We start from the raw sequence: 56975 nt of genomic DNA, 5'->3' as shown, positions 1-56975 counted from the left end.
CCAGGCGCCGAACACATGGAGCACCGGTGCCACGCCGCCCGCGCCGGCGATGCCGATCGCGACGGCGGCCAGCGTGCTGAGCACCCCGTTGAACGCGGTGACCCGGCGCTCGGAACCGTCGGGGGTGGCGCGGTAGTCGATCAGCGAGGACACCGCGTCGATCAGCGGGTAGACGACCAGCAGCGTGACCGCCACGGCGTCGACGTGCTCATGGGCTGCGGCGAACGCCAGGGCCCACACCACGGCCAGGACACCGCGGCCCAGGTACAGCCTCAGCAGGGAGGAGCGTTCTCCCGCCGCGTTCGCCGGCGTGGCTGTCTGCGTGCTCATGTTGGTTCGGCCTTTCTCAGGTCAGAGGTTCGTCGCCGGCCCGGTCAGTGCCGGGACGGGGAGACGCAGCGGAAGCTGGAGGCGAGGGCCGGGTCACCGTGGCCCGTGTAGCGGGACACCGCGGGGTAGCTGCACAGGTCACGGCTGACCTGCTTGCCATTGGCGTTGATCAGGGTGGCGGGCAGGGTCTTGGGCGCCTTGCCGTGCTCGACCCACGTGGTCAGGGCGGCGAGGCCGTCGGCCGAGCCGTCGAAACCGTTGAGACCGCAGTGGCTGGTGCCCGGAGCGAGGAAGAGACGGTAGAAGTCGTCGACCCGCTTGGAGCTGCCCATCTCCCGCTCGACCTGCTTGCGGTACTGCACGGTGCCCTGGGTGGGGATGAACTGGTCGGCGTCGCCGTGCCAGGTGATCAGCTTGCCGCCGGACTTGCGGAAGGCGGACAGGTCGGGGTTGTCGGTGCCGATGACCTTGTTGTACTCGGCCTGGGACTGCTTGAACAGCTGCGTGAACTGGCTGTAGGTGATCTTCGAGACGTCGAAGGCCGGGTCCTTCTTCAGCCAGAGCTGGACCCACAGGGCGGGAACCGGGAAGGGCTTGCCCTGGACGGTGCCGTCGGTGCCGGGGTCGGTGGTGTCCGCCAGGCCACCCAGGTCGGCTCCGACCGGGACGCCGGGCCACAGCTTCTTGCCCGAGGTCGTGCGCGGGCCGTCCCAGATCTTGCGCACCACGGCCGCGTCGGCCGCCGTGATGGTCAGCTCCTTGCCGTCGCACACGACCTTGGTGCCGATGAGCCGGCGCGGGTCGTAGTTGCAGCGGGACGGGTCGCTGACCAGACCGTCCTTGACACCGTCGAGCTTGTCACAGGCCTTGACGGCGGCGTCGGTGAAGGCCTTGAACTCACACTTCGAGGGGTAGGTCTTCTCGTTGTTCATGACCACCTGCGGCCACAGGGTGGCGACCTCGTACCTGTCCCAGTTGATGGCGGGCGCGTCGGCGAGGATGCCGTCGTAGTCGTTCGGATAACGCTGGGCCTCCATGTAGCCCTGGCGTCCGCCGGTGGAGCAGCCGGTGAAGTAGGAGTAGGCGGCACGCTTGCCGTAGACCCCGTCGACGACCTCCTTGCCGACGACCGCCGCCTCGTGCTGGGAGCGGGAGGCGAAGTTCTTCAGCAGGACGGTGTTGACCTGGCCCTTGCCCTTCAGCGCCCAGCTGGTGTCGAGGACGTCACCGACACCGGCGTCCGTGGTGGTGGTCGCGTAACCGTTCTTGACCCCGGTGCCCAGGGCAACACCGTTGTCACCAGCGCTGTAGGCGCTGCCGCCGGTGGCCTGGAAACGGCCGTTCCAGTTGGTCAGGGGCAGCCAGGTCTGCACCTTGGCATGATCGTTGCCACCCGGGTGGGTGAGGGTGACCGTCACCTGGCAGAAGGCCGGGACGTTGAAGACGTCCCCGCCGAGAATGCCGGTGCCGTGGATGGTGCCGCCCGCCTGGCGGACCGCCGTCACCGACTCCACCTTGGTACCGGCAGGCGCGTTCACCGAAGGCGCCGAGCAGTTGGCGGGCGCGGCGGCCGAGCCGTACTGGGGTTCCGCCGACGCCGTCGGCAGGTACACCGCCGCAGCCAGCGGCACGCCGGCCGCGAGGACAGTCAGGAGTCGTCTCATTGCTTTCCCATCCAAGAAGTAGGTGTGCGCCTGGCTGCGACGACACATGTGCACGGCACATGAGCAGGAGAGTGGCTCGGCCGACGGGCCACGGCGGACGGCGTCCGCACGTGTGGCCCCACGACCTGGGTGTACGACCCGAGGCAGACTCGGGGCGTGAAGACTGAGCCAGACTCTATCACCACTTAAAACGGTGACGAAAGAGGGTTGTCGCATTCATGTTCTCGAGTGGGCCGGGTGTCCTCGGCCCGGTCCCCACTCTGGCCGCCTGCCGCCTGCCGGGACATCAGTCAGGTGACGGTCCCCGCCCGCGGGCCCCGACCGGTCCCGGCGAAGCATGTGTTAGGTCATTCGTCGGTCGGCCGTCCCCAGCACCCCGGGCGGCCCCGGGGACGGCCAGCTCCAGCCAGACGCTCTTGCCGCGGCCACTCGCAGCGGTGTTCCACGTCTGCGCCAGCGCGTCGACCAGGAACAGGCCGCGGCCGTGTTCCGCGGTCGCGCTTCCCTCGTCGGTGAGCGAGTAGGCGGTGGGCACGGGCGGGGCGCTGTCCGAGTCGCGCACCTCCAGCCGGACGCGGTCGCCGAACGCCCGCAGCCGCAGGTCCACGTCGCTGCCGGCGTGGACGAGCGCGTTGGTCACCAGTTCCGAGGTGATGAGCACGAGGTCGTCCGACAGGTCCGCCAGGCCCCAGTCGCACAGGCGCTCGTGCACGAAGCGGCGGGCCTGTCCGACCGCCCGCAGGTCGCGCCGCTCGACGTGGAAACGCGCGGTACGGGGTGCCGTACCGTCATCGGCTCCTTCGTAGCGGGCCAGCAGCAGCGCGGCGTCGTCGCGGCGGCCGGGTGTGTCCTGGAGCAAGCGGTCCGCCAGGTGTTCCAGGTCGGTGTCCGCCCGCCGACCGCCGGTGGCCAGGCGGGCGCGGACGTCGTCGTGGTCCGTCCCGTGCGGTCCGGCCGAGCAGAGCGCGAGCACGCTCCCGGGTGTCAGGGTGTGCTCCTGGGAGCGGTAGGGAGTGCGCACGTGCAGCCCGAGAGGCACGTTGGCCGGTGCCCGCAGCGGGCGGACGGTGCCGTCGGGCAGCCGGGCGAGCGGCGCCGGGTGCCCGGCCAGCGCCACCTCGGCCAGCCCTGTCTCCGTGTCCACGGCCATCACGCAGCAGGTGGCGAGGAGCCCGGTGCCGAGCCGGGCGAGCAGCCGGTCGGTGCGTTCCAGCACCGCGGCCGGAGCGTGGCCCTCGGTGGCGTACGCGGCCACCGCCGTGCGCAACTGGCCCATGACGAGGGCGCTTTCCATCGTGTGGCCCTCGACGTCCCCGACGGCCAGCAGCACGCGGCCGTCCGGCATCGTGATCACGTCGTACCAGTCCCCGCCCGCCTCGCTGCCGGACCGGGCCGGCCGGTAGCGGGCCGTGGTGGTCAGGCGGGGCACCTCGGCGAGCGCGGCGGGCAGCAGCCGCCGCTGCATGCCCTCGGCGAGCGACCGGCGCGCGGCGCTCAGCCGGATCCGCTGGACGGCCGAGCCCAGCAGCCCGGCCATCATGGTCAGCACGGCCCGCTCCTCGGGCGGAAAGGTCCGCGGCCCGTCGAACGCCAGGGAGCAGACACCGACCACGGGGTCGGTCGCGGGGATCGGCAGGTCCACGACGTGCCGGCTGCCGACGAGCGGCAGGTGGGCGGTGGCGGACGCGCGGTCGTCGGCGATGTCGCGCGGGCCGGACGGACCGGCTGCGAACACCCCGGGGAAGAACGGCGCCCGTCCCCTCAGCGCCCGGGCCGCGGGGGTGTGCGCGGACAACGCGCTGCCGTGCAGTTCGCGCACCAGGCACGCGGAGTCGCCGCTGTGGCCCACGACCCACAACCGGCCGTCGGCAGCCGAGGCCAGCGCCAGCGCCCGGGCGCGCAACGGCGCCATGACGCAGAATTCCGCCGCCCCGGTGACGTGCTCCATGGTGGTCGCCCGGTTCAGCATGTCGGCCAGCCGTTGCAGGGCGTACAGCAGGGTGAGCCCCGTGGAGCCGGGGACTGCGGGGAGGCCCGGCAGGATCCCGTGCTCGGGTCCGGCCGGTGGCTCGGTGCCGAGGACGGGGACCAGCACGGGCAGGCTTCCGGGCGTGATGGTGGCGCCGCGGGCGAGGAGGCCGGCCAGCAGGGCGGCGAGCCGGTCGCCGATCCGGGTGAGCCGTCGGCAGTCCGCGTCGCCGTACCCGCCCCGGTCCTCGGTGCGCAGCACCGTCAGGGAGCCGAAGCGCCGCCCGGCGCTCTCCAGCGGGACCGAGGCGACGGTGTAGGGATAGGCCAGGGCACCCTGCTCCGGTTCGGCGAGCGGATCCGGTTCGGCGAGGAAGGCCACACCGCCGTCGGCCAGGGCTCGCGCGGAGGCGTAGGGGGAGTCCAGCGGCATACGGCCGGGGAGGGTGAAGACGGACGGCGGGCTGCCGCCGATCATCGCGGCGCGCAGTTCCGCGCCGTCGGCAGTCAGCAGGTACACGGCGGCCGCCGCCGCGTGGAGGTGGCGGGCGGCCTGGCCGACGGCGTGGTGCAGGACGCCCGTCAGCTCGTCGGCGAGCACTCCCGCGGGCTCGCCCCACCGACCGCCCGGCTGGGGAAACCCGGCGCCGGGGGCGCCGCGGTCGTCCATGACCCCTTCCGGCCAGGTGTGCCCCTCGTCAAGAGACACATCACACCTTCTCCGCTTGCTCGGAAACGTCACCCGCGTGTTCCTCGCGCAGCCACCGTGAGTGGTACCGCTCCGCCCAGGCCCGGCTGACGTATCCGGTGCGCATACCCAGCCGCGCCTCGGGGTCCTCGAAGGCTTTGCGCATGTGTCCGAGCAGGACGAAGGTGATCGCCCAGGCCAGCAGGTCGTGGATGAAGATGGCGCTGGTACGGGAGATGAAGGGCGCCAGCCCCATGAACCACATCAGCAGGCCGGTGAACATCATCACGAGGACGGCGCCGGCGATCCAGCCCGCGTAGATCTTCTGCCCGGCGTTGAACTTGCCCGCCGGGCGCGCCTCGGGCGACGTACGGCGCCTGCGCACGGCCCGCAGCCACTGCCGGTCGTACACCGCGAAGCGGTTCAGCCGGCGCAGGTCCGCGCGGAACTCGGCGGACAGGAGCCCCAGCAGGGAGGGCAGCGGCAGCGAGATGCCCGACCACTCGTGCACGGTGACCATCAGGTACCGCCGCCCGACGAGCAGGGCGAGCGGCCCGAAGTACAGGCAGGCGGCCGAGACCAGGCACAGCAGCATCAGCAGGCCGGTGGCTCGGTGGACCATGCGCTGGGCGGTGCCGAAGCGGCGGACGCGGCCGGAGGGGTCAGGACCCGTCGCCGTGCCGGTCGGCGCCGTCGAGCCAGCCGTCGATCGCATATCCGCGTTCCTCCCAGTAGCCGGGAACGACCTTGTCGGTGACCTCGATGCCGGACAGCCACTTGGCCGACTTGTAGAAGTACATGGGGGCCACGTAGAGGCGGACCGGTCCGCCGTGGTCGTGGGTGATGGGTTTGTCCTGCATGTTCAGCGCCACCAGGACGTCCGAGCGGCGGGCCTGTTCCAGGGAGAGGCTTTCGCTGTAGGCGCCGTCGAAGCAGGTGAAACGGACCGCCGCGCCGGGGGAGCGCACCCCGGCGGCATCGAGGATGTCCGCCAGCTTCACCCCTTCGAAGGGTGTCTTGTCCACGCCCCATCCGTCCGTGCACAGCACGTCGTGCACGACCCGGGTCTGCGGCATCGCACGCAGCGCGTCGAGCGTGTACGTCTTCGGCTTCTCCACCAGCCCGCCGACCCGCAGCGCGTAGTTCGTCTCGTCCTTGTGCGGCACCGAGCCGACGACGCTGTAGTACCGGAAGCCGCCCGGGTTGGGCAGCAGACCGGTCAGGCCCGTGGCGTCGACCTGGGAGGCGGCGCCGAGGAATCCGTCCCAGCCGCGCTGCAGGTAGGGCGCGGCGGCGAGCCCGGCGGCGCCCGCGCCGAGCATGCCCAGCATCGCCCGCCGTGCCACCGGTGCGCCCTCGGCCCTCCGCTTCGGCTTTCTTGCCATGGTCAGTTGCTCCTTCGGGGTGCGACGGTCCCGGCGCCGTGCGCCGCGCGGGGCGGCACCGGCCGGGTGAGCCCACACCTGTGAATCCGTCAAGCCACCGCGACATAAGTCACCGGTTAGACTGGTGATGATAGTGGCACGGTCCTCCCCGGCTGTCAACGACGAGGTGTACACACGTGTGACCCCGGACGACCGCCCGCCCCGCCGGCCGGGCTCGGGCTTTTTCGACCGGGCGGAACTTCGGGAGCTGCTACGCTCTCAGTGACGTGGACCGCCTACAGAGGAGTCGCAGACGTGGTGGGTGAAGACGACATCTCCGGATGAGATCCGGATCTGACGGCCGCCGGACGCGCGCAGGAGCGCCGCCGAGGTGGCCCGTTCGTCGTACCCATTTCCCCCGTCTGCCCAGGGCAGAGGTCTCTTTCTGCCCACGATCCGCTCGAGGTCGCCGCCATGTCCGACATCGCCATCGTCTGCTCGAACCTGTCCTTCACCTGGCCCGACGACACCCCGGTCTTCCACGACCTGTCCTTCGCCGTGACCGCCGGCCGTACGGGCCTGGTCGCCCCCAACGGCTCCGGCAAGAGCACCCTGCTCAAGCTGATCGCCGGTGAGCTGAAACCCGCCAGCGGCTCGGTGTCGGTCAGCGGGACGCTGGGCTACCTCCCGCAGAGCCTGCCCCTGACCGGCAACCTCACCGTCGCCCAGGTGCTCGGCATCGCCGACGTGATCCGCGCCCTGGACGCCGTCGAGTCCGGCGACGTGAGCGAGGAGCACTTCACCACCATCGGCGACGACTGGGACATCGAGGAGCGCACCCGCGCCCAGCTCGACCGCCTGGGCCTCGCCGACCTCACCCTGGACCGCAGCCTGAACACGCTCAGCGGCGGCCAGGTCGTCTCGCTGGGCCTCGCCGCGCAGCTCCTGAAGCGCCCGGACGTGCTGCTGCTCGACGAACCCACCAACAACCTCGACCTTCAGGCGCGGCACAAGCTCTACGACGTGCTCGCGGACTTCCCCGGCTGCCTGCTGCTGGTCAGCCACGACCGCGCACTGCTCGACCGCATGGAACGCATCGCCGAGCTGGGCAGCGACGAACTGCGCCTCTACGGCGGCAACTTCACCGAGTACGAGGAGGCCGTGCGCGCCGAGCAGGAGGTCGCCGAGAAGAACGTCCGCAACGCCGAGCAGGAACTGAAGCGGGAGAAGCGGGAGATGCAGCAGGCCCGCGAACGCGCCGAACGCCGGCAGAGCAACGCCGCCCGCAACCTGAAGAACGCCGGTCTGCCCCGCATCTTCGCCGGCAACATGAAACGCGGCGCGCAGGAGTCCGCCGGCCGGGCCGGGCAGATGCACGCGTCCCGGGTCAGCGAGGCCAAGGCCCGCCTCGACGAGGCGGGACGCGCGCTGCGTGACGAGCAGCGCCTCACCCTGGAGCTGCCCGACACCCAGGTGCCCGCCGGGCGCAACCTCTTCCTCGGCGAGGGGATGCAGGTCCGTCTCGGGGACAAGGACGTGTTCGCCGCAGGCGGTGTCGACCTGACCGTCCGGGGCCCCGAGCGCATCGCCCTGATCGGGCCCAACGGCGCCGGAAAGACCACCCTGATGCGTCTGATCACGGGCGACCTCGCCCCGGACGGCGGGGAGATCAAGCGCAACGACGGCCGCATCGCCTACCTCTCGCAGCGCCTGGACCTGCTGGACCTGGACCGCACCGTCGCGGAGAACTTCGCCGCGTTCGCCCCGGAGCGGCCCGAGGCGGAGCGGATGAACCTGCTCGCCCGCTTCCTCTTCCGGGGCGCGCGGGCACACCTGCCGGTCGGGGTGCTCTCCGGCGGCGAACGGCTGCGCGCCACCCTGGCCTGTGTCCTGTGCGCCGAGCCGGCCCCGCATCTGCTGCTGCTCGACGAGCCGACCAACAACCTCGACCTGGTCAGCGCGAGCCAGCTGGAGAGCGCGCTCAACTCCTACCAGGGCGCCTTCATGGTGGTCAGCCACGACGAGCGGTTCCTCGCCGAGATCGGGGTGAACCGCTGGCTGCGGCTGGCCGACGGAGCGCTCGTGGAGGCCGGAGCACCCGAGGTGTGAGCCGTCGACGTGTGAAGTGGCCCGCGTCCGAGGCCGTGTGCCCGGCGGGCCGACCACCGATCACGTGGGACGGATTCCTGTGCCTCAACCCGCTCTGCTCGCCCATGACATCGTCCGCGTCCTGGCAGGCCGGCGCGTCCTCGACGGCGTCTGTCTGACCGCCTCCCCAGGCCACCGCATCGGCCTGATCGGGGAGAACGGCGTCGGCAAGTCCACCCTGCTCCGCGTGCTGGCCGGCGTGGAGGAACCCGACGCGGGAAGCGTCACGCGCCCCGGTGACCTCGGCTTCCTGCACCAGGAGATGCCGTTCGACACCGAGTCCACCATCGCCGCGGTGCTGGACGAGGCGCTGCGCGAGGCTCGCGAGGACCTGGCGGAGCTGGACCGGCTCGCCGAGCGAGTGGCCGTCGTCCCGGAGGACGACCCCGGCCACCAGGAACTCCTCGACACCTATGGCAGGCGCCTGGAGCAGGCCCAGGACCGGGAGTCCTGGGACGCCGACCGCCGCGCCGCCCTGATGCTGGACGGCCTGGGCCTCACCGCGTTCGGGCACGACCGCACGCTCGGTTCGCTCTCCGGCGGGCAGCGCGGGCGGCTGGCGCTGGCCGCACTGCTGGTCCGGCGGCCGTCGGCGCTGCTGCTGGACGAGCCGACCAACCACCTGGACGACGGCGCCGCCGCGTTCCTGGAGGAGCAGGTCCGCGGCCTGCCCGGGACCGTGGTGATCGCCAGCCACGACCGGGCCTTCCTGGACGCCGTCTGCACCGACCTGATCGACCTCGACCCGGCGGTGGACGGCCCCGTCCGCTACGGCGGCAACTACAGCGCCTACCTCTCCGAGAAGCGCGCCGAGCGGGAGCGCTGGGAGCGGCGGTACGCCGAGGAGCAGGAGGAGTTGGAGGAACTGCGCGAGTCGGCGGGCGTGACCGCGCACCGGGTCGCGCCGGACCGGGGCCGTACCGACAACGAGAAGATGGGCTACGGCCACCGGGCGGGCCGGGTGCAGAACTCGATCTCGCGCCGGGTGCGCAACGCGACGCGGCGGCTGGAGGAGCTTGAGCGCGCCCAGGTCGCCGAGCCGCCCCGGCCGCTCAGGTTCGCGGCCGGGGAGCTGGCCGCGCGTGCCCAGGAGGCCCCGGAGCCCCTGGTGTCCCTGCGCGAGGTCCGGGTGCCGGGCCGGCTCGCGCTGGAGGGCCTGGAGGTGACGGCGACGGACCGGTTGCTGGTCACGGGCGGCAACGGGGCCGGCAAGTCGACCCTGCTCGCCGTCCTCGCCGGACGTCTCGCGGCCGAGGGCGAGGTGCGCAGACGGCGCCGGCTAACAGTGGGGCTGCTCAGCCAGGACACCGTGTTCGACCGGCCCGAGCGCACGGTCCGTGACACCTACGAGCTGTCGCTGGGAGAAGCGCGGGCCGAGAAGGTGCCGCTGACCTCGCTCGGCCTGATGCACGAGGCCGACCTGGGCAGACCGGTCGGGCAGCTGTCCGTGGGGCAGCGCCGGCGACTCGCGCTGGCCCTGCTGGTGGCCCGCCCGCCCCAGCTGCTGCTGCTCGACGAGCCCACCAACCACCTGTCCCCCACCCTGTGCGACGAGCTGGAGGAGGCGCTCGGCCCCGGACCCGGCGCGATCGTCCTCGCGAGCCACGACCGCTGGCTGCGCCGGCGGTGGCAGGGCCGCGAACTCCGGCTGGAGCCGGGGCGCACGCGGCGGGAAGCGGCGGCGGGGGCCCGTACCCGGTCCTGACCTGCGCTCACGGTGCGAAGTGCCATACGATCGCGAGCACACCACCCCCGAGGGACCAGCTGCCCAACCGGTGACGACACTTGCACCGAGCAGGAGTCACCTGTCAAGATGGTGATGTGAATCTGAATCATGTCTTCGTATGCGGGCACCCGGCCCTGGACTTCGTGGCCACCCTTCGTGCCCGGCGCTCGACCCGGTTCGAGATGTTCGTGACGCCGGAGCGGCTCAACGCCTGGTACGTGGAGTCCGGACTCGTGGACACGATCACGCCCGGCGAGGAGGACGACGTCCGGGAGGCGACCGCCATGCGTGAGGCCCTTTACCGGCTCGTCACCAACCGTCGGCTCGGTGAGGAGTTCGACCGCGAGGCACTCGCCGTGGTCAACGCCACCGCGCGCAAGACGCCCGCGACGCCGCAGCTCACCATGGCCGGGCGGCACACCGAGGCGACCCCCGACCAGGCCCTGGCGACCGTCGCCCGGAACGCCGTCGAACTACTCAGCGGCCCGGACGTCCCCCTCCTGAAGGAGTGCGGCAACCCGGAGTGCACCCGGGTCTACATCGACCGTTCGCGGGGCATGCGGCGCCAGTGGTGCGGCATGGAGTCCTGCGGCAACAAGATCAAGGCCGCCGCCTACCGCGCCCGCAAGAAGACCGCGCCCGCCGTCACCGCGCGCTGACCCCCTCACCCGGGGGTCGCACGGCCGCGGGGCTCAGCAGGCCGCGAGGGCTCTGAGCGTCGTGCGGAACCTGCTCAGCAGCACCCCACGGGTCCACCGCACGGACGGCGGGAGACCGGCGTACACGTGGTCCCGGCCGGACACGGGCTCGGGGTGCTCCAGGAAGCCCACGACCAGATGCGGCCCGCCGCGCGGGACACACTCGGTCACCGCCCTGCGCAGCCTGACGACATCCTCGTCCGAAACGGCCGGGAACAGGCCCCTCAGCAACGGCTCCTCCACGGCCAGACGCCCGGCCAGCAGGTCGCGGATCCGGTGGGAGGCGCGTGTCCCCTCCTTCATGGCATGCCCCCAGCCCACCGATCCGCCGACCCGCCGTTCCTCGGCGATGCGCCCGATGACGCTCTCCAGTTCGTCGAGTTCCTTCTCCAGGGCCTCGTTCTGCTCGCTCAGCCGGTCGAGACGGCGGACCCGCTCGCGGAACCGCTCCCGCAGCACCGGCCAGAGCAGTTCCTCCTCGCTCAGGTGGTGATGGCGTAAGGAGTCGACCAACCACTGCACGGTCGACACCAACGTCTTCGTGTCGACGGCCGAACCGCCCGCCAGCCGGGTGAAGGAGTGGGCGACGAGCCCCGCGCCGCGGGTCATGACGCCGTGAACAGCGAGCAGTTGCTCGAAAAGACGGGTGCCTTCCCCGACCGGCACCTGCGTGGCGGACATCCGTAGACCTTTCTTCCCCACCCCCGTGCCGCGAGGCGGAACCGCTGCCGATCGAGGGGTGTCTTTCAGTGGAACGAAGAGAGAGCCGGCCCTTCCGATCCCGTGTGCCACCTGCACACCTGTGCGTACGACACATACAGGCACCTGGTCCGTGCGATCACGGAACGTACCACAGTCGGCGACTGCCAAGAAGCGCCCGGACGAGGAGATACGTGTCAGGAGACGAGCACCGCCTGCGCGGACCGCGGACGGTCTCCCCGGAACGCGCGGAGTGACATACCGCGAGTTCGATCCGCCACGTCGTGAGGTACTCGTGCGGCCCCCGGCCGACCGTCTTCTTGAACCGCTCCGCGAGCACGGTGCGGACACCGACCCGGCTCGGGCGGGTTCGGCGACGGTCCCTCACCGATGACGCGGACCACTGACCCCATGTCGTGTGGCCCTGTCGGTGGCCCCGCGGGAGGCCGGGGCCACCGACGCCGGGACGGGCACCCGCCACGGGAAGTGGTGGGTGCTGCGGCAAAACCGTCCCGGCTCTGCCGCCCGCATGGCCGCGGCAGAGCCTTCCACTCTGACAACGCGAGGGCGGGGCCGACGGGTTCAGCGTCACGCACACCTCGCCGTCGCCACGAGGCGTATCAGAGGTACATGGCGCGATGGCTGCGGTAGGCGAACGTGTCGCCCGAGCTGAGGATGGTCACGATGTCCTCGCAGAAACGCCGGTACTCCGCCTCCTGGTCGTGCTCCAGGAGCACGGAGTCGACCGGCCCCTGGGAAACGGCATGCCGGAGGGTGCCCAGCAGCTGTTGCGGGGGCGGCAGCAGCAGAACCTCCATGACGCGCCGGAAGACATCGGTGACCCCGTCCTCCCGCGCGGGCGGTTCGCCTCATGCCTCGGCGCGCGTCTGGCCCGGCACCGCCTGCCGGGCCTGGTCCGCCGCGACGAACAGGGCGAGGCAGGCCATGAGGTGGCCGAGGTCGACCGCGGTCACCTCGATCGGATACAGGCTGGTCAGCTGGTAACCGGACGGGCTGTACAAGGCGTATCCGGCCCGCCCGTCCACGGCGGCGTCGGCGGGCGTGCCCGAGGTGTGCCACTCGGACCACAGCGGCAGTTTCAGCAGCACCTGCACCCAGCTGTCGTAGGCGTCCGAGATGATCCGCTCGTCGTCGTTCTCCAGACCGGCGCTGTGGAGTCGGTAGAGGTGGCCGAGAAGCGGTTCTTCGAGGCTCTGGAACTTCGCGAAGAACACGGGGTCGTCAGGGACCAGTACGTACACGGGACGCCTCCTCTCACCAGCAGGACGAGAGTCCGCGCAGTAGCCCGGCTGACAGAAGCCCGTCATGAGGTTGAACGGAGCAGCCTTGCACGAGGTTCACCTGCTTTTCAACGGGTCGCATGTCCCGAGAGAACTGACGCGGCATTGTCGCAACCTGTCGCTGCCTGATACATGTCACCGAGTGTGACTACTCCGCCCGGGGCCGACGCGGTGACCGACCGGACGGGCGCGCGGCGCGGCCGTGGGCCCGGCCCCGGGACCGCCGCTTCGCGCACATCGCGGCGGGTCCAGCGGCACGAGCGTTCTCAGGCCGCCTCGGGCTGCGCGACCGCGCGCAGCTTACGCAGGGCGTTGTGCTGACGGCTCTTGACCGTTCCGGCCGGCACTCCGAGGATGCCGGCCGTTTCCTGGATGCTGCGGTCGCACAGGTAGATGTGGACCAGCACGGCGCGGTGTTCGGGAGACAGCCTGCGCAGCAGGGGCCGGGCCACCAGGGCGTCGTGCACCGCCTCGGTGCCGTCGGTGCCCGACACGGGGTCGTGGTAGGTGACTCCGATGACTTCCCTGCGCGCGTGGGGCTTGCGCACCCAGTCGATGACCAGATGCCGGGTCACGGTGAAGAGCCAGCCCCGGACGGATCCCTCCATCCCGAGCAGTCGATCGATGTTCCGCCAGGCCCGGATGATGGTCTCCTGGACGATGTCCTCGGCGAGTCCGTGGTCACCCAGCATCTTCTCGGCGTACGAGACGAGACCGTCCCGGTGTTCCCTCATGATGGTGCCGAGCAGGTCGGACCGGGACATAGCCGTGAGCGGCATAGCCATAGTGATCTGAACCATCCTGGTTCTGTGTCGTGCGGCGACCGGAGGCCGGATGCAACCCCCGCGCTCGCACTGTAGGCAGCGGCAAGTGCCAGAAAACTGCCGCATTTGTGTCGTCGCGGTGCCGCGCTCCTGCCGGGCGAGCACATGTGAGCGAGCCACATCCGGGCCGTGCTGGAAAAAGGCCTCTCACCAGGCAGTTTTCCAGCTGCCACGCTGAATCCCCTGCTTCAACAGCATCCAAACCCGTACTCGTGTGAGTTGTACGTCACGTGTGTCGAGCCGCCTTGTCATCACCGGATCGAGCGCCCCGAAAAGAAAACACGTGTGATTGCCGTGAGGCAGTTGGGCGAACCGTGTGTGTATCCGGTGGACGCCAGAAACGTATGTGACACTGACTGCTCGACACGCGATACGCGCGGCGCGGTGCGGGGGATCGAGAGTCACCGGCGCCGTCTGCGCCTTCCTGCGCGTGTTCCGGCGAGACAGCACGCCAACCGGTACGGGTCCGGCCCGTCCGCTGTCGGCGCGCTGGAGAACTCCCTGAAAGGTATGACCACATTGCGTAAGAACCTGCTGCGTCTGGGGCTGACCATGGCCACGGCCGTAGGACTGTCCCTCGGTGCGGGCGCCGCGTTCGCCACGCCGGCCGGTCCGGGTGTGACGGGCAAGGTCATCGCCCAGACCACGTTCGGCGGGAAGGACTACATCCTCCGGCAGATCACCGTTCCCCCCGGCCAGAGCACGGGCTGGCACTACCACGACGGCACCCTCCACGGCTTCGTCCAGCACGGCACCCTCAGCCACTTCGACTCGGACTGCCAGTCCGACGGCGTGTACAAGGCCGGCAGCGCCATCACGGAGCCGGCCGGCGCGGACCACGTGCACATCGGCCGCAACCTCGGCAAGACCGATGTCGTCCTCGACGTGCTGTACGTCCTGCCGCACGGCGCGCCGTTGTCGGAGGACGCCCCCAACCCGGGCTGCGACTTCCAGTAGACCCCGTACCGGGCCCGGCCGCGAGTGGTTCCGCGGCCGGGCCCCCGCAGCCGGGCAGCCAGGTCACTCGGCCGTGGGCGACCAGGCGCGGAACACCGCCGCCTGGCCGTGCACCCGCCCCTGGGCGTCCATCAGGTCCCACATGGTCACGTCCTCGATCCAGAAGGGCCGGCCGTCCTTGCCGACGCGTATCCCCCGGTAGCCGGTGGCCCAGTGGCCGGCCGTCACGGCCCGTACAAAGGCGTCCCGGTCCTCCTGGCCGTCCGGACGCGCGGACAGCCGGGACGGCATGCCGACGAACTCGTCCCAGGTGTAGCCGAAGCGCTGCTGCGCCGTCCTGTTGGCGTAGACGAAGCGCGGATCGGCACACCCGTCGTGCGCCAGCAGGCCGAACGGGGCCCGCTCGTACAGCCACCGCGCGGCGTCCCGCTCGGTCTCCCACCGCGCCGGGCACAGCGGTTCGCCCACCAGCCGCAGGTGGCTGGAGAGCAGCAGGGCCGCGAACGCCGGATCCCCGGCCGGCACGGTCGGCGTCAACGGCATGGCTCCGTCGTCATGTGCAGTCATCAGCATTCACACGTTTCTTTGCAGGTCACGGGACAGGGATCGTCAACGGTCACATGTGTGACCACGCGGACACGGTAGCCCGCCCGTCAGGATTTCCTCCCGGTCGCCCGGCCACGCGCACGCCGCCATGCGCCCTCGCACACGCGGCTCCGCAACATCCGTCACCGTCACGAGCCTTGACAGGGAACCGGCCGTGGCAACAGCCTATGGCAACGTTGTCAGACCGCGAACGCCACCCTCTTCCCGGCAACGCGCGCCACCCCCGACCGACCCCTTGTGATTGGACGACTCATCTCATGGCCGAACAGCCGAGTCCGCCGCAACGCCCCTCCCGGCGTGCCGTCGTCGCCACCGGCTCGACGCTGCTGGCCGGGTTCAGCCTCGGCACGGTGTTCCCGTCCGTCGCCGGCGCCGCCGAACGGCCCGGGACCGCGAGCCTGCCGCCCGGCGCGTCCGCCGCGCCGGGTGAGATCGCCGCCTACCGTCCGGTCCAGGCCTCCTCGCAGGCCTACGCCCCCGCACCCGCCGACTTCGTGGTGGACGCGCTCCCCGGCCAGGGCGTGCGCGGCACCGGATGGCGGGCCGAGGCGGGCGACCCGCAGTGGATCTCGGTCGACCTGGAGGCGGACTGCCGCGTCGACCGGATCCAGCTGACCTTCGAAGCCGACGCGAGCGACCCGGTGTTCACCCCGCCGAGCAGCGGCAATCCGCGCCAGGGCACCACCGGCAAGGAGATCCTCTCCAGTTACGCGACCGAGTTCGTCGTCGAGACCTCCCGCGACCACGACTCCTGGACCAGTGTGTACCGCACGACCGCCGGCACCGGCGGCGTGGTGGACATCCCGCTGGCGCATCCGGTCACGGCCCGCTGGGTGCGGATGACGACCCGCAGGCGCTCCAGCGCCAACCCGCTGGGCCTGAACGGCTTCGAGGTGTTTGGCACCGCACCCGGCCACCGCCCGAAGGCCACCGGCTGGACCGACTGGGGCACCCACCACGGCGAGGTGCCCCGGCTCGCCGTCGCCGCCGACGGCACCGTACCGCTGGAGTCGGGCTGGACGCTCACCCTGGACGACTGGGCGGACGGCGACGGGGCGGCCCTGTCCAGGACGGGCGTGGACACCAGCCGTTGGCTGCCCGCGACCGTGCCCGGCACCGTGCTGGGTTCCCTCGTGGACCAGGGCAAGCTACCCGACCCGGTCGCGGGGCTGAACAACCTGCGCGTTCCGGAGGCGCTGTCCCGGCACTCCTGGTGGTACCGCCGGGACTTCGACCTGCCCCGCGGCCTGCGTACCGGCGCCGGGCGGCACGTCTGGCTGGAGTTCGACGGCGTCAACCACAAGGCCGAGATCTGGCTCAACGGACACGGAGCGGGCGAGGTGACGTACCCCTTCGCCCGCTCCGTCCTCGACATCACCGACCTCCTGGCCGACCAGGGCGGCAACGCCCTCGCCGTAAGGATCTCCCCCATGCCGGTACCCGGCAGTCCCGGCGACAAGGGCCCCGCGGGCGAGTCCTGGGTGGACGCCGGTGCCGACACGATGAACCGCAACTCGCCGACGTACCTCGCCTCGTCCGGCTGGGACTGGATGCCGGCTGTCCGCGACCGCGGGGCGGGCATCTGGAACCACGTGCGGCTGCGATCGACTGGCCCCGTCGTGCTCGGCGACCCGCGCGTGGACACCGTGCTGCCCTCCCTGCCTGACCTGTCGGTGGCCGAGCTGACCGTGACCGTCCCGGTGCGCAACGCCGACTCCGCCGACCACGAGGCCACCGTGTCCGCCGCGTTCGGCGACGTCAGCGTCTCGCGCACGGTCACCGTCCCGGCCGGCCAGGACATCGATGTCGTCTTCACACCCGGCGCGTTCGGCGGCCTGCGCGTGCGGGATCCCGAGCTGTGGTGGCCCAACGGCCTGGGCGAGCCCACGCTGCACGACCTCACCCTGGTCGCCCGGACCGGCGGTGCGGAGAGCGACCGGCGCACCACCCGTTTCGGCATACGGCAGTTCGGCTACGAGTACGACACCCCGCTGAAGTTCACGCCCTCCTCCGACGCGTACCCCCAGACCGTCCAGCTCGGTTCCCGGCGCGCCCGGCACGTGCGCGTCCGGTGCCTGACCCGGGCCACCGGCTGGGGCAACTCGCTGTGGACGCTGTCCGTCCTTGACAGCGCCCGCCCCGGCACCGACCTCGCCCTGCACCAGCCGGCCACGGCCTCCAGCACCGACGAGGACGACCACGGGCCGGCCAACGCCACCGACGGCGACGCAGGCACCCGATGGTCCTCGGCGTGGCAGGACGACCAGTGGATCCGCGTCGACCTCGGCTCGGTGCAGTCCTTCGACCGGGTCGACCTGGTCTGGGAGCAGGCCTACGCGCTGACCTTCACGGTGCAGGTCTCCGAGGACGGCGAGCAGTGGACGGACGCGGCGTCCGTGGACAACACGGCGGTGCCGCTGCCCTTCAACAGCGGTGACGCCGGCCTCCGGGTGACGGACTTCGAGGCCAGCACGGCCCGTTACGTCCGCCTGTCCTGCGGCATCCGCAACACCAGCTGGGGCAACTCCCTGTGGTCCCTGGCCGTCATCGACAGCTCCGCGCCGGGCACCGACCTCGCCCTGCACCAGCCGGCCACGGCCTCCAGCGAGGAGGACGGCCATCCGGCCGCGCAGGCCACCGACGGCAACCCCGGCACCCGCTGGTCCTCCGCCTACGAAGACCACCAGTGGATCCAGGTCGACCTCGGCGCCGCCCGGCGCTTCGATCGCGTGGCCGTCCTGTGGGAGCAGGCCTATCCGAAGACGTACACCATCCAGGTCTCCGACGATGGCTCCACCTGGACCGACGTCACGACCGTCGCCAACACCCCCGACCCGCTGAAGATCAGCGTCAACGGCGTCCGGGTGCTGGTGCGCGGCGGCAACTGGGGCTGGGACGAGTTGCTGCGCCGGATGCCCGCGGCGCGGATGGACGCGGCGGTGCGCATGCACCGCGCCATGAACTTCACGATGATCCGCAACTGGGTCGGCAGCAGCAACCGCGAGGAGTTCTACGCGGCCTGCGACGAACACGGCATCCTGGTGTGGAACGACTTCCCGAACGCCTGGAGCATGGACCCGCCGGATCACGAGGCGTTTGTCTCCGTGGCCCGCGACACCGTGCTGCGCTACCGGATCCACCCGTGCGTGGCCGTGTGGTGCGGCGCCAACGAGGGCAACCCGCCGGCCGCGGTCGACCAGGGCATGCGCGAGGCGGTGCAGAGCCGGGCGCCGGGGATCCTCTACCAGAACAACTCTGCCGGGGGCGTCGTCACCGGCGGCGGCCCCTACAGCTGGGTGGAGCCGGAACGGTACTTCGACCCGTCGACGTACGGCAGCAGGGACTTCGGCTTCCACACCGAGATCGGCATGCCCGTCGTCTCCACCGCCGCCAGCACCCGCGCGATGGTGGGCGAGGACGGGCCGCAGTGGCCGATCGGCGGCGCCTGGTACCACCACGACTGGAGCGAGCACGGCAACCAGGCGCCGCAGAACTACAAGGCGGCCATCGAGACCCGCCTCGGACCGGCCCGTGACCTGGACGACTTCACGCTCAAGGCGCAGTTCGTCAACTACGAGAACTTCCGCGCCATGTTCGAGGCCTGGAACGCCAACCTGTGGGTCAACGCCAGCGGGCTGATGCTGTGGATGTCCCACCCGGCCTGGCACAGCACCGTCTGGCAGACCTACGACTACGACTTCGATGTCAACGGCGCCTTCGTCGGCTGCCAGCGTGCCTGCGAGCCCCTGCACGTCCAGGCCGACCCGGTGAAGTGGCAGGTCATCGCGGTCAACCACACCCGTGGGGCACTGACGGGGGCGACGGTCACCGCCGAGACGTACGATCTGTCCGGCCGCCGGATCGCCGAGACCCGACGCGCCCGCGTCGACGTGGGCCCCGCCGCCACGGCCCGGGCGTTCACCGCGGCGCCCTCTGACGACCTGCCGGCCCTGCACCTGCTGCGGCTGACCCTCGCGGACGACCGGGGACAGGTGTTGTCGCGCAACACCTACTGGCGCTGCCGCACTGCGGAGGCGCTGCGCGCACTGGACAGGGTGAAGCAGGCCACGCTGTCCGCCTCCATCACCCACGTGTCGCGCGACGGAGACCGGCGGGAGGCGAGGGCCACGGTCTGCAACCGGGGGTCCATGGTCGCCGCGATGGTCCGGCTCTCCCTGCTGGACGCCGAGGACGGCGCCCGTGTCCTGCCGACGCTCTACGACGACAACTACCTGTGGCTGCTGCCCGATGAGACACGTACGGTGACCTTGTCGTGGCCCGCCTCCGCCGTGGCCTCGGGCCGACCCAAGCTCCGGGTGGAGGGGTACAACACTGCCCCGGTCACAGTGCACGGCTAGTACTGCGGCAGCGAGAGGCCCGGAGCCCGCGCCGCCCTGGTCACGGCGGCACGGGCTCCCCGGCACGGGTCACACGCTGCGCTCGTAGCTGGCCCACGCGATGTGCGACTCGTGCAGCGTCACGGCTACCTCGTAGATGCCCCGGGCGTTCTCCCCCAGCGCCCCCGCGTGGATCGCCTCGACCAGCCGGTCGGCGATCACCCTGGCGAGGTATTCCGTCGAGGTGTTGATCTGGTGGAACTGCTCTTCGTCGTCCAGGTTGCGGTAGTTGAACTCGCCGGTTATCTTGCCGAGTTCCGTGCTTGCCAGACCGATGTCGACGACGATGTTGTCGTCGTCCAGGTCCGGGCGCCGGAACGTCGCGTCCACGACGAACGTCGCCCCGTGGAGCCGCTGAGCGGGCCCGAAGACCTCGCCGCGGAAGCTGTGGGCGACCATCATGTGGTCACGTACGGTGATGCTGAACAAAGATCCTCCAGGTGGGGCGCCACGACGAATCCATCCGGTAAGGCGGTTCGACGTGGGTTGTTCCGTCCGGCTCGGCGGAGTGTCGCCCGGAGCATATCCGGGGCCACATGTGACTCAGGATGTTTCCCGGGCGGGTACCGGGATCCGGGCCGGCCTTCCCCGGTATGTGAACCAAATGTGCGCACGCTTCGTGTCCATCATGTGTCGGAAGGCTCACGGCCCGGTTGCCTTCCGACACCTTGACGAGGTCGAGCGAGTTCGGCGGAGGAAGACGATGGAGACGTCACTGGGAAGGCGCCTGGAGAAGGTCCTTGCCGACTTCGCCGAGCGTCACGGGATTCTGCCCAAGGTCCAGGAGCAGATGAGGGCGCTGTCGGTGACGGTCCGTTCCAGGGACGGCGTCGTCGAGGTCACCCTGGGCGCCGATGGCCGGGCCTCGGGCGTGCGGTTCGTCGACAGGCGGTACCGGGAGATGGCGGCGCCGCAGCTCGCCGACAGCGTCCTGGAGGCTCTGACGACGGCCGGCGCCGAGGTCGTGGCCCGCGCCACCGCCGTGATGATGTCCACAAGCTTCCCTTTGCCGGTGTCCGCGGAGCCCGTGCCCCGGGTCGAACGGATCGGGCCCGAGGCGATCCGGGAGGTCCAGGAGACACCATCCATGTGCTGGCATCGCCTGGTGCGGGAGAGCCGGGCGGCGGTGGCCGGCCCTGCCCGCGTCCGCGATTGCGGCGCTGTCAAGGCCGGTGGCACCGTGGGCACGTGGTGGCCGGGCACGCAGGAGGCAGGGGCGGGGGTCCGGGGCGGAGCGAGGCCCCAGCTTCAGGGGCCGCTGTGGGGCCGCAGTCGTCTCGACACCCGGCCCGCCTCCTCACGAACCGCCCTGCCGGCAGAGCTGCACGAGGCCGTCATGGCGCTGCGGGACGCCGTGTGCGGCTCCTGTCCGCCTGTGGGGTGCGGGTGTCCGGGGGCTCTGGAACGTCCCCGGAAAAGCACGACCACCGAATCCGCCTGACGGCGGCAGGCGACTCTCTCGTTCACCCGCACTCGACGCCGCTGACACATCCCGTCCGCACCCACGTAGGTTTCTCATTCACACACTCGCCCCCCGCGGCGGGCCCGTCCGGGGGCACGACCGTGACGAGAGGACGTAGAACGACCATGCCGAAGATCCTCCACGACGACGACATCGTCCGCGTCGAGAGCAACGTCTATGCGGTATCCGGCAGCGACACCAACTGGGTGATCATCAAGGACGGCGACAGCTGCACCCTCGTTGACACAGGCTACCCCGGCGACCGCGACGCCGTGTTGGCCTCACTCGAGGCTGTCGGGCTGAACGCTCACTCCGTGGCCGCCGTCCTGGTCACCCACGCGCACAACGACCACCTCGGTGCCGCCGAACACCTGCGCTCCGAGTACGGCATACCCGTGCTCATGCACCGGGACGAGGTACCGCACGCCCGCCGCGACTTCCTCGACCAGGTGTCTGCCGGGCAGGTACTCGCCGAAGCATGGCGGCCCGGTGTGCTCCGGTGGGCCGTGAGCGCCCTGCGTGCCGGGGGCACCATCCACGTTCCGGTCCACGAGCCGCAGGCCTTCCCCACGCCGGAGGCACTGGACCTGCCCGGCGCCGCCGTTCCTGTGCACACCCCGGGACACACCAAAGGCCACTGCGCATACCACCTGCCCTACAGCGGCATCCTGATCACCGGCGACGCCCTGGTGACCGCGCATCCCACGTCACGGACCAGCGGACCGCAGCTGCTGCCCGGCATGTTCCATACCGACCGCGCCCGGGCGATCGACTCGCTGGCCGTGATCGAGGAGATGGACGCGGGCATCATTGTGCCTGGTCACGGCCCCGTGCACCACGGGTCGACGAAGGAGGCCGCCCTGACGGCCCGCGAGCGCGCCGAGCGGTGACGGAGCCAGCAGAGGCAGGCGGACGACACCCCCTCCCTCGGCACACGGCGGTCCAAGGTGCCGTCAGCGAGGTTCGACGACGTATTCGCCGGGCAATGTGTTCGAAGGGAACCGTGTGCGGGTGGAGATCACGCACCGATGAACCGTCGCAAGTTGCAGCCGTCGCCGGCTTGCAGGAATTCCGGCACACGGCCTACATGCGCGGCACGTCGGCGCTTATCGTGAAGAGTGAAGGTGCCCGACAGACCGTCGGCGTCGACACTTATCTGCACAGGCCCCTCAAGGTGGGTACCATGCGCAGCAGCATCCATATCGAGGGAGTGAACGGTTGTGACCAGCCAGTCAGCCGCCACGCTCCGATCGCGGTACGTAGAACAGGCCGCGTCGGACTTGGAGGAGAACCGCCGACGACAGCAGGAGCTGACGGAGAGGATCAGGTTGTTGAAGCAGGAGGAGGCCCTTCTGGCGGACATCCTGAACCTCGCCGAGCGGTACGAGGGCTTCGCGGACCCGTCACGTCTGCCCGAGCAGTTGCAGGAAGAGCCCGTCGTCGCGAAGGCGAAGCGGACCCCTTCCAGAACCTCGTCGCGGCACCAGGCCTCGGCCAAAACCGCACCGGCGGGCAGCACGGCGAAGGCCGGCGCGAAGGGGAAGTCGCGCCGTCCTCTGCTCGGTGACCTCCTGGCTGACATGCTCGGCAAGCACAAAGAGCCGCGCTTGGCCAAGGAGTTGCGGGACGAACTCATGGAGAAGTATCCGGACCGCAACCCCACGCCACAGGTGGTGCGGAACACGCTCGAAGCCCTGGTCGCCAAGGGACGCATCCGGCGTCACAAGCAGCAGCGTGCCGTCATGTACACCCTGGTGAAGCCGGGCACGGCCGACGCCGTCGCCTGAGCGGAGTCCGGCCAGGTGGATGGTCGAGGCGGATGGTCGCGGGCTTCTCGTAACGGGTGACGATGCCGCGCCGCCCCGGCTGCCCTGTCGCAGCTACGGCCACGTCGTCGGGGAACGCGCAGGCGGGCCATGACCTCGGTGAAGGAACGCCAGAGGGCGGCAGTGGGCATCGGCCGCGAGGTGGCCCTGCGCGGTCGGTCCGCGCGGGACCGGCCGATGGCGTGGTCGGCCGGTTCGCCGGCCGGTTCGTCGGCCGGGGCCCCTTCTCGCGGGCACCGGCCGCGTGCTGGTGGGCCCGCACGATCGTTGTGGACGCGCCCCGCCAGTTCCCGTACTTGAGCCGGCCCACGGAGCACGGATGGCCGCGATCTCCTTGGCCAGGCGGGGCCGGGGACCATACCGGCTCGAGCAGCGGGATGCCGATCAGTCCGATGCCGTGCGTGGCACCCGCCGCCGCGGCGAGCGCGACGGTGTCCATGACGCCGGGGTAGGCGCCGCTCACGAGAAAGCCGACCGAACTGAACCCTGCCTCCTCCGACAGCCTGGCCCGACCAGATCCGTGAGGGTGGGCCCGCCCTCACGGATCTGGTCGGGGAGCCTGCCTTCCGCCGCTTCCGCTGCGTCCACGGTCGTCGAGGGGACACCGACCTGCCCGTGAGTGAGACAGAGCCGGGGATGCCCTGCGCCGAGGTACCGCGCCTTCTGCCGCGCAGCACGAGAAGGGCTCGGCGGCGCCGCACCGTACATGTGGAGTGCTCTCCCACGCATCCGGAACGACTCACTCAGCCTTCGGCACTCAGCGGATCCGGTCCTAGCCTCGCCACACGTTGTCGAACGCGGCGTCCTCGACGCCCCGCCGCAGCCGTACGGCCTCCAGCTGCGCCACCGCGTCCCCGACGGCGGCCAGCAATGCCGCCGCGTCCCCGGCCAGGCTCTCACCGGTATCCAGCGGGGCGTGCCCGATCCTCAGGACATCCGTCAGAGCGGCGAGGACGGGCTCGCCCGAGGCCCGGCGTTCCTCCGCGCGACGGCGCTCCGGCGAGTCGGCCGGCATGGTCGGCGCGAACCGCGCCCGGAATCCGTGCCCTTGGGGGTGGACGAGGAACCCGGCCCGGTCCAACTCGTCGACGTAGGCCTCGGTCAGCCCGTTGCCGCGGCGCCACAGCCAGTCCTCGACCGTCTCGTGCGGCTCCTGCCGGACGAGCGCGGCGGCCGCCTGGTCCAGCAGACGGTCGCCCGTCGCCGGCCGCGGGCCGGGCATCATGCGGTCGCCGTCCAGGGTCAGCGCCCCGCGCTGTACGAGATCGACCGCCTCGGCCCCCGCGAGCGCGAGGGACAGGTCGCCCTGCTCCACGAGCCGGTCAGGCGGCAGGCCCAGGGCGACGAGAGCGAGGTCCCGCGCGGTGGTCACGAGTCCCGCCTCGTCTCCAGCAGGCGCAGCCACACCTCGCTGATGGTGGGGAACGCGGGTACGGCGTGCCACAGACGCTCGACGGGCACCTCACCGGTGATGGCGACGGTGGCCGAGTACAGCAGTTCGCCGACTCCCGGCCCGACGAAGGTGGCGCCGACGACGACCTGACGGTCCCGGTCGATGAGGATCCGGGCCCTGCCCCGGTAGTCGGGGCGGTACTGGATCGCGCCGGCGAGGTGACCGATGTCGTAGTCGACGACATCGACGGCGCGGCCGGTGCGCTCGGCCTCGCGGACGGTCATGCCCACCGAGGCGACCTCGGGGTCGGTGAAGACGACACCCGGTACGGCTTCGAGGTCGGCCGTGCTGCTGTGCGGCGCCCAGCGTCCGGTGCCGAGTTCCTCGCCCCGTGCCCTGGCCGCGATGACTGCGCCGGCGATGCGGGCCTGGTACTTGCCCTGGTGGGTGAAGAGCGCCCGGCGGTTGACGTCGCCGACGGCGTACAACCAGTTGTCCGGGACGGCAGTGACGGTCAGGCTGTCGTCGGTGGCGAGCCAGTCGCCCGGGGTCAGCCCCACGATGTCGAGCCCGATGTCCTCGGAGCGCGGGGCTCGACCGGTGGCGAACAGGATCTCGTCGGTGACGAGTTCACCATCGTCCGACAGCGTGATCCTGACCTCGCCGTCGTGCACCCGCTCGGCGGCGACGACCGAGATCCCGAACCGTACGTCCGCACCGGCTTCCCGCAGCCGCTCGGTGACCAGCTCGCCCGCGAAGGGCTCCATGCGGGGCAACAGCCCTTCCTCACGGGCGAGAAGGGTGACCCTGCTGCCCAAAGCCTGCCAGGCGGTGGCCATCTCGACACCCACCACACCGGCGCCGACGATCGCGAGGCGCCGCGGCGGCCGCCGGGCGCTGGTCGCCTCGCGGCTGGTCCAGGGCCGCAGGGCCTCGATGCCGGGTAGCGAGGGCAGAGCCGCGCGGCTGCCGGTGCACACGGCGACGGCGTGCCGGGCTCGCAGCCGGACGGTGTCGCCGTCGGCGGTCCCCACCGACACCTCGCGCTCCCCCGCCAGGCGCCCGTGGCCGCGCAGGAAGTCGATGCCGGCCGACTTGATCCACTCGACCTGGCCGTCGTCCTGCCAGTCGGCGGACATGCGATCGCGGTGCGCCAGGACCGCCTCGGTGTCCAGGGGGTTCCTGACGGCGGGGTCGAGACCCGGAAGATGCAGGGCGTCGGCGCGGAGCAGGGCGGGACGCAGCAGTGCTTTGCTGGGTTCGCAGGCCCAGTAGGAGCACTCGCCGCCGGCCAGTTCGCTCTCCACGATGACGGTGCTCAAGCCCGCGGCGGCGGTGCGGTCCGCGACGTTTTCTCCGACCGGTCCCGCGCCAATCACGATGACGTCGTAGGTGCGGATGTTCTCGGTCGTCATGTGTCCTCCGTGGGACGGATGGCGGTCAAATGGATGCCGGTCGGATGGGTGTCGTGGTCTCCCAGGTGGCGGGCACGGCGCGGTCGGAAGGCCGGCCGCACCGCGACCGGGTCTCAGCGGCCGGGGGCACGCTCGGTGACCTCCTGGAGGAACCACTCGTTGCCGTCGGGGTCCGCGAAGGCGGCGAAGGTGCCGTAGCTGGCCCGCTCGGGGTGCGGACCGGGAATCCGGTGCGCGTCACCGGCGTGGTGGAAAGCACCGGTTTCGTCGCGGAACGGCCCGGAGACGCGCACACCGCGAGAGGTCAGCTCCTCCTGGGCCTTGACGATGTCGGTGACGGTCAGCTGCAGGCCGTGCAGCGTGCCCGCCGCCTGCTCGGTGAGGCCCTCCCCGAAGATGATCGAGCACTCGGAGCCGGGCGGGGTCACCTGCACGATCCGGTAACCGGCGTTGATCGGGAAGTCCGCGTCGAGGCGCCAGCCGAGCTGCTCCACGTAGAAGCCCTTGGCACGGTCCACGTCGGACACGGGAAGAATGACGACTTCGAGCTTCAGGTCCATGGCTGTGATCTCGCTTTCGATGGTCGGAATACGTAGTGAGGCCGGCCGGATGCCGCGCGGACGTGTGCCAACTGTGGTCGGCGGGCGTCGCGTTCCACATCGGTCACCTGACTGTCCGTCCCGGTCGGGCCGCAGCACTTGTGTCGGCAGTCATGTCTTCCGCGGGACGCTTCCCGTCTCCGGTCCGGCCCGGCATCGGTGACCGATTCGTTACCGGCGCGACCGACACCCGACGCCGTTGGGATACGTGTGAATGGTGGATGCCTCGCCCTCAGCCACTTGTGCGCAGGGTGTTCATCACCCCCGGCACGCAGACGTGGCAGACGACCGCAGACGCCGGCGGGCGGGGACCACCGACCGATCACGGAAGGAACAGGCCTTGAGGAAAGTCTTCCCCACCTCCCGCGCGGGACGCGCGCTCGCGGTGGGTGCCGTACTGCTCTGCGCCGGAGCGGCCCTCGCCCCGGCTGGCACGGCCGCGGCGAGCACGGCTACGGAGAGGCGGCACGAGGTGGACTACGTCGCCCTCGGCGACTCGTACGCCTCCGCGCCGCTCGTGCCCACTCAGGTCGACGCGAAGTGCCTCCGATCCAACCAGAACTACCCCTCGCTGGTGGCGCGTTCACGGGCCGCGACGCTGACGGACGTCAGCTGCTCGGGTGCCACCACCGCCGACATGACGGTCACCCGGAACGGCGTGTCGCCGCAGCTGGACGCCCTTGGCCGGGGAACCGACCTGGTCACTGTCACCATCGGCGGCAACGACATCGGCTTCTCGACCGTGCTGGGCACATGTGTGCAGCTCATGTCCACCGACGCGCCGGGCGCGCCGTGCCGGTCCCACTTCGCGGGCACCGGCACGGACCAGGTCTCGGATGCGATCGTTCGGACCGCGCCGAAGGTCGCAACGGTACTCCGCGACATCCACCGCCGCGCGCCGCACGCCCGCGTCGTGCTGGTCGGCTACCCCGACCTCTTCCCCGAGGACGGAGTGGGTTGCACCAGCAAGTCCGTCCCGCTGGCCGCGGGCGACTTCGCCTGGCTCCGCGACAAGGAGAAGGAACTCAACGGGATGCTGGCCCGCCAGGCGCGGCACAACCGGGCGCAGTACGTGAACACGTACACGCCGACCGTCGGGCACGACCTGTGCCGGCCGACCGGCGAGCGGTGGATCGAGACCTTCGCCCCCCAGACGCCGGCGGCTCCGGTGCACCCCAACGCCACGGGTGAGGGTGCGATGGCCCGCGCCGTCGAGAACGCGCTCGCGCGTCACACGTGGCACCGCTGAGCTTGCCGTCGTAGCGTGGTCGCCCGCCCGGGGTGCCCGTCGGTGTGCCGGGCCGTCCCGGCCCGTTCCGCTACCCGGCCGGCCCTTCCGACACCGCGTTCTCCGCGCCCTGGCCCTCCCTCACAGGAAGCTGGATGCCGACGGGCCGTTCCCCGACAGCACCACGCTCTCCGCCCAGTTCCACATCTGTGTGTCGGTGGGCCACCCACGCTCCGCGAGGTGTGCCGTGTCCCGGGACGGACGCCCGCCGGAGACGGCGGCGACACGGCCGGGGGCGGAGTGACGTTGCTTGACGTTCCATACGTGTGTATACCTCGTCGAGGCCATGGCCTACCCTCGCTCTCCGGTCGTCGGTGTGGGTCTGGCTGAGGAGCGGGTCCCATGCGGAGGGGGCACGGGACCCGCGGTCACGAGGGTGCGTCAGGCTGCGGCAGCGTTGATCGTGACGGGGACGTTATTGCGCGTCGCCTTGGAGTACGGGCAGATCTGGTGGGCGGCGTGCGCGAGTTCCTCGGCGGTGGCCTGGTCCACGCCGCCTAGCACCGGGGCGAGGACCGCGGAGAGGGAGAACTCGCCGTCGTCGCCGTGGGTGAGGGTGATCTCGGCCGTGATGGTGGTGCTGGTCAGCCGGATCTTGCGCTGGCTCGCGGCGCGGCGCAGGGCGCCGAGGAAGCAGGCAGCCCAGCCCGCGGCGAGAAGCTGTTCGGGGTTGGTCGCGGTGCCGGCGCCGCCGAGTTCCTTCGGGAGAGCGAGGCTGGTCTCCAGCAGGCCGTCGGAGGAGCGGACATGACCGCCGTTCCGGCCCTCTCCGTCGACGTCGACAACGGCGGTGTAGCTGACTGCCATGACTGGTGCTCCCCATCTCGAATGGTCCTCGATCACCTCCCGACCACGACATTTTCGTGTCACCGGTTGAGGTGGTGATGCAATCCTGGCAACTCTTCGCGGCACCTGTCAAGGCGGTGACTCTGATCTCTGGACGGGAACGCGGGCGCACGGCCCCCAGCCGGGCCGGCGCAGGCCCAACCTCTGGCATCAGGCCACCGCAGTCGCCGAACGCATCCCCCACCACCTCGAGGCCGACGACGAAGCTGCCCAGGCTCACCTCGCCACATTCGGCGAGGCCCTCGACGCCCTCCCCCTCCTCGCACCCACACCCCTCCGCTCTCAGCTCCGAGAGGCGGCCACGAAATTCGAGCGCGCCAGCCGCTCTCGCATCCGGGCCGAACACCACCACGCCCGCGCCCTGCGCGGTGCCGTGCGGGCCATGGTCCGCGAGCCCGTCCTCAGGGACGGGGCCGTCCTGGCGATGTTCCTGGACGCCGCGATCCTCGCTGTCATCGCCGTTGCCCGCTGGCATCAGCTCCGCCACCACGGCCAGCAGGTCACCGCCGCCCACCAGACCCTGGTCCACCTTCAGGCCGCCTACGACCAGGCGGCTGCCTCTCCTCTGGCCGCGCTGGCCGAGCGCCGACCTCCGCAGCAAGCGGTGGACCGGCACATCCGCCGCATTCACCAGGCTGTGCCCGACCACGCGCAGCAGATCCTGGACGACCCGTCCTTCGACGCTCTAGTCACCGTGCTGACTGACGCTGAGGCGGTCGGCCACGACCCGGATCGGCTCCTTCAGCAAACCGCCAACCAGCGAGCCCTGGACGATGCCCGACACCCCGCACGGGTTCTAACCTGGCGGATCCAGCGCCTCGGTGAAAGGCCGGCGCCCAGCGCGCGCCCGCGCAGCGCAGGCCCGAAGCACAGCACAGCGCACCGGCGTACCACTGCAAGCAACAACGGCGGCTTTCCCAGCCGCCCTGCAACCGGCCCAAGCTCGGCGGCGCTGATCAGGCCGGGGCGGACAACTCAGGCATGACCAGTTCCAGAGCTTCTTGTGCCGCGTCCGAAGTATCTGGGGCGGTCACGAGGCGAATCCAAGGCGGTGAGTTCCTCGCTGGGCCGCCCGGTGGTTCGCCAGTGTCCCGGGACCGACCTCGCTCAGGGCCCAGAGGCTGCTGGACCGCCGGGCCCACTGCCAGAGCCGGGTCGCTGGTATCCGCAGGGGTGTAGAAGGGCAGTACGGGGACGCCGTGGGCATCGAAGGGATCGGGGTCGAGGTAGCGCAGACCGCCGGTGCCGCAGAGATAGTGGGTGCTACCGGTGGCCGCGGCGAGGTCGGCAAGGCGCTCGGACCGGCTTTGGCGGGCCGGAATCCTACTGCTGTCCAGCACTTCCCCTGGCCAGCCAAGGACGCCGAGCATGGCGACCGTCGATGTTCTCGCGATGCTGGCCACACGGTCTGTGGTGGCAAGCGCGTCCACAACCGCGCCCAGGACCTCGGACACGACACGCCAGTGTGAGCTGTGCCCGTAGTACTGGCGCACAAGCAACTCGACCGTCCGACGCGAGCGGCCGGGATCAACAAGCCGAGCCTGGCTGATCAGTGTCGGACGTCCATAGGGAAGGTGCGTCGGCAGCGTGAGCCACTGCTGCCGACCGGGATCGCCCAAGGCGGCGAGACGTGCTCGGTGCTGGTAGTCGCGCCGGGCGAACTGCACGTCGTCGAGGACGATCCAGCGGTCGGCGGCGAAGATCTTCGCCAGAGTGGATAGTCGTGGGAACAGGTTCGGTTGATGGATCGCGCACACCCCGCTCGGCGGGCCGACACGGGGTGGCTCAGGGGCTGATGAGGCGGCTGTCGAAGCCGACGCCAAGGAGTCGCTCGTAAGCGTCATAGACATCCCCCGGTACCTCCTGCTCGATGGCGAAACCGAGCTTCGGGTACTCGATCACCCGTTGCAGGTCTCCGACGAGCATGTCGACGACGAGCTTCTCGTCGCCGATGGACTTGATGTAGTCGTCCAGTTCCAGTGGCTCGGAGGCGCAGACGACCTCGGCCTCGGGCCACAGCTTGCGGCAGGTCGCGTAGGAGCGGCGCTCCATGTAGGGCTTGGAGATGAGGAGCAGCGACTCGATCTCCACCCCGGCCTCGGCGAGCAGCTCGCGGGAGAAGGTGATGTTCTGGCCTGTGTTGGCCGCCTTCGACTCGACCAGGATCGCCGCGTCCGGCACGCCCAGGCCCAGGGCGTGCTCGCGATAGTGGACGGCCTCGCCGCGCGGGAAGCGGGCACGGGTCGTGGGGCTGTTGCCGCCGCTGAAAACCAGGACGGGGAAGAGACCGGCACGGTACAGATCGGCGGATGTGGTGGCCACACCGAGGTCGTGGCTGCCGAGACCGATCGCCGCCGAGCAGGGCCGCTGCTCGTGGCCCATCTGGTGGTAGTTCCAGATTAGTGTCGCGTCGTGGAACTGCTCGTCGGTGATCTGGCGCTGCTCGTGCTCCGGCACTGGCTCCCTGACTCATCCCTGCTGACCCTTTCGGAAGCCCTCGATGCTGCGGAGCTGGTGGCTCAGCCCATACTGGCGGGCCACCTGTGCCGCGTGGTCGAGGACACCTGGACGGCGTGCTCTATGTCGCGCGGATGGCTCCCGGCAGCAGCACGATCTCGGTGGCCGAGTACAAGGGCACGGGACAGAACTGGCGGTACAGCCCGCGCTCCGGGGCATAGGTCAAAACAGCCTTGGCAGCGGCAGGCCAGGCATCTGAGGGTGCCGCAGGTGCTGTCCGCCGTCGTAGGCGTGCAGGGTGAATGTCTCCGGGCCGGGCCGGTCGGCCTCGTCATAGGCGTCCAGGGCGCGTTCGATGCGCTCCCACAGCCGCACGGGGCCGGCCTCGCGCACCTGCCAACCGCCGTCGTACGGGGTGAGGGTGGCGGCTGAGCCGGTCACCACGTCGACCAGGTGCACCACGTCGCCGACCGTCGTCATCTGTGCGTCCGGCACCGCGCTTTGGGCGAGGAACCGTAGGTGGAAGGCTTCCTCGGTGGCGCTGGTGATCCGCTGCGGGCTGTGCCGGCCCGTCCGTGGTTTCTCCGGCAGGCCGGCCGCCCAGTGGGCGGGGTTGCCGAACGTCGGCGCCGCGTGGGCACGCGCGGACATGAATGAGACTGTGCCGCCCAGCAACTGGCCCTCGGCCGTGCCGTCCTCGGCGACGGTCAGCAGGACGCGGGCGTATCCGTAGAGCCAGCCGCTGAGGGTGAGCAGGATCTTCCCGCCAGGCCGGGTCTGGGCCAGCAGCGCGGGCGGCACGGCGCGGAACGAGCAGGCGGCCACGATCCGGTCGAAGTGGGCCTCGGGCCAGTAGCCGTACAGCCCGTCCGCCACGGCGAGTGTGGGGGTGTAGCCGCAGCCGTACAGTGCGCTCGCAGCCGTCTCCAGTCTGTGCGGGTCGACCTCGATGCTGGTGACGTCGGCGGAACCGAGGCGCTCGCATGCGAGCGCCGTCGAGTAGCCGGTCCCCGTACCGATCTCCAGCACCGTGTGTCCCTCCTGGAGGTCGGCGTCGGCCCACATCCGCAGTACGAGCGAGGGCAGCGTGGAGGACGATGTCGGGGCTCCGCCGTGCCGTACCGCCGGGTTCTTCCAGTCGGGTTCGTCGCCGTCGAACTGTGTGATGAGCGTGGTGTCGGAGTAAGCGGCGGCCAGCCACCGGCCGAAATCGAGCTCGGCGGTGGCCGGTTCCCATACCGTCAGGCCCTGTCCGTCGCGCTCGTCGGCGGGCAGGTAGAAGCCGGGAACGAACCGGTGCCGCGGTACCTTCTCCACCGCCTGTCGCCAGGCCGGATCGGTGAGAACTCTGTCCTCGGCAAGGGCCTTCGCCATGGCCTCGCGGAGGCGGGCCGCGTCGGTCTCAAGGTCGGTGGGCATGGTCATGGTCCACCGTCTCCTTCCTGGTCAGGATGTCGGCGAACGCCTCGGTGATGGCCGGTGCGTCGGGCAGCCAGCCCCACTGCCCGTTGCTGTTGCACTCAATGGCCGTCCAGGATTCGGTCACGCTTTCGGGGCCGGTGAGAGCAAAGTCGAAGCAGCCGAAGACCAGGCCGAACGACGCCAGATAGCGGTGCAGGGCCTCCTCGATCGGGGCCGGGACGGCGACGGGCGTGTGGATGAGATCGTCCCAGTCGCCGCGGCGCCAGTCCAAGGCGCCGTCCGGAGCCTCGATCCGGCTCGCAAAGACGCGTCGGCCGACCACGGTCACCCGCACGTCGCCGGTCTTGGGGATTTCTGCCTGGAACAGGTGCGGCATCACCCCGAGCGAGTCGTCGAAGGTCTCAGGATCGACACGCTGGGCCCAGATCGCGCCGGTGTGCCCGTCCTCGCCTCGGGGCAGGCCGCGGAACGTCTTGTAGATGACGTGCTCGTGCTCGGCTGCGAACTTGCGTGCCTGCTCAGGGTCGTTGGTGATCAGCGTCGGCGGGATCTGGAGCCCGAGCCGGGCGAAGCTCTGCAATTGGGCGGGCTTGAAGTCGGCGCGGGTCACTGCGGCCGGGTGGTTGACGTACAGCGCGGCGTGCAGGTTGTTGAGGATGCCGCCGAGCCCGTGCCGGGCCTCAGCGGCGGCGAAGTCCCGCTGCTGGGCGGGGAGATGCTCGTACCGGGCAGCGTAGGGGGTGGGGCGGCGGTAGTAGACCGCCGCCACCTCCCCCAGCTCCACCTCCCGGCTCGCCGTACGCAGCCGCCCGCCCCATACCGGAGTGTCCGGACCGATGTGGGCGCCGAAGGTCAGGCCGGGCCCGATGTCGGCGGGGTCGATGCGTACGACGGGTACCTCACGCTCGTTCAGCGCGGCGATGACCCAATCCGCGGTGACGTCTTCCAGCGCGGTGAAGACCAGGACGGTGGAGGCCATCGGTCAGTCCGACTCGTAGTCGGTGGTGTTGTCGTCCTGGGTCTGCGGCTGCGGGTTCTGACCGTCGCCGCCACCCGACATCGACGCGGTGCCGGTGGTCTTGCTGGTGCCGTGCTTGCCCATCTCCACCGGCTGGCCGGCGCTGTCGGTGTAGCGCGCGGTCTGTGTGACCGGGTCGAGCGTCACCGCCGCGTACGACGGCGGGCCGACCGGGAGCCGGTCGGTGACCAGCCGCATCGCCCACGGAGCCTCGGGTGCAAGCGTCGCCATGCGTTGTCCCTTCCCCTGTACGCCAGGCGGTAGCCGGTTGGCTCCCGCCTGCACAGAATCGGTGACCGCCCGGTGCCCTGACCAGTACCGTAGGGGTCGCGAACCGTGGCGAAATTGCCACGCTCCGTATATGCAGGCGGGGAAGGCGAGGCAGCGATGGCCAACAGATCCAGCAACCCGCACCTGGCGCTGTGGATCGCGGCGACCGGGCTGTCCCACGGCGAAATCGCCCGACGCATCGCCGCGACGGCCAAAGCCCAAGGTCACCGCCAGGTCGCGCCGGACGCGACCCGCATCCGGTGCTGGATCGACGGTGAACGGCCCCGCCCGCCCGTGCCCGCCCTGCTCGCGGAAGTCCTTTCGGACGCAGTCGGACAACCTCTCACTCCCGGTGATCTCGGCCTGACGGCCACGGGCCCGGAGCTGGATAGCATCCAGCTCCCGCTGCTGACCGAGGCAGCCGCCCAGACCCTGGCCGGATGGACGCAGATGGATCTGTTCATGAACCGCCGCGACACCCTGAAGCTCGCCGTCGGCGCCCCGCTGATCCTCGCCGCCGAGCGGATGCTCGGCGGCACCGCCCACGCCCTGAACCACGGCCGCAAGGGCTTCGACGCCGACACCGTCACCGCGCTGGAGGACGTGACCGCCTTCTTCACCAAGGCCGACGCCTCCAAGGGCGGCGGCCTGTACCGCTCGGCGATCGTCGCCCAGCTCGCCGAGGCCGCCCGCCGAATCCAGGACGGCGTTCCGAAGAGTCTGCGCCCCCGGGTGTTCGCGGCGACGGCCGACTTGGCGGCGCTCGCCGGGTGGGTCAGCCACGACTGTGGCCGGTACCCGACGGCCCAGCGGTACTGGAGCTACGGCGTGTACGCGGCCGGGGAGGCCGGGCAGCGCGACCGCGGGGTGGAGATCGTCACCCGCATGTCGCACCAGATGATCTACCTCGGTCGCCCTGACGACGCCCTCGGCCTCCTCGGTGTCGCCGCGGCGAAGGCGAAGATGCCCGCGGTCAAGGCGCTGGTCGCCTCACAGACGGGGCGCGTGCACGCGGCCCTCGGCGACGAGCGCCAGTCCGAGCAGCATCTCGGCGACGCCGATGAGCTCGTGGCGGACGGGCTCGGCGAGGACGTCCCCGAATGGGTCGCGTACTTCGACGCTGCCGAGCACGCCGGCGCCCGCCCGATCTCCGCCCGGGACCTCGCCGGGCTTGGCCGTCCCCGCACGAGCGAGCACCCACTTCGAGGACGCGCTGACACTCAGGAAGCCGGGGTTCGACCGCGTCCGCGTCATGGACCGCGTCGGGCTCCGCCGCGCTGTTCGACGAGGGCGAGGCCGAGAGGGGCGCCGCGGCAGCTCAGCAGGCGCTCGACGACGCCGCTCGGGTTGACTCCGCACTGGTGGCCTCCCGGCTCAACATCCTGCTCGACGCGGCCCGCCCGTACGAGACAGCCGCCGTCGACGAGGTGCGTGTGAGGGCGAAGGACCTCGCCGCCGCCCGGCCGACCACGATCGCGGCCTGAGACCATCGAGCGCATGGGCAAGCACAGCCGTCCCGGACCGCCGAACCAGCCGTCGCGCGCTCTCCCGCGCGTCGATGCCGACGACCCGCTGGCCGCGTACGCCAAGCGGCGCCGTCCCCCGATGGACCAGTACCGGCGTCACCGGCCGCTGCACGGCGGCGCCGGCCACCTTCGGCCCGAGGAGCCCAGGGCCTTGGAGGAGTGGGACGGTTTCGCCTACGTCCCTGTCGGTACTGCCCCCCACCTCGCAGCAGCCACAGCCTGGGCTCACGGGCTCGACTCCCACGAATCGACCGATCAGGAGTAGGGGCTCGGTAGAGGCGCCCGGCGGCGGAGGGCACTTGGCCAACACTGGTGCCGCCCGGCTCGGGATCAGAGTTGATAGGACTCGGCGTCAACGGTCGCTGGTACGGCTTTTGTCCAGGATCATGCGGCGGAGGCTGGTGCGGGCCGCCGCGAGGTCGTCTTCGGCTTCCTCCAGGCGCCGGCTGAGCTGAGTGTTGTCCTGCCGAACCTGCTGGAGCCGTCGGGACCAGTCCACACCGTGGGCCGCGCAGGACGTGAGGTACAGAGCCGACCGGCCTGCGTAGACGCGTTCGGTATTCCACGACAAGTGTCGCGCGCGGAGCGAGTCGAGGTAGGCCGAAGCCTCACGGTGGAGCTCATAGGTGCTGTCGTCGATCACGACCCAGGAGACGGACCCGTCTGCAGGCGAGATGGCTCTCTCCGCGCGGTAGACGGTCGTCGACGTGCCAGACGTAACTGATATGCCTTGCAAACCCTCGGATACCTTCCAGGAACATGAAGATCCCCTCCAGAACCAGAGGTGCCAGAGGGGAAGAAGTTCCTGTAGTTAACCGGCCGAGCCTGGGTGTACGACGGCTCCTGACCGCCCGATGCTGCGGACGCAGGGCAACGAAAGAACTCACTAAGAACCCTTCGCGAATCCGATGGTTTTGAAGTGGTCTCTTGATCGTCTTGCTCGGGGCCGGTGGGGCGGCCAATGGTGAGTGGCGTTCGTGTTGTCGACTGGGGGGATCAGTTCGTGTCGCACCTGACCCGGGACAAGGTCGTCGATGAATGGCTGGCCGAGGCTGAGCTGGCGGTGCAGGCTGCTGAGCAGGTCGTCGAGGCGGCTCGAGGAGAGCTGGAGGAGGCTCAGGGGCGACTGTTGCGGCTGCAGGCCGCGCGGGAGGTCGCGGCCCAGGCTGATGCGGTGGTGCGCGAGCGGGCCGGTGAGGTGGTGGACACCGCTGTGGACCAGGCCGAGTGCAGCTTGGGGCCGCGCCGTTGGAGGGAGTGTTCCGCCGAGTGGCCGGGGCGATCGCTCCGCCCACTCTTGAGGCCGCGTTCTGGCGCGGGATGAGAGTTGCCGCGGTCGACGGGTTCTTGCTGGACGTCCCGGAGAACGACACGACACGTACCGCCTTTGGTGGACAGGTGGACAGTGCCGGTCGGCCCATCGGGTTCCCACAGGCCAGGGTGGTGACGCTGACCGAGACCGGTACGCATGCGACGATCGACGCGCGAATAGGCAGCTTCAAGGGTGGTGGTGGCGAGCCCGCCCTGGCGACAGAGATGGCCGGCAGTGCCGCCGGCATGCTGGTAATCATGGATCGGGCCTTCCCTGGTGTCGCACTGTGGAAGGCATATACGCAGGCCGGAGCACACTTACTGATCAGAGCCCGCACCTTCGTCGCCGCAAAGCCCATGGAGGTCTTGCCTGACGGGACCTATCTGACCCGGATGAATCTCGCCGGGCAGCGTCGGTCCCATCCGGGCGGGGTGACTGTCAGGGTCATCGACTACCAGGTCGATGACGGCGAGACGACCAGGCTACTGACCGACCTGCTCGATCCGGAGCCCTGGCCCGCTGAGGAGCTGGCGGCCCTGTATCACGAACGCTGGGAGGTCGAATCCGCCTACCGCAGCTGAAGACCTTTCAGCGGGGAAAGACCGAGGTGCTGCGGTCGGCGTCGCCGGAACTGGTACAGCAGGAGATCTGGGCTCACCTGACCCTCCATCACTGTCTGAACCGGATCATCATGCGACTGGCCGACGGCGAGGGCCTGGCCCCCGACCGGATCTCGTTCGTCAAGGTCCTCAAACACACACGACGCAGCGTCGTCCTCCAGGCAGGCCAATCAACCCGCCGTCTGCGTCAGTTCATGAAGCGGATGGCCACGAAAGTCGTGCGCAAGCTCGACAACGGTCTCCGGCGACTACGCGCAGCAGACCGCTACACACGCCATCCGGTCTCGCAGTACATCGTGCGCAAGAAAGACCAGGTCAGGCGAGGTACACGACGGGTTCCGGAAAAGGTCATCACCCTCACGCCCGCGATACTTCAGTAGCTCAAGCAACGGCATTGACCGTTGTTCACCAAGTACAGGACCGCGTCGATCATGATCCGGTGGCAATAGCCCTCCGGCCGCCCGCCCCGCCCCGTAACCAGGCCGGCACCGGGATCAGCTTCCGAACGATGCGCCACTGCCGCCGGTTCAGGTCCGAGGAGTATGCGCGCTCCCGCCACGTGCCGTCGGCCGCGTTCCCCGCCCGATGCGCTATGCAGTCACAGCCGTGACCAGCCGACTTGCCCGACTCCACGGACTCGGATGTACTGACGCGCATCAACGGGACCTCGGTTTCGGCGTGTTGAGGAAGTAGAGAGCCCTCACGCTAGAGCCAGGTCCCGTTGCCATGCCGCAATCTTTCCGATGCCCGCGCCACCCGAACGTCAGTCCACATCATGACGCCGCGATCAGCTCGCTTCGCTCGACCCCCGCCGTCTACCAGTGCCGCAGGGTGCCCGGGGCGGCCGAACTGGCCCGTCGCGCACGCGAAGCACTGGCCTAAGCTGCCCACCAACCGGCCGACGAAGGGACACCAACCGTGGCTCAGCCGAACACCGACGACCAGCCCAAAGCCCTCCCACCCGCCCTCGAATCCATGACACTGCTGGTCGCCGCCGTCATCGTCCACGACAAGGCCACCAACCGCGTCGTCCTCCTCCAACGCAGCCAGAACGCCAAGTTCGCCCAGGGCATGTGGGACCTGCCTGTCGGTAAGAGCGAGCCCGGTGAGCCGATTACCGAGACCGCGGTGCGCGAGCTGTACGAGGAAACCGGCCTGACCGTGAAGCCGGAGGCCCTGAAGGTCGCCCACATCGTCCACGACGCCTGGGGCGTCGAGGCGCCCAATGGCTTCCTCACTGTTGTCTTCGCCGCCAATGAGTGGACCGGCGAACCCGAAAACCGCGAACCTCGCAAGCACGCTCAGGTCTGCTGGGTCGATGCCGAGGCCGTCCCAGAGGCGTTTGTGGACACCACCGCGAGCGCCCTCCACCGGTATCTCACTAGTGATCCTCAGGTGTCGCTGGACGGGTGGGAGGAGCCGGCAGCGAGGCTGGCCTTGAAGCACAAAGGCCGTCTCGGTGGCACGGGGGAGTCCACCGAGACGGCTCCCGCCCAGCGTAAAGCCCGTGGGCCTATGGGTCTACGAATTCATGTGCCGCGGTGAGACCCCGATCTACGGGCCTACTGGCGGCGCGGACCGAGTGGTGCGGTGTGCGGTCGTAGCGGCCCCCAGCAGAGCGAGCAAGCTCGCGGCGTACACGGGGGTCAGGGCATGGAAAACGCCGCGCTTCGGACCAACGAGGGCAAGCAACGTTCCGGCAGCGGATCCCGCCAGCGCCAGCCGGACGCTGCGTGCGGAGACTGCGCGGGCAGCGGGTACCGCACGCAGGATGCGCCAGGCGTCCTGCAAGCCGTCCGGGCAGACCAGGTCCGCCGACCAGGACGCCTCGGCGCCGGGTGCGTCGGGGATGGCGACCGCGATGTCGGTGGCGGCCAGCGCTTCCGCGTCCGCCCCGGAGATCACCAGGGCGTCCAGGCCACCAGCGGATACCTGCCCGCCCTGGTCACCATCGTCGGCGTCACCGTCGGTATCCGGCTGTGCCGCTGGGCCAACGCACGCTACTTCCACCTGGACCGCGGTTCCTGCGGCCTGTAACCAAGGACGCCCACCGTCACGTCCCGCCGGAGAAGCGGCCCTCCTTGATGAGCGCAACCGCCGTCTCCTCGCAGCCGGAGGCGGGCTCGGCTCGGGAAATGGGGGTGGAAGGGGGTCTGGTGGCCGGTCGTTCTCGGCTACGTCATCGTCTGCCTGTTCGTGGTCGTCTGGGCCGTGGCCATCGCCTACTGGCGCCTGGCCAAGGTCGAGGAGCGCTGGCGCGCCCTCACCGCGGACGCCGGCTGATCCGCCCGGTCAATCCTGCTCGAAGTGGCTGGCCGTCCTGACCGACGACTTCGGCCAGCAGATCCAGATGAGCGCCGACCAGTTCTCATCGATCGTCGCCCATGCGGGCCGCCTTCGCGTTGCCCTGCGGCGGTCGGTCAGGCGATGCCGTCCAGCAGGCGGCCGCCGCCCGCAAGGCCCACCCCGAGGGCACCATCTCCGCCGTGCGGCCGTCACCGGAGCCCGATGCGACCATCCGCGTGCTGCTGTCCGGCGTCAAGGGCGTGGCCGCCGACCACACGCTCGCCGTGTTCGTGGACCCGTACACCGGCACGGTGCGCGGCGCGCTGGAGCAGTACGGCTCCACCGGCGCCCTGCCGCTGCGCCGGTCGATGCCTGATTCCGGGGCCCCGGCCCACTGAATGCTCAGTCAGCCGATGAACCAGACCCGGCAAGGTTCCGTTGCTCAAGTACCAAAGCTGTGCTGTCTCATGAAGGAGTAACGGAAGATCATGCGCATCAGACAGAAACTGAGCCGACGCTTCACGGCCACGGTGGGCACTGCCCTTGCCGCCGGTGCCGCCGTCATCGCCGCGAGCGCGCCGGCCTCGGCAGCCATCAGCAATCACCGCGTCCAGCTGTGTGCCCAGGGTAATTACGTCGCGGACATCACCTGGTCCACCGGCCTCCATTCCTTCATAGTCACTCCTGGCAGCTGCCAGACCTTCGACATCGTCGGCACGGGGCCCTACACCATCGGCGGCTTCTACAACGTCAGCAAGGCACACTTCGACATCGTCACCGTTCTGCCCGGTCCGGGAGGCTTCAACGCCGACACGCCGGGCAGCAAGTGGGGGGCCGAAGGCACCACTACCAACCCTTACTACGTGCGCTGGCAGTAGCCGACTTCTGCCTCCCCAGCAGCACGACACCGCTCTTGAGGGCCGATGGCCTTTCGGGTGGCACAGTACCGATGCCCGCCAGTGGCGCTGAGTGACGAGGCCGAGGCAGCTGTTGGCGCCGGTGATCACAGCCGTGCGGCCGCTGAGGTCGGGGGGGGCGGGGAGGTCGTTCACGTTCCACCTGTGAGTGGCCACGCCCTGAATGCAGGCATCGACAACATCTCGAAATCATGGTGAGCATGTCGCGTCCCTCCTCCTCGCCCTCCCATCGCCCCTACCACCACGGAGACCTGCGCACCGCCCTGCTCAAGAGCGCCGAGCGCACCCTGCGCGAGCAGGGCGTCGGCGCGCTCTCGCTGCGCGAACTGGCCCGTGCCGCCGGCGTCAGCCACGCCGCCCCGGGCCGACACTTCAAGGACAAGCAGGCCCTGATCGACGCCCTCGCGCTGGACGGCTACGAGCGGCTGAACCGGGCCCTGGACTTCGCCGTCGAGGTCCCCGGCCTCGGCCTTGAGGGGCGACTGGCCGCGCTCGCCCGCGCCTACCTCGGCTTCGCCGTCGAGAACCCCGAGCTGCTTGAGCTGATGTTCGCCCGCAAGCACGACCGCGACAGCTCCGACCGGCTCACCGCGGCCGTCGACCACTCCCTCGGCTCCTTCGCACGGATGATCGCCGACGCGCAGGAGTGCGGCGAGATCGCCCAGGGCGACCCCGAGCGGATCACCATGATCGCCGCCGCGAGCCTGCACGGCCTCGCCACCCTCGTCTCCGGCGGCGCCCTCCCCGCCGAGGAGGCCATCCGCGGCCTGGACGAACACGTCCATCTGCTGCTGAACGGACTCCGGCCGCGGTAACCCGCTTCGGCCACCCATGAGCGCAGGCGCGGACCGAGCGGCTGCGCTCCTACTCCACCGTGCCCGTCGCGGGCAACCGTCTCCAGTTCTCCCGGCCGGGCAGGCTGCGTTCGAGCGCAACCGACGCCGCCGTGTTCGCGGAGTCCTACGTGGGGCCCGCCCACTGACGCGCCGGACGTCGACCGGCGTCTACGACGGGAGACACGCTGCACACATGTGAGGCGCTGACAACTTCCTCATACGTGTTCGGCACACTGGCAGGATGGCTGCAGACTCCAAGCGCGCTTTCCGCGGGCGTCACCGCGCCCGCTCGGCGAGCGATCAGGTCCTCGCCCCTCTGGCCCGGGCGGGCGGTCGTGTCCCGTTGACGGCCGCCGCCTTGGTCGTCGTCGCCACCATCACGGGATGCGGGGCGACCGGAGCCGCTACGCCCCACGACGCCTCGGTGGCGGCCACCGCGGGCAGCACACCTGCCTCCTCGCACTCCGCGCGGAGCGAAGCGCGTCCGGTGAACGGCGTCGACGCCCCGGCCCCCGAACTCCCCGAGCAGCTTCCCGGTCTGGGCCCCGACACCCGGGCGAGGATTCCCGCCCAGACCCGGCAGGTCGTCCTGGTGACCGGTCAGGGCAAGAACTCCAACCGCTCCCAGGTCGTTCTGTACCGGCGCACCTCGCAGGGCTGGCAGGCAGGCGCGCGCTGGTCCGCCCACAACGCGCTGGAGGGGTGGACCGACGACCATCATCTCGGTGATCTCCGTTCGCCCATCGGGGTGTTCACCCTCAGCGACGCGGGCGGTCGGATGCCCGACCCCGGCTCCAATCTGCCGTACACGCAGTCCACCGGGTTCCACGTCGGCGGGACCGGCTTCGACGGCGAACCCCTCGCCGGGGCCTTCGACTACGTGATCGCCATCGACTACAACCACAAGAAGGGCACATCACCGCTCGACTGGACGCGCCCGCTCGGGGCGTACAAGGGTGGCGGCATCTGGCTGCACGTCGACCACGGCGGTCCGACCCACGGGTGCGTCAGCATCGCCGGACAACACATCAAGGAACTGCTGCGCACCCTCGACCCGGCACTGCACCCGGTCGTCGTCATGGGAGACGCCGCCTCGCTGGACAGGTAGGACGTTCCGGAGGCGTCCTGGCCCGTGCTCGCGTCGGCTGTCCCCTCGGCCATCAGCCCAGGGCGTCGACCTCCAGGATCGCGGCGGTGAACGCGTCGGGCCGCTCCTGGGGGAGGTTGTGGCCGGCGCCCGGGACGACGTGGTGCTTCCAGGGGCCCGTGAAGTGAGCGGCGTAGCCGCCTCCGTCGGTCGGCGGGATGACCCCGTCGGCCTGTCCGTCCAGGGTGACCGTGGGGACGGTGATCTTCGGCTGGTCCAGCAGTCTGCGCTCCAGTTCGGCGTAGCGGGGGTCGCCGGGGGCGTCGGCCAGGCGGTGCCGGTAGCTGTGGATCACCACGTCGACGTAGTCGGGGTTGGTCCACAACTGGGCCGCCTGTGCGAACTCCGCCTCGGTGAACTGCCATTGGGGCGAGTTGCGGTGCCAGACGACGCGTGCCAGGTCCTCCCGGTTGCGCTGGAGTCCTTTTCGTCCGCGCTCGGTGAGGAAGTAGAAGAAGTACCAGTAGCCGGACTCGATCGAGGGGGCCAGCGGCTCCTGGGCGACGGCGAGGTTCTGGATGAGGTAGCCGTTCACGGAGACCAGGCCGGTGCAGCGCTGCGGCCAGAGGGCCGCGGCGACGTCGCCTGCCCGCCCGCCCCAGTCGTAGCCGGCGAACAGGGCCCGGGGAACGCGCAAGGCGTCCATGAAGGCGACCAGGTCCGCGCCGAGCGCCGCCTGCTCACCCGACCGGAAGGTGTCCGCACGCAGGAACCGGGTCTCCCCGTGGCCGCGCAGGTAGGGGATGTAGCAGCGGTACCCGCGCCGGGCGAGGGCGGGCGCCACCTCGGCGTAGGAGCCGACGGGGCTGAAGGGCCAGCCGTGCAGGAGGATCACCGGCTTGCCGTGGGCCGGCCCGATGTCGTGGTAGGCGATGTCCAGTACGTCGGTACGGGTGCGGTGCATCGGACCCAGACCGTGCGTGGTCCGTCCGTCCGCGGCCTGGGCTGGTGACGTGCCCGTGCGTGCCGACGCCGTGCCCGTCCCGAGAAGGCCGGACGCTCCTGCCGTCGCTGTCGCCGTCATGGCCTGGGTCAGTCTCCGCCTGCTGAGCATGTGTCGCGTCCTCGCGTTCGTACAGGGTGTGTGACACACGTGTGCACACTCACATTAGTCACTGCTCTGACGGGTTACGAGGATCCCCGCAGCGAGCATCTCCTGTCAAGACCGCCAGAATTCGGAACGGATGACGGTGAGTCAGCTCAGTGTCGTCACCGCATTGAGTGGTTTCGCACGTCGTACGGAGTGTGCCGGGTGAACCCGGCGTCGTCCGGGACGCGTCATCGCGGTGTGAGAAGCAGGGCACGCCTCGGCGAGCCCTTACACGACTCGAAGGATCCGATGCTCAGACACAGACCCGGCTGGGACGCGTTCAAGGCCGTCGCCGTGACCGTCCTGGCCCTCGGGCTCGTCACCCCGCCCGCGCTGGCCGCCGACACGCAGGCACCGGCGGCGGCCCGGACCGACCCGACGACAGCGTGGCAGAACGGCGCCTTCCAGGTGGACCGCTCCGCCGCCATCCACCGGTCCGACGTGGTGCTCGGCCGGCCCAACACCGAGCCGGCCGAATCCATGCCGCTGGGCAACGGGACGCTGGGCGCGGCGGTGTGGGCCGCCGACGGCTTCACCGCCCAGCTCAACCGCGGCGACACCTTCCCCGACCGAAAATCCCCGGGCCAGGTCACCATCCCGGGCCTGAAGACCATCACCCAAGCCGACGACTTCTCCGCCCGCCTGAACCTGTACGACGGTGTGCTCACCGAGTCCGGCGGCGGCATGACGGCGACGATCTACACGCGCGCCGACCGCGACGAACTCGTGGTGGACGTCACCGGAGCGGACCCGAAGAGCGCCCAGACGGTGCGCGGCGACCTCTGGGACGGGCGCTCGCCCTCCGCCGCCGCGTCCGGCGCCGTGGCCACCCTCGCCGAGACCTGGCAGGACTCCGGGACCGGCGGCACCGGCGACACCTACGGCACCCTGCTCGGGATCACGGCCGGCGGACGAAACGTCACCTCCTCGGTCACGGACGGCGACACCGTGCAGGTCGCCTTCAACCCCGCCGCCGACGGCTCGTTCCGGGTCGTCGCTGCCGCACCGCACTGGGCGGGCGGGGACGCGGGCGCGACGGCGACGTCGTACCTGGGCAGTGACGCCACCGCGTCCGTCTCGGCGCTGAGGACCGCGCACCTGAACTGGTGGCACGACTTCTGGGACCGGGCCGGGACGATGAAGATCGAGTCGGCGGACGGCACCGGCCCGTACGTGGAGAACCTGCGGACGGTCTTCCTGTACCAGTCGGCCGCGACCAACCGGGGCTCCCTGCCCGGCACCCAGGCCGGTGCGGCGGACCTGTTCTCGTTCAGCCGCGACGCGCACGACTGGTCCCCGGCGAGCTACTGGTGGTGGAACCTGCGCATGCAGGCCGCCGCCGACCTGACCTCGGGCGTCTTTGACCTGAACACCTCGTTCTACCACCTCTACACCTCGAACCTGGCGAACATCGAGGCCTGGACGAAGGACCACATGCCGGGGCACACCGGTGCCTGCGTCCCCGAGACGATGCGCTTCAACGGCAACGGCTACTTCGACGGCGGCACCGGCAACGCCTCGTGCGAGGCGAGCGTGACGTCGTACAACGCGCAGACCGTCTCCACCGGCGCAGAGGTCTCCCTGGCGCTGTGGCAGCAGTACCGGACCACCGGCGACCTGTCGTTCCTGCGGGACAGCTACCCGCTGATGAAGTCCACCGCGCAGTTCCTGCTGTCGTACGCCACGACCGGTGGCGACGGCCTGCTGCACACCAAGGCGAACGCACACGAGACCCAGTGGAACGTGAGCGACCCCGTCACGGACGTCGCGGCGATGCAGGCGCTGTTCCCGGTGGTCGCCTCCGCGGCGAAGGCGCTCGGCACGGACCCGGACCTCGCGGCACAGCTCACGGCCGCGCAGGCGCAGCTGCCGCCGCTGCCGCGCACGGACGCCGCGACGCACACCCAGGTACTCACCCCGGCCGCGGACGGCGCGGGCAACGACGTCATCGCCCTGTCGGCCGAGCCGGCCGCCACGACACACAACTCCGAGAACCTCGACCTGGAGCCCGTGTGGCCCTACGGCCTGATCGGTGACTCCGGCTCGCTGCACGACCTCGCCGCGCGGACCTACGACAACCGGCGCTGGCCGAACGACGCCGACTGGAGCTTCGACGCGCTCCAGGCGGCCCGTCTGGGCAAGGCGGACGCCGTCAAGAACGCCCTGCTGGCCAACGTCACCAACCAGTTGTACCCCTCCGGCCTGGCCAGCAACAACAACGTACAGACGGGCCGGGAGCCGTACAGCGAGGTGGGCGGCGTGATCACCGCCGCGGTGAACGAGGCGCTCGTGCAGGACTACGACGACGTGCTGCGCATCGCCCCCGCCGTCCCGGCGGACTGGGACGTGGACGGCACGGTGTCGATCCACGACAACGCGAAGGTGGACGTGCAGACGCGGGGCGGCGCCCCGGTCACCGTGGCGCTGGAGGCCGGCTCCACCGCCTCCTTCGTCACCCGCAACCCGTGGCCCGGCCAGTCGGTCGGTGTCGTGGACGCGGCGGACGGGTCGACAGTCGTGGCGTTCTCCACCGCCGCGCAGTTCACCCTCCCCGCCAAGGCCGGGCACGACTACCTGATCGAGCGTCAGTCCGCCCCGGTCACCTCGCTGCCGTTCCAGAAGATCAGTGGCGAGCAGGCCGCACTGCCCCGGCACCTGGGCAAGACCGAGATCGGGCTCGACTTCCCCGCCTCGCCCGCCCCGGCCGGCCCGGTCGGAGCCCTCACCGCGGTCGGCGGCACCTGCGTCGGCCACGCCCCCGGCCTCGCGGGAGGCACGGCGGTACAGACCGACACGTGTGACGGCGGTACCGCGCAGCAGTGGATCGCGGGCCGGGACGGATCCCTGTGGGTGCAGGGCAGGTGTGCGATGCCCGTCGGCAAGAACACCTCCGCCGGCACTCCCCTGGTCCTGGCGGCCTGCGACGGCTCCACCGCCCAGCAGTGGCAGGCCGGTTCCGACCGCACCCTGGTCAACCAGGCGTCCGGCCTGTGCGCCGTGGTCGAGGGCTCGGCGACCGAACCCGGCACGGCCCTGGTCACCGCCGCCTGCGACACGACCACCGCCGGGCAGAAGTTCGACCTGCCCGTCACTCCGGCCGGTCCGCAGGGACACCTCACCGGCATCGCGGGCATGTGCGCCGACAGCGACAGCGGCGGCCAGGCGCCGGGCACACAGCTGGTGCTGAACACCTGCTCCTCCGCCGGCTCCCAGCAGTGGAAGGTCGCCTCGGACGGCACGCTGCGCCTGTTCGACTCGCGGTGCATGACCCCCTCCGGCGGCGGTACGGCCGACAACGGCACCCAGATGGTCCTGGAGATCTGTGACGGCTCCGCCGCGCAGCAGTGGCACGCGGGCGCCGACGGCGCCCTCGTCAACGCCCTGTCCGGCAAGTGCCTGGACGTGAAGGACACGTCCTCCGCGGCGGGCGCGATCCTCTGGGTGTGGACCTGCGGGCCGTCGACGCCGGGCAAGGTGTGGCAGCTGCCCGTTCAGGGGCCGACCGGCCGGATCTCCGGCTACGGCGGCAAGTGCGCCGACCTCGCCGGGTCGGGTTCCACCAGCGCGGCGGGCACCCAGGTCCAGCTGAACACCTGCGGTACGGGAGCCTCCCAGAAGTGGGCGGTCGCCACCGACGGCACGGTCGGCGTGCTGGGGATGTGCATGGCTCTGAAGGACGGCGCCACCGCGAACGGTACCCGTGTCGTCCTGGCGTCCTGCGACGGCTCCTCCACCGACCAGCAGTGGACGTGGGCCGCCAACCGCGGCCTGGTCTCCAAGAAGTCGGGCACCTGCCTCGACGCCACCGGCCCCAGCTCCGCCAACGGCACCCCGTTGCAGATCTGGGCCTGCGCGGTCTCCGACAACCAGCGCTGGCAGTTGCCCGCCGCGGTACCGACGGGCCACGTCACCGGCATCGGCGGCAAGTGCGCCGACCTCGCCGGGTCGGGTTCCAGCAACGCCGCCGCCACCGCCGTGCAGCTGAACACCTGTGGCACGGGTGTCTCGCAGGACTGGTCCGTCGCGGCCGACGGCAGCGTGCAGATCCTCGGCGACTGTATCGGGGTCGCGAACAACGGCACCGCCAGCGGCACCGCGGTGACCCTCCAGGTGTGCAACGGGAGCAACGGCCAGAAGTGGACGACGGGCGCCAACAGCGGCCTCGTCAACACCCTGTCCGGCCGCTGCCTGGACGCCACCGGCGCCAGCTCCGCCAACGGCACCAAGCTGCAGATCTGGACCTGCGGCGGCTCCGACCAGCAGAAGTGGACCCTGCCGACGGCGACGTCCGCCTCCGCCAAGCGGGCCTGACGGCTCCTGCCGTCGGACCAAAAGGTGCCCGTCCCCGGGAAGGGGGCGGGCACCCCGCGCTTTCCCGACCTGGGGGCGCCGGCCAACACAGGTCATCGGCAGCCAACAGGAGTCCACGAGACGGCCCTTCACCCACCGAAAGGACGACACTCGGCGTCCGCGCCGACCCGTTGTCCCGACTTTCGGCCGATCCGCAGGGACGGCATCCGCCGGAATCATGAAGTCACCCTCCGAACCCGGCGAGAAGACGACAGGGCGACAAGGCGATGAGACGAAGGACGGCACCCACGGCCATGATCAGCACCGGAAAGCCGGTCCATACCCTGCTGGCACTCGTCTCTGTCCTGGCGGTGGCGTCCGGCGCCCAGCCCGCACTCGCCCGGCCGGACCACGCGGCGCCGACGGCCGCCGCCACGGAGCACTCACACCTGTCCTGGACACCCTGCCGGACCCTGGTCCACGGATGGGACCCCGGGGACAAACGCACCGAGTGCGCCACTGTCAGCGTCCCTGTGGACTACGCCCGTCCCCAGGGCCGGACAATCCGACTCATGATCAGCCGGCTCAAGGCCACCTCCCCCGCGAGGCGCCGGGGGGTCGTCCTGATCAACCCCGGCGGACCGGGGAACTCCGGGCTGGAGATGCCGGGATTCCTCAGCCGGACGTCCGTCGCCGGAATCGGAACGGACCACGACCTGATCGGGTTCGACCCGCGCGGGATCGGATTCAGCGGCGGCAAGAGGTGCGACCCGTCTCCCGAGGACGGCCCCGCCCCGGACCCGAAGGCCTCCGCCCGCGTGCAGTTCGCCCAGGAGTACCGGCAGAACGCCCGGTACAACAAGCGCTGCGCCGGATACGACCCCGCGTACATCGCCGGTCTGTCGACGACCGTCATGGCCAGGGACATGGACCGTATCCGGGTGGCGCTCGGCGAGGAGAAGATCGGCTTCTACGGGATCTCGTGGGGCACCGCCCTCGGCGTGGTCTACCGCAGCCTCTACGACCGTCACGTCGACCGCATGCTGCTGGACTCCGTCATGCCCCCCGACTTCAGCCTGAAGGCCATGAACGACGGCCCGGTCGCCGCCGCCGAGGCGGACTTCGCGCGCTTCGCCCGCTGGGTCGCCACCCGGAACCGCCGGTACCACCTGGGCAGGACCGCGCCCGCGGTAACCGGCACCGTGCTCGGGCTCGCCCGGCAACTGGACCGCCACCCGCGCACCCTCACCCTGCCCGACGGCCGCTCGGTGACGTTCGGCGTCGGCGCGCTGCGGACGATCATGGGGTACCCGCGCGGGCGCTGGCCGGACATGGCGACCAGCGTCGTGGCACTGCGCCACGGCGGCGTCCCGCCGCTGCTGGGCGACGAGGAAGGGGGAGAGCGGGCCTCGCGGCACACGGGCCTCGTGGACTCCGTCGACAGCGGTCTGCTGCCGCAGATCTCGGTGCTCTGCAACGACCAGGGGGCGGATCCCGACGAGCACACCCTGTGGCGTCAGGAACAGCGGCGCGTCGCGTCCTCCCCCCTGTTCAACTCACTGGCCGGGTACGAGTCCTGGTGTGCGGGCTGGCCCCTGCCCGCACAGCCGTGGCACCTGCGGCGGGGCACCAGCACGGTGCAGTTCGTGGGGCACCGCTACGAAACCACGACCCCCTACCCCTGGGCGCGCAAGATGCGGCGACGCGTCGGCGGTGCACTGCTCACCGTCGAGGACGGCGTACACGGCTCGCTGCTCCAGACGCCCTGCGGCAGCAGGGCCGTCGAGTTCTTCAGCACCGGACGCCTCTTCGAGGGCACCTGCCCCGGAGTGCCGGGGCACTGAGAGCCCGGACTCCTGGTCGACGACGTGCAGGTGGTAGCCGACGTCGAGCCTCACGGTCGCGGCGAGCGGTCTGTGCCGGCTGTCCGCGGCGGGAAGCCCGCAAGGTGAACCAGCGGGTGGGGACCGCGCGTTACCTGGGTGAACGCCCGAGTGGGAGAGCCCGAAACTCGTCGGCAGGCCCCTACGCCGCGCCGCGACTGCCCCGGAGGAGAAAGAGCATGAGCCGCAGCGACGTCCTCGTGGACGCCGACTGGGTCCAGGAGCACCTGGACGACACCACCATCGCCCTGGTGGAGGTGGACGAGGACACGTCCGCCTACGAGAAGAACCACATCCGCAACGCGACCCGCATCGACTGGACCAAGGACCTCCAGGACCCGGTGCGCCGTGACTTCATCGACCAGGCCGGCTTCGAGAAGCTCCTGTCGGAGAAGGGCATCGCCAACAACCACACGGTGATCCTCTACGGCGGCAACAACAACTGGTTCGCGTCCTACGCCTACTGGTACTTCAAGCTGTACGGCCACGAGAACGTCAAGCTCCTCGACGGCGGCCGCAAGAAGTGGGAGCTGGACGCCCGCGAGCTGGTCCCCGGCGACGAGGTCCCCGAGCGCGCCAAGACGGACTACAAGGCCAAGGCCCAGGACACCTCGATCCGTGCCTTCCGTGACGACGTCGTCGCCGCGATCGGCTCGCAGAACCTGGTCGACGTGCGCTCGCCCGACGAGTTCTCCGGCAAGCTGCTCGCCCCGGCCCACCTGCCGCAGGAGCAGTCGCAGCGCCCGGGCCACGTCCCGAGCGCCAAGAACATCCCGTGGTCCAAGAACGCCAACGACGACGGCACGTTCAAGTCGGACGAGGACCTGAAGGCCCTCTACGCCGAGGAGAGCGTGGACCTCGCCAAGGACACGATCGCCTACTGCCGCATCGGTGAGCGCTCGGCCCTGACCTGGTTCGTGCTGCACGAGCTGCTCGGTGTCCGCAACGTCAAGAACTACGACGGCTCCTGGACCGAGTACGGCTCCCTCGTCGGCGTCCCGATCGAACTCGGCGCCGACAAGTAGTCCTTACGCACACGTGTGTGGCCATTTTTCTCCTCCCAGACGCATAGGTGAACATGCAAAATGGAGTGCATGTTCACACCCGAGATCAGGCTCCGCAGTGCAGCCGTCCGCGTGACCATGGCCGCGGCTCTGATCGGCCTGGGTGCCGGGGCGGCGAACGCCTCCGGCTGGCCTCCGTTGCAGGAAGGCGCGTACCTCTACTCCGGCAGCACTGGAACCGGCACAGTGAGCAAGGCCGACCTCGACGACGTCGGCACCTGCCACACGCTTTCGCAGCCGGCCCTCTCGGTCCAGATCGCCTCCGGCTCCGCGTACCTGGTGCTCTACTCCGAGGCCGACTGCACCGCCACCTACCCGTGGTCCACCGGCACGCTGGCCCGGACCAGCCTTCCCTGGGCGATGCTGAGTTATCGCGTGGTCAAGGCCTAGCGCCACGGGTGTGGCTCTCCCGCCCGGCCGTTTCATCGGCGGCCGGGCCGGTCCTCCTCCCAGTGGTAGGAGAAGATCACCGTCGCCGCCTTGCACAGGCTCGGGGACAGCATCGACGCGCGCAGCGTCCGCGTCCTCGCGTCGTAGTCGACGCCCTCGGCCTCATAGGCGCCTGAGCACTTGCTGATCTTCGGGAGCCGCAGCACGTCGGTCACCTTCCCGCTGACCTGCTTGCCGTCCAGCGCGCGGTCCAGGTCGACGTCGAAGACCTCGCCCTGGCCGGCGTCACACACGAGGCGCCGTTCCGAGAAGAAGTCGCAGCCCTGGACGTCCTTGACCGGCCGGTCGAGCGTGATCTCCCCCGCCTGCGGGAGGGCGCCGCCGTTCAAGGGAGTGGTCTTGTTCAGCAGCGGCGCGGGGAAGACCTGCAAGCGCTTGCGGACCCCGAACTCGCCCGAGACCAGCCACTGGTGGTCGGGAGAGACCGCGGCGAAGGAGTTGTTGAACAGTTCGCCCGCGTCGAGTCCGTGGCGGTACTCCAGGCGCTTCCCCTCGGGCGTCGTCACGAGAAACATCTTGGCGGAGTTCTCCCGCGGCCCCTGGTAGGCGTCGAAGGCGTACCCCGCCGCGATGTCGAGGTCCCCGACGTGCTGGTACCCGTGAGCCCGTACCGAGAGCGGAATGCTGCCCGGGCCGCGCGTGACGAGCGTACCGTCCTCCCGGGTGGCCACCCCCTCGGCACCGGTCAGGGAGTTCACCGTCCTTCTCCCCGTGGGCGTCCACGAACCCGCGGGAGTCGGGTCAGCCGGGTCCTTGGAGGTGACGCAGCCGGCCGTCGCGAGGGCGGCGACGACGACGCAGACGATGCCGGTACCGGCACCCAGGGGACGAACACGTGGAGTCATCACAGGATTTCGTGAAGAGGGTTCGGAATACGCTCTGCTCTCTCCACGAGTCCAGCCGTCCGGCGCGTTCACTCCGATTTCCCGGCCGCGGTCCGACACGTACCGGTGGCAGGCCGTGATCAACCGCGTTGCACAGTGGCCCGGCAGTTGCTAGCGTCCTCGGCGTGCTGATCGAAGTCGACAGAGCCTAGCCTGAGCCAGCCGCCCATCGGCGCCGGTCCAGGCCTCACCTCGGGTACGAGTGGTTGAGTGCTCCGGCATGGCGGACGCGCGCTCACTTTGACCCGCCCAACGGCTCTGACCTTCACCGGCCCGTCTGCGCCGATCATTCGCCACTGCCCAGGACACCTGTCGACCAGGACACCTGACGGCAACGTGTGCGCGGCCTCGTCGGATTCCGCCGTGCCTTTCCCGGTCAGAGCGATGACACACGAAATCGGACGATCACCCATGATGCACAAGAAGTCCCGCGCACGGACACGTCACCGCCGAGCCCACTGGAAGGCGACCGCGCCGCTGCTGGTGAAATGCGCCAACTCGGCATGCGGTCTGCCGACCCCGCCCCACGCCGCCTGCCGGCACTGCGGAACGTACCGGGGCCGTCAGGTGTTGCCCCCGGCCTGAGGTCCGCGATGCGGCGAGACAGTGAGGCGGAGTAGGCCACCGGCGCCGTCATCCGCGCACAAGTGACTCCGGGCCCGGCGGAAGGTGTTCCGCCAGGCCCGGATTCTGTGGATGTACAGGTCAGGTGGGGAGTTTCCAGAGCTGGTTGGCGGTGGCCGCGCAGGTCCAGATCTGGAGCTTGGTGCCGTTGGCGGAGCTGGGGCCGGTGGCGTCCAGGCACTTGCCCGACTGGGAGCCGACCAGCTGCCCCTTCGAGTCGGACGTCCACTTCTGCGACGTCGCACCCGTGCACGTCGACAACTGCACCTGCGTACCGTCAGCCGTCGCACCACCGGCCACCGTCATGCACTTGCCCAGCGCCCGCAGCGTCCCGTCGGCGGCCACCGTCCAGGACTGACCACTGCCCGTCCCGCACACGTTCAGCTGGATCGCCGTACCGTTCGCCGACAACGACCCCGCCACCTCCGCGCACTTACCGCCGTACCCGCTGATCACACCCGCCGGACGCGACGACGGCACACTCCACAACTGGTTGTCCGACACCGCACACGACCAGATCTGGAGCCTCGTGCCATTCGCCGAACTCGGACCGGTCGCATCCAGGCAGCTGCCCGACTGCGTCCCGATCAGCTCACCGTTCGACTGCACCGACCACTTCTGCGACGCCGCACCCGAACACGCCGACAACTGCACCTGCGTACCGTTGGCCGTCGCACCACCGGCCACCGTCATGCACTTGCCCAACGCCCGCAGCGTCCCGTCCGACCCCACCGTCCACACCTGCTGCGAACCGGAACCACAGTCGTTCAGCTGGACCGCCGTACCGTCCGCCGTCGCACCACCCGCCACCTCGGCACACTTGCCGTTGTAACCCGCGACACGACCCGACGGACCCGACACGTCCGACGGCACCGCCCACTTCTGACCGACGTCACCCGAGTTGCACGCCCAGACGATCAACGGATTCCCGTCCGCCGTACTGCCGTTCTGGTTCTCCAGACACAGGCCGGACGCCGCGTTGACCAGGTAACCGTTGGCGGAATCCACCGTCCACTGCTGACCCTTGGAACCGTCACATGCGGCGATCTGCACGTGGGTGCCGTTGGTGGTGCCCTGGTCCTGGGTGGTGAGGCACTTGCCGAGCACGCGCAGCGTCTTGTCGGGGGCGACCGTCCACTGCTGGGTCGTGGAGGTGCCGCAGGTGTTCAGCACGACCTGGGTGCCGTTCGCCGCGCTGCCGCCGGCCAGGTCGACGCACTTGCCGCCCTGGCCGGTGATCTGACCCGTCGGACCCAGTGGAGCCGGGGTGGCCGGCGGGCTGAGGGTGGTCGCCGTCCAGTAGTTGGCGTTCAGGGAGCCCGTCGGGAACTCCAGGCGGACCGTGTGGTGGGTGCCCGCCGCGAACTGGAACGTGCCCGCGTCGACGGTGCTGTACGTCTGCCAGCCGCCGGTGTTCGGCACGGTGACGGTCGGGCCGGCGACGCCGTCCACGACGAAGTGGACCTGGGCGCCGTCGTTGGGCGTCGCGACCCGGGCGGAGAGCTTCACCGTGCCCTGCAGCGGCTCGCTGCTCCAGGTCAGGCTCTCGCCCGCGGCGATGTCGCCGACGTTCCAGCCGCCGCCGGTGTCGCCGGTGGGCTGGACGTCGATGTCACCGCCGCGGTACACACCCCAGTCGTTGCCGGGAGTGGCACCGCTGTACGCGTCCGCCGTCTCCGCCTCGATCTTGAGGTTCGTGGGGAACGGGTCGGTGGAGTACCGCCGCATGATGTCGATCATCTGGTTGGGGTAGTCGGTCAGCCGCTCGTCGTACGTGCCGTCGGCCGTACGCGCGAGCATCGCGTTCTCCTCCCAGTCGGTGAAGCCCTCGACCAGGGTGATGTCCGCGCCGCCGTTGACCGTGGCGTCCAGCGTCTGGTTGAGCCTGTTGCCGTGGTCGGGGTCCATCACCATGTTGGTGGTGGTGTTGACGACACGGAACCCCGGGGTGGCGACCCCGTAGGTGCGACCGTTCAGCGAGTCGGGGCGGCTGGTGAGCACCCGGAAGCCGTCGACGGTGACCGGGGAGGCGGCCTTGTTCGTCACGGTGATGGTGTGGGTGCCTTCGGTCAGGTCCTTCTTCTCGAAGACGACCTGCTGGGTCTTCAGCGCGCTGCTGGTGGACAACTGCACGGTGACGGGAGCCTGCCCGTCGATCGAGACGTCGACACTGCCCTGGTCGGAGGCGGTGCGGGCCAGGTACTGCACGCCGGTACCGATGAACGAGTAGGTGACCGAGGCACCCGCCTGGGACGTGGTCTGGTAGGTGTTCCGGTAGTCGCCGGCGCCGTTCGAGGTCTGGTAGGCCCAGCCGTCGCCGAACTTCAACTGCCCGTTGTCGATGACGGGTTGGTACGTCGCGTTGGACCAGCCCGTCGGCAGGGTGAACCAGTTGTTGATGCCGTCGATCTGCGAGACCACGCTCGGGTCCCGGTCGGGCCAGCTGCTGTCGACGACGTAGTACGGGTCGAGCCCGAACTCCTTCTGGGCCTGGGCGTGGCCGTACTGAAGCAGCTTGGAAAGGTTGCCGTTGCCCTGGTTGGTGAAGGCGAAGTCGTTGACCGACCACTCGTAGATCAGCGGGCGGCCGTCCACCTTGTAGAGCATGTCGGAGGGGACGCGGGAGAAGAACTCGCGCTGGTTGTAGTCCCAGAAGTACTTGTAACCGCCCTCGCCGGTGCCGTCGGCGTCGCCGATGTCGAAGGCCGGGTCGTAGCCGCCGGTGTGGTGGACGGCCCGGTTCTTCTTGTCGGTGAGGGACGCGGGCGTGTCGTCCAGCGCGGCGATCTTGAGCTTGTCGGCGACGCCGCGCCGGTTGATCGCGTCGATCAGCGGCGTCAGGGCGCGGGGGTCGCCGGCGCCGTCCGGGACGGCGTTGTCGGGGCTGAAGCCGCGCAGGTCGACGGCGACGAAGTCGACGCCGGCGGTGACCAGTTCCTCGACGTAGTTGTCCCAGAACGAGGCCGGGTCGCCGGCCTTGGGCTGGTACATGGGTTGGTTGTAGTTCTTGTTGACCGGCTGGTCGTAGGGGCCGCCCGCCATCGTGACGTCGGAGAAACCGAAGGTGACGCCGAGGGCGCCCGTCTTGCCGGCGACCCGGCCGGGCAGGACGGTGCCGCCGCTGACCACGACCGGGGTGTCGGCGGTGGCGGCGAAGCTCGCCGTGGCGGAGCCCAGCGTGGTGAGGGCCAGCAGGGCCAGGGCGAGGACTGACGCGCCCGTCGCGGACCGGCGGGGGCCGGTGCGTCGGGCGCGTCCGAGTCTGGAGAACACCTGTGTGCTACTTCCTTCGATGAAAGGTGACATACCCGACCGGGTCCGGTCGAGTCAGGTCGATCAGGTGGGGAGTTTCCAGAGCTGGTTGGCGGTGGCCGCGCAGGTCCAGATCTGGAGCTTGGTGCCGTTGGCGGAGCTGGGGCCGGTGGCGTCCAGGCACTTGCCCGACTGGGAGCCGACCAGCTGCCCCTTCGAGTCGGACGTCCACTTCTGCGACGTCGCACCCGTGCACGTCGACAACTGCACCTGCGTACCGTCAGCCGTCGCACCACCGGCCACCGTCATGCACTTGCCCAGCGCCCGCAGCGTCCCGTCGGCGGCCACCGTCCAGGACTGACCACTGCCCGTCCCGCACACGTTCAGCTGGATCGCCGTACCGTTCGCCGACAACGACCCCGCCACCTCCGCGCACTTACCGCCGTACCCGCTGATCACACCCGCCGGACGCGACGACGGCACACTCCACAACTGGTTGTCCGACACCGCACACGACCAGATCTGGAGCCTCGTGCCATTCGCCGAACTCGGACCGGTCGCATCCAGGCAGCTGCCCGACTGCGTCCCGATCAGCTCACCGTTCGACTGCACCGACCACTTCTGCGACGCCGCACCCGAACACGCCGACAACTGCACCTGCGTACCGTTGGCCGTCGCACCACCGGCCACCGTCATGCACTTGCCCAACGCCCGCAGCGTCCCGTCTGACCCCACCGTCCACACCTGCTGCGAACCGGAACCACAGTCGTTCAGCTGGACCGCCGTACCGTCCGCCGTCGCACCACCCGCCACCTCGGCACACTTGCCGTTGTAACCCGCGACACGACCCGACGGACCCGACACGTCCGACGGCACCGCCCACTTCTGACCGACGTCACCCGAGTTGCACGCCCAGACGATCAACGGATTCCCGTCCGCCGTACTGCCGTTCTGGTTCTCCAGACACAGGCCGGACGCCGCGTTGACCAGGTAACCGTTGGCGGAATCCACCGTCCACTGCTGACCCTTGGAACCGTCGCAGTAGTCGAGGACGACGTCCGTGCCGTTGGTGGTGCCGCCGTTCGCGGTGGCCAGGCACTTGCCCTGGTTCCACACGGTCTTGTCGGCGCCCATGGTCCACTGCTGGGAGGCGTCGTTGCCGCAGGTGGCGAGGACCGCCTGGACGCCCGCGGCCGGGCCGGCCGCCAGGCCGACGCACTTGCCGCCCTGGCCGGTGATGTGGCCGCTCGGGCCGCTTGGCTGGGGTGCCGGGGTGTGCGGGGTGCCGCCGATGGTCATGGCGAAGACGTGGCCCTGCGGTGTGCCGGACCCTTTGTCCGACCTGGGCAGGATGACAGCCTGGACTGTCTTGCCCGCGGCGAGCGGCACCTTGGCCGCGAAGAGGCTGACCTTCTGGTTCACCTTGCC

Annotated in this window: 49 protein-coding genes and 4 pseudogenes (2 of these 53 running past the window's edge); 27 read left to right on the top strand and 26 right to left on the bottom strand. The window is 70.3% G+C overall.

From position 1 onward, the window contains the following. From A6P39_RS42730 to A6P39_RS42710, 5 genes are all read right to left on the bottom strand, one after another. Positions 1-330, bottom strand: the 5' portion of a protein-coding gene (locus tag A6P39_RS42730; RefSeq protein ID WP_275884334.1) for a DUF308 domain-containing protein. 255 nt of this gene lie to the left of the window's left edge; only the first 330 of its 585 coding nucleotides appear in the window; it begins with the start codon at positions 328-330; the stop codon falls past the left edge of the window. 44 nt (positions 331-374) lie between these two features. After that, positions 375-1994, bottom strand: a complete 1620-nt coding sequence (locus tag A6P39_RS42725; protein ID WP_275884333.1) for a tannase/feruloyl esterase family alpha/beta hydrolase — start codon at positions 1992-1994, stop codon at positions 375-377. A 286-nt stretch (positions 1995-2280) separates the two neighbouring features. Continuing rightward, positions 2281-4671 (bottom strand): ATP-binding SpoIIE family protein phosphatase, encoded by a 2391-nt coding sequence (locus tag A6P39_RS42720; protein ID WP_275884332.1) that lies wholly within the window; start codon positions 4669-4671, stop codon positions 2281-2283. A 1-nt stretch (position 4672) separates the two neighbouring features. Continuing rightward, positions 4673-5365, bottom strand: a complete 693-nt coding sequence (locus A6P39_RS42715; protein WP_275884331.1) for a cytochrome b/b6 domain-containing protein — start codon at positions 5363-5365, stop codon at positions 4673-4675. After that, positions 5313-6035 carry a molybdopterin-dependent oxidoreductase gene (locus A6P39_RS42710; protein WP_275884330.1) on the bottom strand — a complete coding sequence of 241 codons (723 nt, stop codon included), beginning with the start codon at positions 6033-6035 and terminating at the stop codon, positions 5313-5315. Before A6P39_RS42710 ends, A6P39_RS42715 begins: the two co-directional genes overlap by 53 nt. 453 nt (positions 6036-6488) lie before the next feature. Here A6P39_RS42710 and abc-f point away from each other — a divergent pair, with 453 nt between their 5' ends. The 3 genes from abc-f (at position 6489) to A6P39_RS42695 (ending at position 10547) form a co-directional block, all read left to right on the top strand. Further along, on the top strand, positions 6489-8123 hold the full coding sequence (gene abc-f, locus A6P39_RS42705; protein ID WP_275884329.1) for a ribosomal protection-like ABC-F family protein: 1635 nt from the start codon (positions 6489-6491) through the stop codon (positions 8121-8123). A gap of 79 nt (positions 8124-8202) precedes the next feature. Further along, the gene (locus tag A6P39_RS42700) at positions 8203-9867 is read left to right on the top strand and encodes an ABC-F family ATP-binding cassette domain-containing protein (RefSeq protein WP_275884328.1); all 1665 of its coding nucleotides are present in this window, start codon (positions 8203-8205) and stop codon (positions 9865-9867) included. 116 nt (positions 9868-9983) lie between these two features. Beyond that, positions 9984-10547, top strand: a complete 564-nt coding sequence (locus tag A6P39_RS42695; protein WP_275884327.1) for a CGNR zinc finger domain-containing protein — start codon at positions 9984-9986, stop codon at positions 10545-10547. A gap of 33 nt (positions 10548-10580) precedes the next feature. Here the strand turns inward: A6P39_RS42695 and A6P39_RS42690 are convergent, their stop codons facing one another. The 4 genes from A6P39_RS42690 to A6P39_RS42675 all read right to left on the bottom strand — a co-directional run bounded on the left by A6P39_RS42690 (position 10581) and on the right by A6P39_RS42675 (position 13350). Beyond that, a complete protein-coding gene (locus tag A6P39_RS42690) occupies positions 10581-11267 on the bottom strand; it encodes a hemerythrin domain-containing protein (protein ID WP_275884326.1) in 687 nt (228 codons plus the stop codon). A gap of 638 nt (positions 11268-11905) precedes the next feature. Continuing rightward, positions 11906-12103 (bottom strand): hypothetical protein, encoded by a 198-nt coding sequence (locus A6P39_RS42685; protein ID WP_275884325.1) that lies wholly within the window; start codon positions 12101-12103, stop codon positions 11906-11908. A gap of 51 nt (positions 12104-12154) precedes the next feature. Further along, complete coding sequence (locus tag A6P39_RS42680) at positions 12155-12547, bottom strand: hypothetical protein (protein WP_275884324.1); 393 nt, start codon at positions 12545-12547, stop codon at positions 12155-12157. A gap of 305 nt (positions 12548-12852) precedes the next feature. Then, complete coding sequence (locus A6P39_RS42675) at positions 12853-13350, bottom strand: sigma-70 family RNA polymerase sigma factor (protein WP_275884323.1); 498 nt, start codon at positions 13348-13350, stop codon at positions 12853-12855. A gap of 612 nt (positions 13351-13962) precedes the next feature. On the opposite strand from A6P39_RS42675, the gene A6P39_RS42670 reads away from it, so the two are divergent. Next, complete coding sequence (locus tag A6P39_RS42670) at positions 13963-14367, top strand: cupin domain-containing protein (RefSeq protein WP_275884400.1); 405 nt, start codon at positions 13963-13965, stop codon at positions 14365-14367. 63 nt (positions 14368-14430) lie between these two features. Here the strand turns inward: A6P39_RS42670 and A6P39_RS42665 are convergent, their stop codons facing one another. Continuing rightward, positions 14431-14934: an MEKHLA domain-containing protein gene (locus A6P39_RS42665; RefSeq protein ID WP_275884322.1), complete on the bottom strand. Its 504-nt coding sequence runs from the start codon at positions 14932-14934 to the stop codon at positions 14431-14433. A 296-nt stretch (positions 14935-15230) separates the two neighbouring features. Between A6P39_RS42665 and A6P39_RS42660 the strand changes: the two genes are divergently transcribed. Beyond that, positions 15231-19331, top strand: a complete 4101-nt coding sequence (locus A6P39_RS42660; protein ID WP_275884321.1) for a discoidin domain-containing protein — start codon at positions 15231-15233, stop codon at positions 19329-19331. A 69-nt stretch (positions 19332-19400) separates the two neighbouring features. Here the strand turns inward: A6P39_RS42660 and A6P39_RS42655 are convergent, their stop codons facing one another. After that, positions 19401-19799, bottom strand: coding sequence for a 6-pyruvoyl trahydropterin synthase family protein (locus A6P39_RS42655; RefSeq protein ID WP_275884320.1), 399 nt, complete (start codon positions 19797-19799; stop codon positions 19401-19403). Between the two features lie 274 nt (positions 19800-20073). Between A6P39_RS42655 and A6P39_RS42650 the strand changes: the two genes are divergently transcribed. The 3 genes from A6P39_RS42650 to A6P39_RS42640 all read left to right on the top strand — a co-directional run bounded on the left by A6P39_RS42650 (position 20074) and on the right by A6P39_RS42640 (position 22619). Continuing rightward, positions 20074-20811 (top strand): YbaB/EbfC family nucleoid-associated protein, encoded by a 738-nt coding sequence (locus tag A6P39_RS42650; RefSeq protein WP_275884319.1) that lies wholly within the window; start codon positions 20074-20076, stop codon positions 20809-20811. Between the two features lie 146 nt (positions 20812-20957). Beyond that, positions 20958-21722: an MBL fold metallo-hydrolase gene (locus tag A6P39_RS42645; protein WP_275884318.1), complete on the top strand. Its 765-nt coding sequence runs from the start codon at positions 20958-20960 to the stop codon at positions 21720-21722. Between the two features lie 330 nt (positions 21723-22052). Beyond that, the gene (locus A6P39_RS42640; RefSeq protein ID WP_275884317.1) at positions 22053-22619 is read left to right on the top strand and encodes a hypothetical protein; all 567 of its coding nucleotides are present in this window, start codon (positions 22053-22055) and stop codon (positions 22617-22619) included. Positions 22620-23430: 811 nt separating this feature from the next. Here A6P39_RS42640 and A6P39_RS42635 read toward each other — a convergent pair. The 3 genes from A6P39_RS42635 to A6P39_RS42625 form a co-directional block, all read right to left on the bottom strand. Then, complete coding sequence (locus A6P39_RS42635; RefSeq protein ID WP_275884316.1) at positions 23431-24030, bottom strand: GPP34 family phosphoprotein; 600 nt, start codon at positions 24028-24030, stop codon at positions 23431-23433. Beyond that, positions 24027-25466: a dihydrolipoyl dehydrogenase family protein gene (locus tag A6P39_RS42630; RefSeq protein WP_275884315.1), complete on the bottom strand. Its 1440-nt coding sequence runs from the start codon at positions 25464-25466 to the stop codon at positions 24027-24029. The genes A6P39_RS42635 and A6P39_RS42630 overlap by 4 nt, the downstream gene beginning before the upstream one ends. Positions 25467-25579: 113 nt before the next feature. Then, positions 25580-26026: a VOC family protein gene (locus A6P39_RS42625; RefSeq protein WP_275884314.1), complete on the bottom strand. Its 447-nt coding sequence runs from the start codon at positions 26024-26026 to the stop codon at positions 25580-25582. A 424-nt stretch (positions 26027-26450) separates the two neighbouring features. Here A6P39_RS42625 and A6P39_RS42620 point away from each other — a divergent pair, with 424 nt between their 5' ends. Next, positions 26451-27314: an SGNH/GDSL hydrolase family protein gene (locus A6P39_RS42620; protein ID WP_275884399.1), complete on the top strand. Its 864-nt coding sequence runs from the start codon at positions 26451-26453 to the stop codon at positions 27312-27314. Between the two features lie 120 nt (positions 27315-27434). Here the strand turns inward: A6P39_RS42620 and A6P39_RS42615 are convergent, their stop codons facing one another. Together A6P39_RS42615 and A6P39_RS42610 are read right to left on the bottom strand one after the other, a co-directional pair. Beyond that, positions 27435-27641, bottom strand: coding sequence for a hypothetical protein (locus tag A6P39_RS42615; RefSeq protein WP_275884313.1), 207 nt, complete (start codon positions 27639-27641; stop codon positions 27435-27437). A 93-nt stretch (positions 27642-27734) separates the two neighbouring features. Further along, positions 27735-28160: an organic hydroperoxide resistance protein gene (locus tag A6P39_RS42610; protein ID WP_275884312.1), complete on the bottom strand. Its 426-nt coding sequence runs from the start codon at positions 28158-28160 to the stop codon at positions 27735-27737. A 157-nt stretch (positions 28161-28317) separates the two neighbouring features. Here A6P39_RS42610 and A6P39_RS42605 point away from each other — a divergent pair. Beyond that, positions 28318-29155, top strand: a pseudogene (locus A6P39_RS42605) (mobilization protein); the annotation flags it as partial. On the opposite strand, the gene A6P39_RS42600 reads toward A6P39_RS42605, so the two are convergent. The 5 genes from A6P39_RS42600 to A6P39_RS42580 form a co-directional block, all read right to left on the bottom strand. Further along, entirely contained in the window at positions 29156-29956 is an 801-nt protein-coding gene (locus A6P39_RS42600) for a WbqC family protein (RefSeq protein WP_275884311.1), read from the bottom strand. Positions 29957-29984: 28 nt separating this feature from the next. Continuing rightward, the gene (locus tag A6P39_RS42595) at positions 29985-30656 is read right to left on the bottom strand and encodes a YdcF family protein (RefSeq protein ID WP_275884310.1); all 672 of its coding nucleotides are present in this window, start codon (positions 30654-30656) and stop codon (positions 29985-29987) included. 222 nt (positions 30657-30878) lie between these two features. Then, complete coding sequence (gene tgmC, locus A6P39_RS42590; RefSeq protein WP_275884308.1) at positions 30879-32081, bottom strand: ATP-grasp peptide maturase system methyltransferase; 1203 nt, start codon at positions 32079-32081, stop codon at positions 30879-30881. Next, positions 32059-33057, bottom strand: coding sequence for an ATP-grasp ribosomal peptide maturase (tgmB, locus tag A6P39_RS42585; protein WP_275884307.1), 999 nt, complete (start codon positions 33055-33057; stop codon positions 32059-32061). Before tgmB ends, tgmC begins: the two co-directional genes overlap by 23 nt. A gap of 3 nt (positions 33058-33060) precedes the next feature. Further along, positions 33061-33327 carry a putative ATP-grasp-modified RiPP gene (locus A6P39_RS42580; protein ID WP_261686999.1) on the bottom strand — a complete coding sequence of 89 codons (267 nt, stop codon included), beginning with the start codon at positions 33325-33327 and terminating at the stop codon, positions 33061-33063. Positions 33328-33483: 156 nt separating this feature from the next. On the opposite strand from A6P39_RS42580, the gene A6P39_RS42575 reads away from it, so the two are divergent. Together A6P39_RS42575 and A6P39_RS42570 are read left to right on the top strand one after the other, a co-directional pair. Next, positions 33484-34803 (top strand): Tat pathway signal protein, encoded by a 1320-nt coding sequence (locus tag A6P39_RS42575; protein WP_275884306.1) that lies wholly within the window; start codon positions 33484-33486, stop codon positions 34801-34803. A 60-nt stretch (positions 34804-34863) separates the two neighbouring features. After that, positions 34864-35157 carry a DUF6087 family protein gene (locus A6P39_RS42570; protein WP_275884305.1) on the top strand — a complete coding sequence of 98 codons (294 nt, stop codon included), beginning with the start codon at positions 34864-34866 and terminating at the stop codon, positions 35155-35157. 87 nt (positions 35158-35244) lie between these two features. Here A6P39_RS42570 and A6P39_RS42565 read toward each other — a convergent pair whose 3' ends face one another. Continuing rightward, positions 35245-35535, bottom strand: a complete 291-nt coding sequence (locus A6P39_RS42565; RefSeq protein ID WP_275884304.1) for a hypothetical protein — start codon at positions 35533-35535, stop codon at positions 35245-35247. Positions 35536-35895: 360 nt separating this feature from the next. On the opposite strand from A6P39_RS42565, the gene A6P39_RS42560 reads away from it, so the two are divergent. From A6P39_RS42560 to A6P39_RS42515, 10 genes and pseudogenes are all read left to right on the top strand, one after another. Beyond that, complete coding sequence (locus A6P39_RS42560; protein ID WP_275884303.1) at positions 35896-36216, top strand: hypothetical protein; 321 nt, start codon at positions 35896-35898, stop codon at positions 36214-36216. After that, a complete protein-coding gene (locus A6P39_RS42555) occupies positions 36162-36785 on the top strand; it encodes an IS4 family transposase (RefSeq protein WP_275884302.1) in 624 nt (207 codons plus the stop codon). Before A6P39_RS42560 ends, A6P39_RS42555 begins: the two co-directional genes overlap by 55 nt. 26 nt (positions 36786-36811) lie before the next feature. After that, a complete protein-coding gene (locus A6P39_RS42550; protein WP_275884301.1) occupies positions 36812-37204 on the top strand; it encodes a hypothetical protein in 393 nt (130 codons plus the stop codon). 538 nt (positions 37205-37742) lie between these two features. Beyond that, positions 37743-38237, top strand: a pseudogene (locus tag A6P39_RS42545) (NUDIX domain-containing protein); the annotation flags it as partial. A 240-nt stretch (positions 38238-38477) separates the two neighbouring features. Further along, positions 38478-38861: a hypothetical protein gene (locus A6P39_RS42540; RefSeq protein WP_275884300.1), complete on the top strand. Its 384-nt coding sequence runs from the start codon at positions 38478-38480 to the stop codon at positions 38859-38861. A 132-nt stretch (positions 38862-38993) separates the two neighbouring features. Further along, positions 38994-39107, top strand: a pseudogene (locus A6P39_RS42535) (HoxN/HupN/NixA family nickel/cobalt transporter); the annotation flags it as partial. Between the two features lie 155 nt (positions 39108-39262). Further along, positions 39263-39472 (top strand): annotated as a pseudogene (locus A6P39_RS42530) (PepSY domain-containing protein); the annotation flags it as partial. Positions 39473-39598: 126 nt separating this feature from the next. Further along, positions 39599-39988: a hypothetical protein gene (locus tag A6P39_RS42525; protein WP_275884299.1), complete on the top strand. Its 390-nt coding sequence runs from the start codon at positions 39599-39601 to the stop codon at positions 39986-39988. 230 nt (positions 39989-40218) lie between these two features. After that, positions 40219-40842 carry a TetR/AcrR family transcriptional regulator gene (locus A6P39_RS42520; protein ID WP_275884298.1) on the top strand — a complete coding sequence of 208 codons (624 nt, stop codon included), beginning with the start codon at positions 40219-40221 and terminating at the stop codon, positions 40840-40842. 262 nt (positions 40843-41104) lie between these two features. Continuing rightward, the gene (locus A6P39_RS42515) at positions 41105-41971 is read left to right on the top strand and encodes a L,D-transpeptidase family protein (RefSeq protein ID WP_275884297.1); all 867 of its coding nucleotides are present in this window, start codon (positions 41105-41107) and stop codon (positions 41969-41971) included. A 52-nt stretch (positions 41972-42023) separates the two neighbouring features. Here A6P39_RS42515 and A6P39_RS42510 read toward each other — a convergent pair whose 3' ends face one another. After that, positions 42024-43034, bottom strand: a complete 1011-nt coding sequence (locus A6P39_RS42510; protein WP_443053121.1) for an alpha/beta fold hydrolase — start codon at positions 43032-43034, stop codon at positions 42024-42026. 315 nt (positions 43035-43349) lie between these two features. Here A6P39_RS42510 and A6P39_RS42505 point away from each other — a divergent pair, with 315 nt between their 5' ends. The 4 genes from A6P39_RS42505 (at position 43350) to A6P39_RS42490 (ending at position 50727) form a co-directional block, all read left to right on the top strand. Continuing rightward, the gene (locus A6P39_RS42505) at positions 43350-47411 is read left to right on the top strand and encodes a ricin-type beta-trefoil lectin domain protein (RefSeq protein WP_275884295.1); all 4062 of its coding nucleotides are present in this window, start codon (positions 43350-43352) and stop codon (positions 47409-47411) included. A gap of 293 nt (positions 47412-47704) precedes the next feature. Continuing rightward, positions 47705-49234 carry an alpha/beta fold hydrolase gene (locus A6P39_RS42500; RefSeq protein WP_275884294.1) on the top strand — a complete coding sequence of 510 codons (1530 nt, stop codon included), beginning with the start codon at positions 47705-47707 and terminating at the stop codon, positions 49232-49234. A 218-nt stretch (positions 49235-49452) separates the two neighbouring features. Next, a complete protein-coding gene (locus A6P39_RS42495; RefSeq protein ID WP_275884293.1) occupies positions 49453-50298 on the top strand; it encodes a sulfurtransferase in 846 nt (281 codons plus the stop codon). Between the two features lie 69 nt (positions 50299-50367). After that, positions 50368-50727, top strand: a complete 360-nt coding sequence (locus tag A6P39_RS42490) for a hypothetical protein (RefSeq protein WP_275884292.1) — start codon at positions 50368-50370, stop codon at positions 50725-50727. 32 nt (positions 50728-50759) lie between these two features. Here A6P39_RS42490 and A6P39_RS42485 read toward each other — a convergent pair whose 3' ends face one another. Further along, positions 50760-51632: a hypothetical protein gene (locus A6P39_RS42485; RefSeq protein WP_275884291.1), complete on the bottom strand. Its 873-nt coding sequence runs from the start codon at positions 51630-51632 to the stop codon at positions 50760-50762. Positions 51633-52082: 450 nt separating this feature from the next. Here A6P39_RS42485 and rpmF point away from each other — a divergent pair, with 450 nt between their 5' ends. Next, positions 52083-52256, top strand: a complete 174-nt coding sequence (rpmF, locus tag A6P39_RS42480) for a 50S ribosomal protein L32 (protein ID WP_275884290.1) — start codon at positions 52083-52085, stop codon at positions 52254-52256. A 120-nt stretch (positions 52257-52376) separates the two neighbouring features. Here the strand turns inward: rpmF and A6P39_RS42475 are convergent, their stop codons facing one another. Continuing rightward, the gene (locus A6P39_RS42475) at positions 52377-55568 is read right to left on the bottom strand and encodes a DUF5010 domain-containing protein (protein WP_275884289.1); all 3192 of its coding nucleotides are present in this window, start codon (positions 55566-55568) and stop codon (positions 52377-52379) included. A gap of 63 nt (positions 55569-55631) precedes the next feature. After that, positions 55632-56975, bottom strand: partial view of a ricin-type beta-trefoil lectin domain protein gene (locus tag A6P39_RS42470; RefSeq protein WP_275884288.1) — the end only. Its footprint extends 3507 nt past the window's final position; the window shows 1344 of its 4851 coding nt (coding positions 3508-4851); its start codon lies off the right edge, out of view — the gene reads right to left on this strand; its stop codon occupies positions 55632-55634.

Source organism: Streptomyces sp. FXJ1.172, from assembly GCF_001636945.3.
GTDB lineage: Bacteria > Actinomycetota > Actinomycetes > Streptomycetales > Streptomycetaceae > Streptomyces.
The sequence above is the reverse complement of the archived record's forward strand: the minus strand, read 5'-3'. Positions and strand labels throughout refer to the sequence as shown.

Excerpts from the sequence above, each read along its gene's own strand:
- A6P39_RS42725 (WP_275884333.1), bottom strand. The coding sequence starts at position 1,994 with ATGAGACGACTCCTGACTGTCCTCGCGGCCGGCGTGCCGCTGGCTGCG.
- A6P39_RS42715 (WP_275884331.1), bottom strand. The coding sequence starts at position 5,365 with ATGCGATCGACGGCTGGCTCGACGGCGCCGACCGGCACGGCGACGGGT.
- A6P39_RS42710 (WP_275884330.1), bottom strand. The coding sequence starts at position 6,035 with ATGGCAAGAAAGCCGAAGCGGAGGGCCGAGGGCGCACCGGTGGCACGG.
- abc-f (WP_275884329.1), top strand. The coding sequence starts at position 6,489 with ATGTCCGACATCGCCATCGTCTGCTCGAACCTGTCCTTCACCTGGCCC.
- A6P39_RS42690 (WP_275884326.1), bottom strand. The coding sequence starts at position 11,267 with ATGTCCGCCACGCAGGTGCCGGTCGGGGAAGGCACCCGTCTTTTCGAG.
- A6P39_RS42685 (WP_275884325.1), bottom strand. The coding sequence starts at position 12,103 with ATGGAGGTTCTGCTGCTGCCGCCCCCGCAACAGCTGCTGGGCACCCTC.
- A6P39_RS42675 (WP_275884323.1), bottom strand. The coding sequence starts at position 13,350 with ATGTCCCGGTCCGACCTGCTCGGCACCATCATGAGGGAACACCGGGAC.
- A6P39_RS42670 (WP_275884400.1), top strand. The coding sequence starts at position 13,963 with ATGGCCACGGCCGTAGGACTGTCCCTCGGTGCGGGCGCCGCGTTCGCC.
- A6P39_RS42665 (WP_275884322.1), bottom strand. The coding sequence starts at position 14,934 with ATGACTGCACATGACGACGGAGCCATGCCGTTGACGCCGACCGTGCCG.
- A6P39_RS42660 (WP_275884321.1), top strand. The coding sequence starts at position 15,231 with ATGGCCGAACAGCCGAGTCCGCCGCAACGCCCCTCCCGGCGTGCCGTC.
- A6P39_RS42650 (WP_275884319.1), top strand. The coding sequence starts at position 20,074 with ATGGAGACGTCACTGGGAAGGCGCCTGGAGAAGGTCCTTGCCGACTTC.
- A6P39_RS42645 (WP_275884318.1), top strand. The coding sequence starts at position 20,958 with ATGCCGAAGATCCTCCACGACGACGACATCGTCCGCGTCGAGAGCAAC.
- A6P39_RS42630 (WP_275884315.1), bottom strand. The coding sequence starts at position 25,466 with ATGACGACCGAGAACATCCGCACCTACGACGTCATCGTGATTGGCGCG.
- A6P39_RS42625 (WP_275884314.1), bottom strand. The coding sequence starts at position 26,026 with ATGGACCTGAAGCTCGAAGTCGTCATTCTTCCCGTGTCCGACGTGGAC.
- A6P39_RS42615 (WP_275884313.1), bottom strand. The coding sequence starts at position 27,641 with ATGGCCTCGACGAGGTATACACACGTATGGAACGTCAAGCAACGTCAC.
- A6P39_RS42610 (WP_275884312.1), bottom strand. The coding sequence starts at position 28,160 with ATGGCAGTCAGCTACACCGCCGTTGTCGACGTCGACGGAGAGGGCCGG.
- tgmC (WP_275884308.1), bottom strand. The coding sequence starts at position 32,081 with ATGACCATGCCCACCGACCTTGAGACCGACGCGGCCCGCCTCCGCGAG.
- tgmB (WP_275884307.1), bottom strand. The coding sequence starts at position 33,057 with ATGGCCTCCACCGTCCTGGTCTTCACCGCGCTGGAAGACGTCACCGCG.
- A6P39_RS42580 (WP_261686999.1), bottom strand. The coding sequence starts at position 33,327 with ATGGCGACGCTTGCACCCGAGGCTCCGTGGGCGATGCGGCTGGTCACC.
- A6P39_RS42575 (WP_275884306.1), top strand. The coding sequence starts at position 33,484 with ATGGCCAACAGATCCAGCAACCCGCACCTGGCGCTGTGGATCGCGGCG.
- A6P39_RS42570 (WP_275884305.1), top strand. The coding sequence starts at position 34,864 with ATGGGCAAGCACAGCCGTCCCGGACCGCCGAACCAGCCGTCGCGCGCT.
- A6P39_RS42540 (WP_275884300.1), top strand. The coding sequence starts at position 38,478 with ATGGAAAACGCCGCGCTTCGGACCAACGAGGGCAAGCAACGTTCCGGC.
- A6P39_RS42525 (WP_275884299.1), top strand. The coding sequence starts at position 39,599 with ATGCGCATCAGACAGAAACTGAGCCGACGCTTCACGGCCACGGTGGGC.
- A6P39_RS42520 (WP_275884298.1), top strand. The coding sequence starts at position 40,219 with ATGGTGAGCATGTCGCGTCCCTCCTCCTCGCCCTCCCATCGCCCCTAC.
- A6P39_RS42515 (WP_275884297.1), top strand. The coding sequence starts at position 41,105 with ATGGCTGCAGACTCCAAGCGCGCTTTCCGCGGGCGTCACCGCGCCCGC.
- A6P39_RS42510 (WP_443053121.1), bottom strand. The coding sequence starts at position 43,034 with ATGACGGCGACAGCGACGGCAGGAGCGTCCGGCCTTCTCGGGACGGGC.
- A6P39_RS42505 (WP_275884295.1), top strand. The coding sequence starts at position 43,350 with ATGCTCAGACACAGACCCGGCTGGGACGCGTTCAAGGCCGTCGCCGTG.
- A6P39_RS42500 (WP_275884294.1), top strand. The coding sequence starts at position 47,705 with ATGATCAGCACCGGAAAGCCGGTCCATACCCTGCTGGCACTCGTCTCT.
- A6P39_RS42495 (WP_275884293.1), top strand. The coding sequence starts at position 49,453 with ATGAGCCGCAGCGACGTCCTCGTGGACGCCGACTGGGTCCAGGAGCAC.
- A6P39_RS42490 (WP_275884292.1), top strand. The coding sequence starts at position 50,368 with ATGTTCACACCCGAGATCAGGCTCCGCAGTGCAGCCGTCCGCGTGACC.
- A6P39_RS42485 (WP_275884291.1), bottom strand. The coding sequence starts at position 51,632 with ATGACTCCACGTGTTCGTCCCCTGGGTGCCGGTACCGGCATCGTCTGC.
- rpmF (WP_275884290.1), top strand. The coding sequence starts at position 52,083 with ATGATGCACAAGAAGTCCCGCGCACGGACACGTCACCGCCGAGCCCAC.